62 protein-coding genes and 6 pseudogenes (1 of these 68 only partly in view) are annotated in these 53,922 nt (G+C 62.0%); 33 read left to right on the top strand and 35 right to left on the bottom strand.

All coding sequences use genetic code 11. The features are described from left to right. From JQ573_RS38890 to JQ573_RS38880, 3 genes are all read right to left on the bottom strand, one after another. Positions 1-766 carry the start of a type I restriction endonuclease subunit R gene (locus JQ573_RS38890; RefSeq protein ID WP_212320453.1) on the bottom strand. Its footprint begins 2,657 nt before the window's first position, so the window shows 766 of its 3,423 coding nt (coding positions 1-766); its start codon is at positions 764-766; the stop codon falls past the left edge of the window. A gap of 488 nt (positions 767-1,254) precedes the next feature. Continuing rightward, the gene (locus JQ573_RS38885; protein ID WP_212320451.1) at positions 1,255-1,947 is read right to left on the bottom strand and encodes a restriction endonuclease subunit S; all 693 of its coding nucleotides are present in this window, start codon (positions 1,945-1,947) and stop codon (positions 1,255-1,257) included. Beyond that, positions 1,944-3,305 carry a class I SAM-dependent DNA methyltransferase gene (locus JQ573_RS38880; RefSeq protein WP_249132754.1) on the bottom strand — a complete coding sequence of 454 codons (1,362 nt, stop codon included), beginning with the start codon at positions 3,303-3,305 and terminating at the stop codon, positions 1,944-1,946. The genes JQ573_RS38885 and JQ573_RS38880 overlap by 4 nt, the downstream gene beginning before the upstream one ends. Positions 3,306-3,414: 109 nt before the next feature. Between JQ573_RS38880 and istA the strand changes: the two are divergent. From istA to JQ573_RS38860, 4 genes and pseudogenes are all read left to right on the top strand, one after another. Beyond that, positions 3,415-4,904 (top strand): annotated as a pseudogene (istA, locus tag JQ573_RS38875) (IS21 family transposase); the annotation flags it as partial. An 8-nt stretch (positions 4,905-4,912) separates the two neighbouring features. After that, entirely contained in the window at positions 4,913-5,776 is an 864-nt protein-coding gene (gene istB / locus JQ573_RS38870) for an IS21-like element helper ATPase IstB (protein ID WP_212408801.1), read from the top strand. Positions 5,777-5,959: 183 nt separating this feature from the next. Beyond that, the gene (locus JQ573_RS38865) at positions 5,960-6,406 is read left to right on the top strand and encodes a DUF4440 domain-containing protein (RefSeq protein ID WP_212320315.1); all 447 of its coding nucleotides are present in this window, start codon (positions 5,960-5,962) and stop codon (positions 6,404-6,406) included. Positions 6,407-6,583: 177 nt separating this feature from the next. After that, positions 6,584-7,000 carry a hypothetical protein gene (locus JQ573_RS38860; protein ID WP_011087993.1) on the top strand — a complete coding sequence of 139 codons (417 nt, stop codon included), beginning with the start codon at positions 6,584-6,586 and terminating at the stop codon, positions 6,998-7,000. A gap of 224 nt (positions 7,001-7,224) precedes the next feature. On the opposite strand, the gene JQ573_RS38855 is transcribed toward JQ573_RS38860, so the two are convergent. From JQ573_RS38855 to groES, 9 genes are all read right to left on the bottom strand, one after another. Further along, on the bottom strand, positions 7,225-7,689 hold the full coding sequence (locus JQ573_RS38855) for a hypothetical protein (RefSeq protein ID WP_011087992.1): 465 nt from the start codon (positions 7,687-7,689) through the stop codon (positions 7,225-7,227). A 63-nt stretch (positions 7,690-7,752) separates the two neighbouring features. Beyond that, positions 7,753-8,868: a trypsin-like peptidase domain-containing protein gene (locus JQ573_RS38850; RefSeq protein WP_212320317.1), complete on the bottom strand. Its 1,116-nt coding sequence runs from the start codon at positions 8,866-8,868 to the stop codon at positions 7,753-7,755. Positions 8,869-8,940: 72 nt separating this feature from the next. Beyond that, complete coding sequence (locus JQ573_RS38845) at positions 8,941-9,441, bottom strand: Hsp20/alpha crystallin family protein (protein ID WP_212320319.1); 501 nt, start codon at positions 9,439-9,441, stop codon at positions 8,941-8,943. Between the two features lie 84 nt (positions 9,442-9,525). Beyond that, the gene (gene hspB / locus JQ573_RS38840; RefSeq protein ID WP_011087989.1) at positions 9,526-9,987 is read right to left on the bottom strand and encodes a small heat shock protein HspB; all 462 of its coding nucleotides are present in this window, start codon (positions 9,985-9,987) and stop codon (positions 9,526-9,528) included. A 525-nt stretch (positions 9,988-10,512) separates the two neighbouring features. Then, positions 10,513-11,439: an RNA polymerase sigma factor RpoH gene (rpoH, locus tag JQ573_RS38835; protein WP_212320321.1), complete on the bottom strand. Its 927-nt coding sequence runs from the start codon at positions 11,437-11,439 to the stop codon at positions 10,513-10,515. A 166-nt stretch (positions 11,440-11,605) separates the two neighbouring features. Next, on the bottom strand, positions 11,606-12,064 hold the full coding sequence (gene hspA / locus JQ573_RS38830) for a small heat shock protein HspA (RefSeq protein ID WP_212320323.1): 459 nt from the start codon (positions 12,062-12,064) through the stop codon (positions 11,606-11,608). A gap of 592 nt (positions 12,065-12,656) precedes the next feature. Beyond that, positions 12,657-13,004: a hypothetical protein gene (locus tag JQ573_RS38825; RefSeq protein ID WP_212320325.1), complete on the bottom strand. Its 348-nt coding sequence runs from the start codon at positions 13,002-13,004 to the stop codon at positions 12,657-12,659. 202 nt (positions 13,005-13,206) lie between these two features. Beyond that, positions 13,207-14,829 (bottom strand): chaperonin GroEL, encoded by a 1,623-nt coding sequence (gene groL, locus JQ573_RS38820; RefSeq protein WP_161533219.1) that lies wholly within the window; start codon positions 14,827-14,829, stop codon positions 13,207-13,209. A 48-nt stretch (positions 14,830-14,877) separates the two neighbouring features. Further along, entirely contained in the window at positions 14,878-15,192 is a 315-nt protein-coding gene (gene groES, locus JQ573_RS38815) for a co-chaperone GroES (protein WP_028171493.1), read from the bottom strand. 265 nt (positions 15,193-15,457) lie between these two features. On the opposite strand from groES, the gene JQ573_RS38810 reads away from it, so the two are divergent. Beyond that, positions 15,458-15,661, top strand: a complete 204-nt coding sequence (locus JQ573_RS38810; protein WP_212320327.1) for a hypothetical protein — start codon at positions 15,458-15,460, stop codon at positions 15,659-15,661. Between the two features lie 103 nt (positions 15,662-15,764). Here JQ573_RS38810 and JQ573_RS38805 read toward each other — a convergent pair whose 3' ends face one another. The 4 genes from JQ573_RS38805 to hspE all read right to left on the bottom strand — a co-directional run bounded on the left by JQ573_RS38805 (position 15,765) and on the right by hspE (position 17,836). Then, entirely contained in the window at positions 15,765-16,052 is a 288-nt protein-coding gene (locus JQ573_RS38805) for a hypothetical protein (protein ID WP_212320402.1), read from the bottom strand. Next, complete coding sequence (locus tag JQ573_RS38800) at positions 16,030-16,746, bottom strand: NADH dehydrogenase ubiquinone Fe-S protein 4 (RefSeq protein ID WP_212320329.1); 717 nt, start codon at positions 16,744-16,746, stop codon at positions 16,030-16,032. Before JQ573_RS38800 ends, JQ573_RS38805 begins: the two co-directional genes overlap by 23 nt. A 52-nt stretch (positions 16,747-16,798) precedes the next feature. Further along, complete coding sequence (locus JQ573_RS38795; RefSeq protein ID WP_212320331.1) at positions 16,799-17,290, bottom strand: Hsp20/alpha crystallin family protein; 492 nt, start codon at positions 17,288-17,290, stop codon at positions 16,799-16,801. A 93-nt stretch (positions 17,291-17,383) separates the two neighbouring features. Continuing rightward, complete coding sequence (gene hspE / locus JQ573_RS38790) at positions 17,384-17,836, bottom strand: small heat shock protein HspE (RefSeq protein ID WP_212320333.1); 453 nt, start codon at positions 17,834-17,836, stop codon at positions 17,384-17,386. A 478-nt stretch (positions 17,837-18,314) separates the two neighbouring features. Between hspE and hspD the strand changes: the two genes are divergently transcribed. From hspD to JQ573_RS38770, 4 genes are all read left to right on the top strand, one after another. Next, the gene (gene hspD, locus JQ573_RS38785) at positions 18,315-18,770 is read left to right on the top strand and encodes a small heat shock protein HspD (RefSeq protein ID WP_028160472.1); all 456 of its coding nucleotides are present in this window, start codon (positions 18,315-18,317) and stop codon (positions 18,768-18,770) included. A gap of 67 nt (positions 18,771-18,837) precedes the next feature. Beyond that, positions 18,838-19,167, top strand: coding sequence for a hypothetical protein (locus JQ573_RS38780; RefSeq protein WP_011087974.1), 330 nt, complete (start codon positions 18,838-18,840; stop codon positions 19,165-19,167). A 10-nt stretch (positions 19,168-19,177) separates the two neighbouring features. Continuing rightward, complete coding sequence (locus JQ573_RS38775) at positions 19,178-19,399, top strand: hypothetical protein (RefSeq protein WP_028160473.1); 222 nt, start codon at positions 19,178-19,180, stop codon at positions 19,397-19,399. Further along, positions 19,396-20,628 (top strand): glycosyltransferase family 4 protein, encoded by a 1,233-nt coding sequence (locus JQ573_RS38770; protein ID WP_212320335.1) that lies wholly within the window; start codon positions 19,396-19,398, stop codon positions 20,626-20,628. The genes JQ573_RS38775 and JQ573_RS38770 overlap by 4 nt, the downstream gene beginning before the upstream one ends. A 193-nt stretch (positions 20,629-20,821) precedes the next feature. On the opposite strand, the gene JQ573_RS38765 is transcribed toward JQ573_RS38770, so the two are convergent. After that, on the bottom strand, positions 20,822-21,013 hold the full coding sequence (locus JQ573_RS38765) for a hypothetical protein (protein ID WP_212320337.1): 192 nt from the start codon (positions 21,011-21,013) through the stop codon (positions 20,822-20,824). A gap of 103 nt (positions 21,014-21,116) precedes the next feature. Between JQ573_RS38765 and JQ573_RS38760 the strand changes: the two genes are divergently transcribed. The 6 genes from JQ573_RS38760 (at position 21,117) to JQ573_RS38735 (ending at position 24,130) form a co-directional block, all read left to right on the top strand. Next, positions 21,117-21,479, top strand: a complete 363-nt coding sequence (locus tag JQ573_RS38760) for a PRC-barrel domain-containing protein (RefSeq protein WP_212320338.1) — start codon at positions 21,117-21,119, stop codon at positions 21,477-21,479. Positions 21,480-21,547: 68 nt separating this feature from the next. Then, positions 21,548-22,099, top strand: coding sequence for a response regulator (locus tag JQ573_RS38755; protein WP_409334728.1), 552 nt, complete (start codon positions 21,548-21,550; stop codon positions 22,097-22,099). Positions 22,100-22,206: 107 nt separating this feature from the next. Further along, positions 22,207-22,479, top strand: a complete 273-nt coding sequence (locus JQ573_RS38750) for a hypothetical protein (protein WP_212320404.1) — start codon at positions 22,207-22,209, stop codon at positions 22,477-22,479. A 97-nt stretch (positions 22,480-22,576) separates the two neighbouring features. Next, entirely contained in the window at positions 22,577-22,945 is a 369-nt protein-coding gene (locus tag JQ573_RS38745; protein WP_249132753.1) for a hypothetical protein, read from the top strand. 10 nt (positions 22,946-22,955) lie between these two features. Further along, the gene (locus tag JQ573_RS38740; protein WP_212320343.1) at positions 22,956-23,405 is read left to right on the top strand and encodes a hypothetical protein; all 450 of its coding nucleotides are present in this window, start codon (positions 22,956-22,958) and stop codon (positions 23,403-23,405) included. Between the two features lie 2 nt (positions 23,406-23,407). Further along, on the top strand, positions 23,408-24,130 hold the full coding sequence (locus JQ573_RS38735) for an SOS response-associated peptidase (RefSeq protein ID WP_212320345.1): 723 nt from the start codon (positions 23,408-23,410) through the stop codon (positions 24,128-24,130). A gap of 72 nt (positions 24,131-24,202) precedes the next feature. Here JQ573_RS38735 and JQ573_RS38730 read toward each other — a convergent pair whose 3' ends face one another. The 4 genes from JQ573_RS38730 to JQ573_RS38715 all read right to left on the bottom strand — a co-directional run bounded on the left by JQ573_RS38730 (position 24,203) and on the right by JQ573_RS38715 (position 28,126). Further along, positions 24,203-24,712 carry a lipocalin-like domain-containing protein gene (locus JQ573_RS38730; RefSeq protein ID WP_212320347.1) on the bottom strand — a complete coding sequence of 170 codons (510 nt, stop codon included), beginning with the start codon at positions 24,710-24,712 and terminating at the stop codon, positions 24,203-24,205. Positions 24,713-24,793: 81 nt separating this feature from the next. After that, positions 24,794-25,900: an alpha/beta fold hydrolase gene (locus tag JQ573_RS38725; protein WP_212320349.1), complete on the bottom strand. Its 1,107-nt coding sequence runs from the start codon at positions 25,898-25,900 to the stop codon at positions 24,794-24,796. Between the two features lie 62 nt (positions 25,901-25,962). Further along, the gene (locus JQ573_RS38720) at positions 25,963-27,159 is read right to left on the bottom strand and encodes an FAD-dependent monooxygenase (RefSeq protein WP_212320351.1); all 1,197 of its coding nucleotides are present in this window, start codon (positions 27,157-27,159) and stop codon (positions 25,963-25,965) included. Positions 27,160-27,184: 25 nt separating this feature from the next. Then, on the bottom strand, positions 27,185-28,126 hold the full coding sequence (locus tag JQ573_RS38715) for a tripartite tricarboxylate transporter substrate binding protein (protein ID WP_212320353.1): 942 nt from the start codon (positions 28,124-28,126) through the stop codon (positions 27,185-27,187). A gap of 374 nt (positions 28,127-28,500) precedes the next feature. Here JQ573_RS38715 and JQ573_RS38710 point away from each other — a divergent pair. Beyond that, positions 28,501-29,871: pseudogene (locus JQ573_RS38710) on the top strand (transposase). 193 nt (positions 29,872-30,064) lie between these two features. Here JQ573_RS38710 and JQ573_RS38705 read toward each other — a convergent pair. After that, positions 30,065-31,036 (bottom strand): MBL fold metallo-hydrolase, encoded by a 972-nt coding sequence (locus tag JQ573_RS38705; protein WP_212320355.1) that lies wholly within the window; start codon positions 31,034-31,036, stop codon positions 30,065-30,067. Between the two features lie 179 nt (positions 31,037-31,215). On the opposite strand from JQ573_RS38705, the gene JQ573_RS40495 reads away from it, so the two are divergent. The 3 genes from JQ573_RS40495 to JQ573_RS38690 all read left to right on the top strand — a co-directional run bounded on the left by JQ573_RS40495 (position 31,216) and on the right by JQ573_RS38690 (position 32,610). After that, entirely contained in the window at positions 31,216-31,569 is a 354-nt protein-coding gene (locus JQ573_RS40495) for a lipocalin-like domain-containing protein (RefSeq protein ID WP_212320358.1), read from the top strand. A 313-nt stretch (positions 31,570-31,882) separates the two neighbouring features. Then, positions 31,883-32,149, top strand: a complete 267-nt coding sequence (locus JQ573_RS38695) for a hypothetical protein (protein ID WP_212320360.1) — start codon at positions 31,883-31,885, stop codon at positions 32,147-32,149. Between the two features lie 173 nt (positions 32,150-32,322). Then, entirely contained in the window at positions 32,323-32,610 is a 288-nt protein-coding gene (locus tag JQ573_RS38690; protein WP_049831911.1) for a DUF1330 domain-containing protein, read from the top strand. 30 nt (positions 32,611-32,640) lie between these two features. On the opposite strand, the gene JQ573_RS38685 is transcribed toward JQ573_RS38690, so the two are convergent. From JQ573_RS38685 to JQ573_RS38670, 4 genes are all read right to left on the bottom strand, one after another. Next, positions 32,641-33,978, bottom strand: coding sequence for an adenylate/guanylate cyclase domain-containing protein (locus JQ573_RS38685; RefSeq protein WP_212320362.1), 1,338 nt, complete (start codon positions 33,976-33,978; stop codon positions 32,641-32,643). A gap of 100 nt (positions 33,979-34,078) precedes the next feature. Continuing rightward, positions 34,079-34,285: a hypothetical protein gene (locus JQ573_RS38680; RefSeq protein WP_155258048.1), complete on the bottom strand. Its 207-nt coding sequence runs from the start codon at positions 34,283-34,285 to the stop codon at positions 34,079-34,081. 102 nt (positions 34,286-34,387) lie between these two features. After that, positions 34,388-35,044 carry a phosphoribosylanthranilate isomerase gene (locus JQ573_RS38675; protein WP_249132752.1) on the bottom strand — a complete coding sequence of 219 codons (657 nt, stop codon included), beginning with the start codon at positions 35,042-35,044 and terminating at the stop codon, positions 34,388-34,390. A gap of 40 nt (positions 35,045-35,084) precedes the next feature. Further along, a complete protein-coding gene (locus tag JQ573_RS38670) occupies positions 35,085-36,011 on the bottom strand; it encodes a Ku protein (protein ID WP_212320366.1) in 927 nt (308 codons plus the stop codon). A gap of 144 nt (positions 36,012-36,155) precedes the next feature. On the opposite strand from JQ573_RS38670, the gene JQ573_RS38665 reads away from it, so the two are divergent. Both JQ573_RS38665 and JQ573_RS38660 read left to right on the top strand, forming a co-directional pair. Next, complete coding sequence (locus JQ573_RS38665; RefSeq protein WP_128962337.1) at positions 36,156-36,386, top strand: hypothetical protein; 231 nt, start codon at positions 36,156-36,158, stop codon at positions 36,384-36,386. Continuing rightward, positions 36,379-36,627 (top strand): hypothetical protein, encoded by a 249-nt coding sequence (locus JQ573_RS38660; protein ID WP_028160438.1) that lies wholly within the window; start codon positions 36,379-36,381, stop codon positions 36,625-36,627. The genes JQ573_RS38665 and JQ573_RS38660 overlap by 8 nt, the downstream gene beginning before the upstream one ends. A gap of 501 nt (positions 36,628-37,128) precedes the next feature. Here JQ573_RS38660 and JQ573_RS38655 read toward each other — a convergent pair. Further along, the gene (locus JQ573_RS38655; RefSeq protein WP_028160437.1) at positions 37,129-37,311 is read right to left on the bottom strand and encodes a hypothetical protein; all 183 of its coding nucleotides are present in this window, start codon (positions 37,309-37,311) and stop codon (positions 37,129-37,131) included. Between the two features lie 150 nt (positions 37,312-37,461). On the opposite strand from JQ573_RS38655, the gene JQ573_RS40840 reads away from it, so the two are divergent. Next, positions 37,462-37,665, top strand: a complete 204-nt coding sequence (locus JQ573_RS40840; RefSeq protein WP_212320368.1) for a hypothetical protein — start codon at positions 37,462-37,464, stop codon at positions 37,663-37,665. 15 nt (positions 37,666-37,680) lie between these two features. Here JQ573_RS40840 and JQ573_RS38650 read toward each other — a convergent pair whose 3' ends face one another. After that, entirely contained in the window at positions 37,681-37,893 is a 213-nt protein-coding gene (locus tag JQ573_RS38650; protein WP_212320370.1) for a hypothetical protein, read from the bottom strand. 98 nt (positions 37,894-37,991) lie between these two features. Here JQ573_RS38650 and JQ573_RS38645 point away from each other — a divergent pair, with 98 nt between their 5' ends. Further along, a complete protein-coding gene (locus JQ573_RS38645; RefSeq protein WP_164935709.1) occupies positions 37,992-38,150 on the top strand; it encodes a hypothetical protein in 159 nt (52 codons plus the stop codon). A 19-nt stretch (positions 38,151-38,169) separates the two neighbouring features. Here the strand turns inward: JQ573_RS38645 and JQ573_RS38640 are convergent, their stop codons facing one another. Then, positions 38,170-38,778, bottom strand: coding sequence for a cell envelope biogenesis protein TolA (locus JQ573_RS38640; protein ID WP_212320372.1), 609 nt, complete (start codon positions 38,776-38,778; stop codon positions 38,170-38,172). A gap of 243 nt (positions 38,779-39,021) precedes the next feature. Between JQ573_RS38640 and JQ573_RS38635 the strand changes: the two genes are divergently transcribed. Further along, on the top strand, positions 39,022-39,918 hold the full coding sequence (locus JQ573_RS38635; protein ID WP_212320374.1) for a 3'-5' exonuclease: 897 nt from the start codon (positions 39,022-39,024) through the stop codon (positions 39,916-39,918). An 11-nt stretch (positions 39,919-39,929) separates the two neighbouring features. Here JQ573_RS38635 and JQ573_RS38630 read toward each other — a convergent pair whose 3' ends face one another. From JQ573_RS38630 to JQ573_RS38620, 3 genes are all read right to left on the bottom strand, one after another. After that, on the bottom strand, positions 39,930-40,718 hold the full coding sequence (locus tag JQ573_RS38630; protein WP_212320376.1) for a hypothetical protein: 789 nt from the start codon (positions 40,716-40,718) through the stop codon (positions 39,930-39,932). Positions 40,719-40,809: 91 nt separating this feature from the next. Further along, positions 40,810-41,709, bottom strand: a complete 900-nt coding sequence (locus JQ573_RS38625) for a methyltransferase domain-containing protein (protein WP_212320378.1) — start codon at positions 41,707-41,709, stop codon at positions 40,810-40,812. Positions 41,710-41,785: 76 nt separating this feature from the next. Next, positions 41,786-41,971: a DUF3606 domain-containing protein gene (locus tag JQ573_RS38620; protein ID WP_212320380.1), complete on the bottom strand. Its 186-nt coding sequence runs from the start codon at positions 41,969-41,971 to the stop codon at positions 41,786-41,788. Between the two features lie 110 nt (positions 41,972-42,081). Here JQ573_RS38620 and ligD point away from each other — a divergent pair, with 110 nt between their 5' ends. Next, positions 42,082-43,002, top strand: coding sequence for a non-homologous end-joining DNA ligase (gene ligD, locus JQ573_RS38615; protein ID WP_212320382.1), 921 nt, complete (start codon positions 42,082-42,084; stop codon positions 43,000-43,002). 98 nt (positions 43,003-43,100) lie between these two features. Here ligD and JQ573_RS38610 read toward each other — a convergent pair. Beyond that, positions 43,101-43,328, bottom strand: a pseudogene (locus tag JQ573_RS38610) (c-type cytochrome); the annotation flags it as partial. Positions 43,329-43,392: 64 nt separating this feature from the next. On the opposite strand from JQ573_RS38610, the gene JQ573_RS38605 reads away from it, so the two are divergent. Beyond that, entirely contained in the window at positions 43,393-43,713 is a 321-nt protein-coding gene (locus JQ573_RS38605; protein WP_312011752.1) for a glutathione S-transferase C-terminal domain-containing protein, read from the top strand. Here JQ573_RS38605 and JQ573_RS38600 read toward each other — a convergent pair. After that, positions 43,616-44,616: pseudogene (locus JQ573_RS38600) on the bottom strand (glutathione S-transferase family protein). The gene JQ573_RS38605 and the pseudogene JQ573_RS38600 overlap by 98 nt on opposite strands. 707 nt (positions 44,617-45,323) lie before the next feature. Beyond that, on the bottom strand, positions 45,324-46,109 hold the full coding sequence (locus JQ573_RS38595; protein WP_212320386.1) for an IclR family transcriptional regulator C-terminal domain-containing protein: 786 nt from the start codon (positions 46,107-46,109) through the stop codon (positions 45,324-45,326). 167 nt (positions 46,110-46,276) lie between these two features. On the opposite strand from JQ573_RS38595, the gene JQ573_RS38590 reads away from it, so the two are divergent. The 7 genes and pseudogenes from JQ573_RS38590 (at position 46,277) to JQ573_RS38560 (ending at position 53,637) form a co-directional block, all read left to right on the top strand. Continuing rightward, the gene (locus JQ573_RS38590) at positions 46,277-47,443 is read left to right on the top strand and encodes an ABC transporter substrate-binding protein (RefSeq protein ID WP_212320388.1); all 1,167 of its coding nucleotides are present in this window, start codon (positions 46,277-46,279) and stop codon (positions 47,441-47,443) included. A gap of 49 nt (positions 47,444-47,492) precedes the next feature. Next, positions 47,493-48,443, top strand: a complete 951-nt coding sequence (locus JQ573_RS38585; protein WP_212320390.1) for a 3-carboxyethylcatechol 2,3-dioxygenase — start codon at positions 47,493-47,495, stop codon at positions 48,441-48,443. Beyond that, positions 48,389-50,299: an FAD-dependent monooxygenase gene (locus JQ573_RS38580; RefSeq protein WP_249132750.1), complete on the top strand. Its 1,911-nt coding sequence runs from the start codon at positions 48,389-48,391 to the stop codon at positions 50,297-50,299. Before JQ573_RS38585 ends, JQ573_RS38580 begins: the two co-directional genes overlap by 55 nt. A 24-nt stretch (positions 50,300-50,323) precedes the next feature. Beyond that, complete coding sequence (locus tag JQ573_RS38575) at positions 50,324-51,205, top strand: alpha/beta fold hydrolase (RefSeq protein ID WP_212320392.1); 882 nt, start codon at positions 50,324-50,326, stop codon at positions 51,203-51,205. A gap of 11 nt (positions 51,206-51,216) precedes the next feature. Next, positions 51,217-51,999, top strand: a complete 783-nt coding sequence (mhpD, locus tag JQ573_RS38570) for a 2-keto-4-pentenoate hydratase (protein ID WP_212320394.1) — start codon at positions 51,217-51,219, stop codon at positions 51,997-51,999. Between the two features lie 21 nt (positions 52,000-52,020). Next, positions 52,021-52,889 (top strand): annotated as a pseudogene (locus tag JQ573_RS38565) (fumarylacetoacetate hydrolase family protein). Then, positions 52,886-53,637: pseudogene (locus JQ573_RS38560) on the top strand (SDR family NAD(P)-dependent oxidoreductase). Before JQ573_RS38565 ends, JQ573_RS38560 begins: the two co-directional pseudogenes overlap by 4 nt. The last annotated feature ends 285 nt before the right edge of the window (positions 53,638-53,922 follow it).

The raw sequence follows: 53,922 nt of genomic DNA, 5'->3' as shown, positions 1-53,922 counted from the left end.
CGAGCAGCCGGTCATGCGCCAGCATGCCATCGAGCAGCGCCTCGGCATCGACCTTGCCCTTGTCGGCCTCTTCGAGGCGTTTCCACTCGTAGAAGTGCTCCCATTCACTGGTAATCGAGCCGTAACGGGCGCGGTCGCCGTTGCTGACGATCAGGAACGCATTGTGATGGAAAGCATGCGCGATAACGTTCTCGTCCATGTAGTCGGAGAGATTGCCGTCGAATCCTGCGCGGATGTTCTTGTAGACGGCTTTCAGCTCGATGAAGACAAGCGGAAGGCCATTGACGAAGCAGACGAGATCGGCGCGACGATTGTAGTTCGGCGTCCGCAGCCCGGTGAGCTTCAACTCGCGGACGGCAAGGAAGCGGTTCGAGCCTGGCTTATTGTCGAAGTCGATCACGCGGGCGCGGGCGTTGCGGAGATGACCGGCTGCGTCGCGATACGAGACCGGAACTCCGTTGCGAATCAGGCGATGGAAGTCCTGATTGTGTTGCACCATCGAACGGCTGAAATCGTGAACGGTCAGCGCCCTCATGGCCTCGTCGATGGCCGATGCTGGAAGATCGAGGTTGAGGCATTCAAGCGCAGCGCGGAGGTCGCGGGTCAAGACCGCCTCAGTCGTATCCTTCCGCCGCAGCGTGCCGTCTGGCCCAAAAGTTTCGTCGTTGAAGGCATAGACACTATCCCAGTTGAGCTTGTCCTTGAGGTGCCCGGCGAATGTCGCCTGCACCAGCTGGTCCTCGCTGTTGATGGGAGTGAGCGCCATGGTCAGCGGGCCTTTGGCATCACGCCGTTATCTCCCCGTTCATGAGGCGGGGAAGGAGGAGGTCGCGCGCCTGGGTGAGTTTCTTGTTATTTCAAGGACCCCTACCTGACTTTGGTAATCTGTCACGATCTCCACAAACGAATGCTGGAGCTTGGCGGGAGGCCAACTGACTGTCATCGCGTGGAGCACATTCCGGTCTAGCCCAGGTACTGCAGCTTTTTCGGTGATGATGCCCTTCAGTAGGCCCTTCAGCAAGTGAAGGGCCATGAGTGGATGCGTGTCTTGAAAATTCACGACATAGAGCGCGGTATTGAGAGGCCAATAGCTCCCTTCAACATAGTAAACTTGACCAAGGGTGCCGTATCGCCCCGTTACGATACCCGGGCCAACCGCTTTGTATTGATTGTGAAAACCCGTCGTACCTGACGAAGAGACGATCGGAAACTCCCCAGGTACCCTCTCGGCTTCTGGAAGATCGTACCCCCTTTTTAACGTGAGATATTGCCCAGTGTTCTACGCTCCCACCCCTCTGGTAGGCCGTCGATAATCCGGGCGTGTTCGTGGCCGGGGTAGCGGAAATGGACGAACCATTCGCGGTAAAGCATGCGCGCCGCTTCTTCCAGCAGCGCAATCCGTCGCCGATTGTTCTCGATCAGGTCATCGTAGGCAGAGAGGATATCCGCAATTCGCTTTTGTGTTCGGCGAGCGGGAAGCCTAATTTTCACCTTCTTCAGATCAGATAGGTTGATGACCTGCTGCACAGCTCCCTGTGTTCTCTGAAATAATTCGGCCCGCCCGCGCGGTGACATGAGGAAATACTTCACGTAAGGCGCGTGAACGTCGGGCCGAATGGCAATGAGTCCAGCCTGCCTCGCCAAGTTTGCGCCAGCCAGCCTGTCAGGAACGACTGCAACTTGTCCTGGATTGCCCACTAGGGACATAATAACCTCGCCACCGCGCAGTATGGTGCGAGAGTAAGGGCGAGACACGTCTTGCGTGATGGTACGGAGATTGGTCTCATCGATTAAGCCGTTTGAGATGTCGCCTCCGCGGATGAAGATTACGCCAGCTTCGGGATCCTCAGGTCCAGGTTTAACGACACCGTATGTGATCGGACGCTCAGGTTCAGTGAGCTTCTGAAGCTCAAGAAACTCGGCATTTTCGACTTGCCGCCTTGTCACGCCCCCAACTCCTCGAAGTTCTCTGCGATCCGTGCGGCCAGCTCCGCCGCCTCCTCGTTTAGCCCCTTCAGATCGATATGGATCGCGCGTAGCGCTTCCTCGAAATCAAAATCTTCGTCCGCGGCTTCAGGCGCAACGCCGACGTAGCGGCCGGGCGTCAGGCTCCAGTCGTGCGCCTCGACCATTGCGCGATCGGCCAGCTTGACCAGCCCTTCGACATCGCGGAGCTTCGCCTCTGGAAACCGATCCTGAAGCCAGTCGGCCTGCCGTACGAAGTAACGCCCAAGACGCAACGCCTCGACAGCATCAGCGCGCGCTGCCTCCAGCGCCTTGCGTGCTCTGTTCACATCGCCATTGTCCCAAGTCTCCGAATCCCGTGCGTCCAAGCTTTTGGTCGCGATATCGACCAGCCGAGTCGAGAGCTTCGCGGCAAGATCGATCTGCTTAGTCAAATCGCGGCAGCGGTCCGCGAGCGGATGCAGGGCAAGGCGTGCCGCATTGAGGCCGGCGTTGTCGCGGCCGGCTTTCTTCCACCCGGCATTCAGCGTCGCCGTTCCCTTTTTAAAGTCCTCGATGTCCGCTCTCAGCATCGCCTGCGACGCGGTCAATTCCGCCCAGGGCTCGGCCAACGGATCGCTCTCGCGCTTGAGCTGGGCAAAGGGCTGCACTAAAATAAGGAGCTTGCCGAGTGCGTTCTCGAAAGTCGCGAGCGGTTCGGTTGCTGCTTGGCTGTCTTCGATCGCTTGCGCCAGATAGGATTCGACGAGCCTGAGGAAGCGGTCATTCTGACCGCGGTACAGCCAGACGATGGCGGCAATGTTTTTCTGCTGCTCCGGGCTGAAATCACAAACTGAACGCGAGACTTTGCGGAAGATGTTGCGCGCGTCGAGCATCAGCACATGGTTGGCTCTGGCCATGTCCTTCCCCTTGGCCCGGTCGAAGAACCAGAGCTGGCAGGGCACTGTGCGCGTGTAGAAGAAATTACCGCGAATATCGATCATCACGTCGACTGCACCTGTCTCGATCAGCTTCTGGCGCACTACGGCTTCACCACCGCCCGCACTTGACGCTTGCGAGGACATTACAATACCGGCGCGGCCGGTCTCGTTGAGATAGCTGTAGAAATAGCTGAGCCAGAGGTAATTTGCGTTCGAGACTTTCTTCGCCTTGTTGACGCCAGGAAGGCCGAACGGCAGCCGCTTGTCGCTCTTGATCTTATCTGCGTCCACTTCGTCTACGTTGAAAGGTGGATTGGCCATCACGAAATCGCATTTCCCCGTGAGTTCGTGCGGGTCTTTGTAGTAGGTAATGGCTTCATTGCCGGCCCGGATCGAGCCTTCCAAGCCGTGAACTGTCATTCGGCCTGCAATATTGACCCCCCTAAGCCGGGGGATCGGCGTCCAAAATTGACCCCCTACAGATTGGTCTGTTGCGCTGCCTGCTTTGGAACGAAGCAGGTGGTGGGGGATGCTGATCGTGGAGACAATTGCCCGGATCCGGCGCGAGCACTTCATCAAGGGCAAGACGATCAAGGAGATCGCCCGTGACCTGAAGGTGTCGCGGAACACGGTTCGGAAGGTGCTGAGGTCGGGAGAGACCTCCTTCGAGTACGAGCGGCAGGTGCAGCCGCGACCAAAGCTGGGACGATGGGCAGTAGAGCTTGACGGATTGCTGGCGGCGAACGCGGCTAAATCGGCTCGTGAACAGCTGACGTTGATCCGGATCTTCGAAGAGCTGCGCGGCCGCGGCTATGAGGGCGGTTACGATGCGGTGCGGCGTTACGCCAGGCGGTGGAGCAAGGAACGCGGGCAATCGACCGCGGCCGCTTATGTCCCGCTGAGCTTTGCCCCAGGCGAAGCCTACCAATTCGCCTGGAGCCACGAGGTGGTCTTGCTGAGCGGCACCACGGTGATGGTGAAGGCCGCCCATGTCCGGCTCTGTCACAGCCGCATGCTGTTCGTGCGGGCCTATCCGCGGGAGACGCAGGAGATGGTGTTCGACGCCCACGATCGGGCGTTCGCCCTGTTCAAAGGCACCTGCACCCGCGGCATCTACGACAATATGAAGACCGCCGTAGAGACGATCTTCGTCGGTAAAGGGCGTCTCTACAATCGCCGCTTCCTGCAGATGTGCAGCCACTATCTGGTCGATCCGGTCGCCTGCACGCCAGCGTCGGGCTGGGAGAAGGGGCAGGTCGAGAACCAGGTCGGGCTGGTCAGGGAACGCTTCTTCACGCCGCGGCTGCGGTTCAAAAACCTCGACGAGTTAAACGCCTGGCTGCTCGACAAATGCATCGCCTACGCCAAGGCTCATCGCCATCCGGAGCTGGTCGATCAGACGATCTGGGACGTGTTCGAAGCCGAACGCCCCAAGCTCGTTCCCTATGCCGGTCGCTTCGACGGCTTCCATGCGGTGACGGCGTCGGTCTCGAAGACCTGCCTGGTGCGCTTCGACAACAACAAGTACTCAGTCGCGGCCAGCGCCGTTGGACGACCGGTCGAGGTTCAAGCCTATGCCGACCGCATCGTGATCCGTCAGGATGGACGCATCGTTGCCGAGCACCCGCGATCTTTGGCCGCGGCGATACTGTCTACGACCCCTGGCATTATGTGCCGGTGCTTGCCCGCAAACCCGGCGCCTTGCGCAACGGTGCTCCCTTCAAGGACTGGGTGCTGCCGGCCGCGATCGAGCGGATCCGGCGAAAGCTCGCCAGCACCGACGATGGCAATCGACAGATGGTCGACATCCTCAACGCGGTGCTGACGGACGGTCTGCCCGCGGTGGAAGCAGCCTGTGCCGAAGCGCTCAGTCACAGCGTCCATTCCGCCGATGTCGTGCTCAATATCCTGGCCCGTCAACGTGAACCCGCCCCACCGGCCAACATCATGACGCCGGCCGCACTGACGCTCCGTCATGCGCCGATCGCCGATTGTGCCCGCTACGACAACCTCCGGAGGACCATCTGATGGAACGAACCCAAATCTTCGATCTCATGGGCGAACTCAAGCTCTACGGCATGAAGGCTGCCTTCGACGAGATCATGGCAACTGCCGTCAAGTGCCAGCACGAACCTCAGCGCATTGTCGGCGACCTGCTCAACGCCGAGATCAACGAGAAGCAAGCCAGGTCGATCAAATACCAGCTCACCATCGCCAAGCTGCCGCTTGCCAAGGACATCGCCGACTTCCAGTTCGATGGCACGCCGATCAATCAGACTCTCGTCAATGATCTCGCTGGCGGCGGCTTCATCGCCCAACAACGCAACGTCGTGCTGGTTGGCGGCACCGGCACAGGCAAAACCCACCTGGCCATTGCCATCGCCAGAAGCTGCATCCGATCCGGTGCCCGCGGCCGCTTCTTCAACGTAGTCGACCTCGTCAATCGCCTCGAGACTGAGACCCGCCACGGACGGCAAGGACGGCTCGCCGAGCATCTGACCCGGATGGACTTCATCGTGCTGGATGAGCTCGGCTATTTGCCCTTCGCCCAGTCCGGTGGCCAGCTTCTCTTCCACCTCGTCAGCCGGCTTTACGAGCGCGCCTCCGTCATCGTCACCACCAATCTTGCCTTCGGCGAATGGCCCAGCGTGTTTGGTGACGCCAAGATGACCACTGCGCTGCTCGACCGGTTGACGCATCACTGTGACATTGTCGAGACCGGGAACGACAGCTGGCGATTCAAAAGCCGTGACGACGATCAAGCAACCCGCGCTCGTCTCGCCTCCGCTATCCCGGCCAGCTCCGACGAGACGAGCGCTACCGTCAAACCCCGCCGCACCAAGGGGTCAAAATTGGACGCCGATGAGGGGTCAAATTTGCGCGCCGATTGACATGCATCCGAATTCCAGCGCCGCCTGGTGCCAACGCCAGTCCAGATCTAGACGCCAAGGATGGGCGTTGATGCTGCACCGCAGCGGTCTCGACGATTGCCGACCATCCGTATTTGATGTCAAATTGATCCTTGTTGTTCTGGGTCGAGCTTTTTTGATGTCCATTTTCAGGGAGGAATTGCGATGCTGCGGGCCTGCTTGTCATGCCTCTTCGTTGCGATCGTTTCGCTGTCAGCAATGGCCGCTGACGGTGATCCGAAGCAGAAGGTCGAAGCGATCGCTTCGGAATATGCTGCAAGCTTCAACAAGCAGGACGGTGCGGGAATTGCCGCCCTGTTCGCGGCGGGCGGGATCCACGTCAATCCGGCCGGTCCGCGTTCCGACATCGCGGAATTCTACCAAGGCGCGTTCAAGGCTGGGTTCGACCACGAGGAGATCACGGTCGACCAGGCATGGCCGCTGGGGTCGGACATGGCGCTTGCCATAGGGGCGTACCGCCTCGCAGGCAAAAATCAGAACGGCGCGCCCATCGAGACGGGAGGTATCTGGACGGCGACCTACGTGACCGAGGGCGGCAAGCTCAAGATTCGTTTGCTGTCGGCGATGCCCAAGCCGCCGCCTCCGAAGTAGGAGGTCGCCTAATGTTCGACGCGGCTACCACGGCACTCTTGCGTGCGGTGCGCGCGCACCTCGCTTCGAAGATTTTGGAAGCCGCAACGAAGGGCGAAATCTCCCACGAACGATTGAGGCGAGCCGGGCGCAAAGCCCTGGGCGCCAACCATATGGCGCTGAGCGCAGGGGGCGGGGATGAATTTTCAGGTCACGGTCCTGAAAATCCTGGTGAGCTATCCGGACGGCTTCGCCGTCATGGCCGACCTCAAGCGCGACATGGCGATTCTGGCGACCAGCGGACGTGACTGGGCCGAACGCACCAAGCGGCTGGCTGCGCGCGTGCCCGAGCTGGACATCTTCTCGCAAGGTCTCGTCGAGAGGCTCGACGGCGGCTGGCGTATCACCGAGAAAGGCCGCGCCGTTCTCGAGATCATGGAGGCGCGGCCGGTTGCCGTGCCGGCTACCGAGCAGCCTCCCATCCGGGCGACCGATGCCTCGACGCCTGCGGCGACACCGGCGGCATCCCCCGTCGCGACGGGCCGACGCAAGCGGGACCAGAAGCGGCGTCGACGCGATCTGGTCGCAGCGCGGGCAAGGGCCAAGGCTTCGTAACGGAGCCCATCTCAGGCCAGCGTAAGAAGGCGTCGTCCGTCACCGATTTGCCGTCAGCTTCCCGCAACGCCCTCCCGGGCGACGGCCTCCACCTCGCCCAGATTGGCATGGCCGTTCGCGGCCCGCAGGAGCGCTTGGACAACGTATTTTCGGGTTTCTTGATCGACGCCGCGGGGAGCTTCCGGCAAATGGTCTCCAGCGCCTCAAACCGTAGGAGCAACAGCTTATTCCAGCTCAATTTGCGTTTGAACGGACCTGACGACCCGTTCGAAGGCAGCTTTAGCCAGCCGATCATCAGTGAGCCATTCCATTGTCCAATTCGGTCGACCCTCCAGTTCCCTGAACGTGGCGACTTCGTAAGCACCTCCGGTGCGCGACAGTGACGCCCCGAGCGTTGGGTGGTCACGCACCAAGGACCAAACCCTTGCTTCGATGTCGCGTCGGCTCGCCCTAACCGGATGCAGTTCGTATTTAGCCTGCAGGTCACTGGCAATCTGGTCGAGGCGCGCATAACAGGCCACGGATACCTTGTTGTCCTTTCCGGCGATCCCAAAGCCCCAATTTGCATCGGGGCGCGGCGTAGGACCAAATATGAAAAGATCCTCCAACTCGCCGCACTCTTCGTGCTTGCGAGCGGCCGCCAGCATCATCTGGCGCAGTTCTTCTTCACTCTTGCGATCCTTGACCACCTACATCTCCCCCGAGTACTCATGCCGTACTGCTTTGAAAACCCGTTGCCGCGCCATTCGTTATCATTGATCGGCCGTGCGTCTCACGGGCACAGCTTTTGCTGGACCCACCTCGACGCTCGCGCTGCGAGCAGCGCCATTGCGTTCGAACCGAAGCTCGACGCGGCTACCGACTGGGGTAAGGCCAATCAAATTGCGAAGCTGGGACGCGCTCCGGATCGGCGTGCCATCGACAGCCTTCACGATGTCGCCCTTTTGCAGCCCCGCTTGCTCCGCCGGCGAACCACTGGCAATCTCCGCGATCAGCGCCCCTTGATAGCTCTCCTTGGCCGCAAGATCGACTCCAAGGTCGCGGATGGATATGCCGATCTGGCCGCGACGAACTTCGCCGTATTGAACAAGCTGCTCCATGACGCGGCGGGCCATGTTGATCGGCACAGCGAATCCGATTCCGACGTTACCGCCGCCCGGAGAAATGATCGCCGTATTGATCCCGACAAGTTGTCCCCTCAGGTTAATCAGGGCGCCGCCCGAATTTCCGGGATTAATGGATGCGTCGGTCTGGATGAAGTCCTCATACCCTTGCTTGCCAAGGCCGGTTCGGCCGAGGGCGCTGACAATTCCCGAAGTTACGGTCTGACCCAAGCCGAAGGGGTTCCCGATCGCGATCACGAAATCACCGACCTCGATCCGATCGCTGTCACCCAACGGGATGGCCTTGAGGTTACCTCTTAGTCCTTGCAGTTGAAGAACGGCAACGTCGGTTGCAGGGTCACGCCCAACCAATTTTGCGTCGAACTTTCGTCCGTCTTTGGTCGTGACTTGGGCCTTAGAGATCTGCGCAACGACGTGATTGGCGGTGAGTACATAGCCGCGTTCGGCGTCGACGATTACGCCCGAGCCGGTTGCCTGGACTTCCTTTTCAAGCTGCTTGGGAAGATCAAAAAACTCTCGAAAGACGGGATCGCGGTAGAGCGGATTGTCCTCCTTGACCCTGGCGTGCACCGAAATGTTGACGACCGAAGGGGTGGTTTCCCTTACCACAGGCGCAAGGGTCGGGATTTGGCCGCCCCTGATGTCCGGAACCTGTGCGAGCACGGGCGACCACGCGATAGAGGCGCAAAGGAGCAAGACTGCGGCGAACCGTCGATCCTTTATTAGTGATGAGTTCTTCGACATGGTGAGTAAACGAGTTTTGTAGAGGGGGAATTCCAACGTCCCGACGATCGCACGCCCGGACGTTGGAAAGTGTCAGCCATTGCGATTGATCGCGATGCGGCGGACATTTTTGGCTTCGGCGGATTTCGGCACGGTTATGGTCAGGACGCCGTTCTCGAACGCGGCCGAGACTTTGTCCTCGTCGATGCCCTCCAGCGGGATACGCCGTTCGAATCGGCCGTAGTATCGTTCGCTGAAACGACGTGCCTTGTCTTCCGATTCGGATTTTTTCTCGCCGGAGATCGAAAGAACTCCATTCGCGATTTCGAGACTGACGTCCTTCTCCTCCAGGCCGGGCAGCTCAGCGGTGATGCGCACCTCCTTGTCCGTTTCATCGATGTCGATCTGGGGCCAGCCGAGCCCGCTCAGTCCCCGGCTCGATCCGAACGGCGCAAGATCAAAGCCGCGGAATACCTCGTCGAACATCCGGTTCATCTCGCGATGCAATGTAAGAAACGGATTCACATCGGCTCCGCGGTGAATGCCGACCTCGCGTCCGCCGTTATTCCACGGAATGAGGTCCTTGATACCCATGGTGTGTTCTCCTCAATTCAGGCGACTTCCGCCGCGAATCGCCGCGGAAGTCTGTTCTTCGCTGATGTGCGCGTTGCGTGGCGGTCAGGCCGCCTTGCCGTCGATCTGCCGGACGTTCGAAGCGGACGAACCGCTGATCGAAATCCGGCGCGGCTTCATGGCCTCGGGGATCTCGCGCACCAGTTCGATCTGCAGCAAGCCGTTGTCGAACGAGGCTCCCTTGACCTGGACATAGTCCGCCAGATTGAACTGCCGCTTAAAGGGCCGAGACGAAATTCCCTGGTACAGGAACTCGCGCTGCTGTTTTTCCGACTTCCGGCCTTCGACCGTCAACACGCTTTGTTCTGCGGTGATCGCGATTTCATCGGCCGAGAAGCCCGCCACCGCCAGCGAAATCTGGTAGCGGTCTTCGCTCAGTCGCTCGACGTTGCATGGGGGATAGTTATCCTCCGTGCCGGCCTGTTGCGCGGCGTCCACAAGATCGAACAGACGGTCAAAGCCGATGGTCGACCGCCAAAGGGGAGCGAAATCGTAGGTGGTCCTCATAGCCAAATCCTCCACTGAGCAAGATGGGTACGAGCAGGCGTCGGACACCTCCGGCGCCCGTCTCCGCCGGGCCCTCGAGGGCGCCCGGACCGCTTGTCGCGGCACGCTAAAAATTAGAAAAAGCCGATTCGATTTCAAGTGGGCGATCAACGATTTTCAGCGACCGGGGAATCCGCCGATATGGTTTTGCTCGCGGTCGCCCGGATTCTCGCGAAGAGCGATCACCTTCCGGCCTCACCAAGTCATAACTACCGCGTGTCTGGCTTTCGACGTCCGCGAATTGGAGAGGATACGGGATCCGCCTCTCATGCTGCGCCCGCAATCCCAGCTGTTGTCAAGACAAGTCGGTGTTGGCGATGCCGGCTCCCTCCACCGTCAACGCCGGCGAGCCGCACAACCTGTCTCGAACATCGCGGCCTGCAAGGCGACAACGACTGCTCCAGTCGCTGCGGCTGTGTTTGCCATCACGAGAAGAATGACCAACGGAGTAAACATGGCGATCAGTCCAGTGATCTTTTTGCGGGCTTAGGCCCAAGCCACCCCCTGCTTCATTTCTTTCGCGCGGGAAGACGGCGGGCCATTGGCCTCATGTCGACTTGTCAGCATCGCAGCCTTTACCTTTTGAAACGCTCGCTCCTCGATCTGGCGAACCCGTTCGCGGGATACTCCATATTCCGCGGCAAGTTCTTCAAGGGTCGTCGACTCCTCGTTCAGCCAGCGCGCGGTGAAGATGTTGCGTTCGCGAGCGTTGAGGTTGGCGAGGGCGTTAGCGAGGGCCAGACGACGCTGCTTGGCCTCCTGCTCCTCGGCCAACGTGATTTCACAAGTCGGCGCGGGATCGACAAGCCAATCCAACGTTTGTCCGCCCTCATCCTCGTCGTGGATCGGTACATTCAAGGAAGCGTCTCCACGCAGGCGGCGGTCCATGGCGACAACGTCTCGTTCAGCCACCTTGAGGCGCTCAGCAATTAGCCTGACCTGCTCCGGACGCAAATCGCCGTCCTGTAGCGCAGAGATCGCGCTTTTGGCCCTCCGCAGTTTGAAGAAAAGCTTTTTCTGGCTGGCGCTCGCGGCGATCTTGACCAGCGACCAGGACCGCAGGATGTACTCCTGGATGGAGGCCCTGATCCACCACATCGCATAGGTGGCAAGGCGAACGCCCCGATCCGGATCAAACCGCCTCACAGCCTGCATCAAGCCAATGTTTCCTTCCGAGACAATTTCCGCGATCGGGAGGCCGTAACCGCGATAGCGCATCGCTATCTTGGCGACGAGCCTGAGATGACTGGTCACCAGGTGGTACGCTGCGTCGCGATCCCGGTGCTCGCGCCAGCGCCTTGCGTAGGCGAGCTCCTGCTCGGGCTTGAGCAAGGGAAACTTACGGATCTCGACGAGATATTTCGACAGCCCAGCGTCGACAGACGGGGCAGGTAGAGCGGCATTGTTAAACATCTTGCAAGCCCCCATTAGAGCTAAGGAATTGGACTCGTTTCATCGGGCCTCAATCGACCGGCTCGATCTCGCTTGATCGAGGGGCACGCGTACGGACACGCCGGCACAGGTGCGGCGGCCGGTAAGCGGCTCGGCCTTGTGGTGAGCCCGTCGAACAACCAAGCCGTCAGGCCGCTTCGCGCTCGATCTGCTGGACGTCGGATGCGGCCAAATTGTCAATCGGGATCCGGCGAGGCTTCATGGCGTCCGGAATCTCGCGAACCAACTCGATCTGCAGCAGGCCGTTGTCGAACCGTGCTCCCTCGACCCGGACGTGGGCAGCCAGACCGAACTGCCGCTTGAAAGGTCGCGACGAGATGCCTCGATAGACGAAGTCCCGCCGTCCTTTTTCGCCCTTGCCACCTTCGATGGTGAGCACGCTCTGTTCGGCCGTCACGGTGATTTCATCGGGGGAGAAACCGGCCAAAGCCAGCGAAATCCGATACCGGTCGTCAGACAGGCGTTCTACATTGCAGGGTGGGTAGTTGGCTTCGCCGGCGGTGTGCCGGGCCGCGTCGACCAGATCGAACACGCGGTCGAAGCCGATAGTTGATCGCCACAGGGGGCTGATGTTGTAAGTCCTCATAGCCAAATCCTCCAAGGAGCAAGATGGGTACGAGCAGGCGTCGGACACCTCCGGCGCCCGTCTCCGCCGGGCCCCTAGGGCGCCCGGACCGCTTGTCGCGGCGAGCAGAAAACTAGCAAATCGCCTTTTGGTTTCAAGTAGAAAGCGGAGAATTTTTGTCCGAAAACTAACCCAATGTTACCGAGCCACGGAGCACGTCTTCAAAATTAGGCAAAGCCATCGAGGGGTCTTCAGGGGCCTTACCAGACGCCCCTGCGTCGGTAAGCGATGCGGCAATATCGTACTGAGTTCGATCGTCAGGCGTGTAAACGCTGCAATTCCGCTTCGGCCAGTTCGACCAACCGGGTGAGCCTTTGGCGATGTTCTGCAGCGAGATCCTGTGCTTTGAGAAGTCGCCGCAATGCTCGATTGCTCTGCGTTGGCTCTCAACCACGAAGGATCGGACCCTGGCGGCCCGCTCAAATACGAGCGTCTCAGGCGGAAACCGGACGCTGGTCAGTACGTCCGACATGATCGAATAGCGAGGGGGGAGCCGGCCGGGGGATGCGATCAGCGCAATCGGTCGAGATCGCATCCCGGTGAGTGAATGAAACTAGCCGATCGCTGGTCTCTCCCTATTGCGGTCTTCCGGCATAAGCTTGATTCCCGATGGGTCCAGGATCGGTGAAAGGAGCATGTCGACCTTCAACGTGTTCACGCCGGCGCCCCACGTCAACCAGGGCATCGAATCCAGATACGGGATCGGCGGCAGCGCGATCGTCCCGAAAACCTGCCCCGACTCCGGCTTGCTGCGCGGGCCATCCACCCCCCAAGCCGCCAGCGACGGCAGGACCAGGACCGCTGTCATCGAGGCCGTGAGAATCCCGCGGACCACGCGCTGTCCGAAGGCTTGTTTGCGGTTCTCCGCATGAGCGGAGACAACGGTTTGATCTCTGATCATCTCATCCTCCAATCGGTCGAAAACTGATCCAGGCGATCGTGAGAAGGCTGAGGGCGAACATGAGCCAATGCATTACAGTCGCCCCGCTCTTGCGCGATCGAGATTGCATGCGTGTGCTCATCTGGGTCTCCTTGTGCTTTGCGTTCCTTTCTCTTTTGGTTAGTGGTCGAGCCCGGCCGGTGGCGGCCGGGCTCGATCTTGGCTAGAAGTCCATCGGCGGCGCTGCGGGCGCCGGCTCGGACTTCTTCGGCTTCTCGGCGATCAGCGCTTCCGTCGTGATCAGCAGCGCGGCGACGGAAGCCGCATCCTGCAACGCGGTGCGAACGACCTTGGCGGGATCGATCACGCCTGCCTTCGCCAGGTCCTGGTATTCGCCGCTGGCGGCATTGAAGCCCCAATTGTAGCTGGAGTTCTCCAGCAGCTTACCGACCACCAGCGAGCCGTCTTCGCCGGCGTTCTGCACAATCTGCCGCGCCGGCACCTGGATCGCGCGGCGCACGATGTCGACGCCGGCCTTCTGGTCGGCATTCACGGTCTTGATGGCATCGAGCGCCTTCAGGCCGCGCAGCAGCGCGACGCCGCCGCCGGGCAGGATGCCTTCCTCGACTGCCGCCCTGGTCGCGTGCATCGCGTCATCGACGCGATCCTTGCGTTCCTTGACCTCGACTTCGGTCGCGCCACCAACGCGGATCACCGCGACGCCGCCGGCGAGCTTCGCAAGCCGCTCCTGCAACTTCTCGCGATCGTAGTCGGAGGTAGTCTCCTCGATCTGCATCTTGATCTGGGTGACGCGGGCCTCGATGTCCTTCTTGGACCCCGCACCGTTGACGATGGTCGTGTTCTCCTTGTCGATGACGACCTTCTTGGCGCGGCCGAGCATCTTGAGCGTGACGTTCTCGAGCTTGATGCCGAGATCCTCCGAGATCGCCTGGCCACCCGTCAGGATCGCGATGTCCTCCAGCATGGCCTTGCGGCGATCGCCGAAGCCGGGCGCCTTCACGGCCGCGACCTTCAACCCGCCGCGCAGCCGGTTGACGACGAGGGTCGCGAGCGCTTCACCTTCGACATCCTCGGCAACGACGAGCAGCGGCTTGCCGGACTGCACGACGGCTTCGAGCAGCGGCAGCATGGACTGCAGGGTCGACAGCTTCTTCTCATGGATCAGGATGTAGGGGTCTTCGAACTCGACCCGCATCTTCTCGGCATTGGTGACGAAGTAGGGTGACACATAGCCGCGATCGAACTGCATGCCTTCGACCACCTCGAGCTCGGTATCGAGGCTCTTGGCTTCCTCTACGGTGATGACCCCGTCGTTACCGACCTTCTGCATGGCGTCGGCAAGAAAGCGACCGATCTCGATATCGCCATTGGCCGAGATGGTCGCGATCTGGGCGATCTCCTCGTTGGTGGTGACTTTCTTGGCGTGCGCCTTCAAATCATTGACGATGGCTTCGACGGCCAGATCGATGCCGCGCTTGAGGTCCATCGGGTTCATGCCGGCGGCGACGGACTTCGCGCCTTCCTTGACGATGGCCTGGGCCAGCACGGTCGCGGTGGTGGTCCCGTCGCCCGCGAGGTCACTCGTCTTGGAGGCGACCTCCCGCACCATCTGCGCGCCCATGTTCTCGAACTTGTCCTCCAATTCGATCTCCTTGGCGACGGTCACGCCATCCTTGGTGATGCGCGGCGCACCGAAGGATTTCTCGATCACGACATTCCGCCCCTTGGGGCCGAGCGTGACCTTGACCGCATTCGCCAGCGTATCCACTCCCCGCAGCACCCGGTCACGGGCGTCTGTGGAGAATTTCACCTCCTTGGCAGCCATGTTCGTTGCTCCTCTCTCCTCAATGACTGTCGGCTTCGTAAGTTGTGCTCAGGCGGCCTTCTTGACCGAGCCGGTCTTGTCGACCACGCCCAGAAGATCGCTCTCCTTCATGATCAAGTAGTCCTGGCCGTCGATCTTCACTTCGGTACCCGACCATTTGCCGAACAAAACGCGGTCTCCCGGCTTGACATCGATCGGGATCAACTGGCCTTGCTCGTTTCTGCCACCGGAGCCCGCGGCGATGATCTCGCCTTCCTGCGGCTTCTCCTTTGCGGTGTCGGGAATGATGATGCCGCCGGCGGTCTTTTCCTCGGCATCAATGCGGCGCACAAGCACGCGGTCGTGCAGTGGGCGGAAATGCATGCACATCCTCCATGTCAGTTCAGCGATGTCCAAAAACCGGGTCCGGGCAACCGGCCCCCGGGCGAAAACGACCTAGGATCCGAAAAACGGCCGTTCAAGAGGTCTTTGAAAAATTTTTGTCACTCCGGCCGTCCGACTGCCAACCGCGGTCTTGAACGGCGAATTTGGCGCGACCAGTTGATCTTCCATTCACCGCCCTCCCTCCGTAGCTGACCGCGGATTGAGGTCGTCTGCGCAATGTTGGACTCCGCCAAGAACGACGACCATGGACGACTATCGCGACCTGGTGATTGCTGGTCTGGCGGTGCTGTGTGCGGGTCTCATGTTGGTCGCCGGCCTCCTGTTCATTCTGGGTTCGTCCGACGGGTCAAAACCGGCGGAGATCGAGCCGCCAAGCCCGCAGGTCGCTGCATCGAGTCCTTTGGAGATGGCGCCGGCGAAGCACGATTCGATCGCCAATTTCAGATGAAGGCAAACTGAGGCGCGGTGCCCGAAGCCCCGGCGAGATGAAAGCGCGCCATTGTTGCCGATCCTGCGGCTTGAAGATCAAAGGCCAATTTCAGATGCCTGGGTCATCGTCGCTTCTTTACCTGCTTTCGCTTGGCCTTCAACACGTCCGCTTGAGTGCGATAGGCCTTTGCCAAGTTCAAAAGGTTTGCATCAGCGGTCACTCTCGCCTTTCGCTCGGCTTTGTCGGCCTGCTTGCGCAAGAATTTGGTTGCCTTTGCCATGGCATCAAACTCTGACTTATTCTTCAACATCCATGATCGCGCTACCTCTGTTTCGGAAAGATAGGCGAGGCGCCTCGCCGTGAGCGGGCCGACCACCTGCGCGAAGTCAGCTTGCCTTTCTGTCGACATGCTCGAAGGATGCTGCCGTAATCTGCGGCTCCTCGAGATCGAGTAGCGCGTCGATCACTTCCTGGAGATGGGAAGGCGTCGCCAGCAAGTTACCTTTCGAGTGCTCCGTCTCAATCTTAGAGGCATGAAGAGCCCAGCGCCGCAGGATGTCGCGCTTTCGCGCCGGCGACAGATTGCTGTCCAGCAGCACCTGTTGCGGATCTGCGTAGCTCTCGGCAGGTTCAGCCCCAGGCCCGGACCCGTGGCGGATCACCTCCGGCCCAAGGGTCCGCTCAATCCATTCCAGCCGTCGGCGCCGCTGCTGGCTGGCGGCTAGGCCCTCAACCTCGGGATTGTCCGAAACCAGGCGCGGCTTCGCCCCCTGCGCCGGCAAGCCCTGCACTGAGTATTGCAGACCTTGGCGGCGCGCATATGCGATGGCGGCTGCGGCGGACGGGAACGAAAGTTTGACCTGGGAGAGGGGATCGTCGTCGCCGGTCCAACCCATCAGCGGTTCGATGTACGGGGCCGAGCGGCGCTCGAAACGCAGCGTCCAGCGCTGTGCGCGAGCCCGTCCCGAAGTCATCGGCGAGGGGGCAGCCTTGTAGATCACGGCCTGCGCATCCGCCGGAAATACCGAGTTCGTCACCGGCGTCTCTGAAACGGGCCGACGCGTCGTAAAGTCCGAATGTGTCGATAAAGGCGCGATGTTCATGAACGCCTCCTTCGAACCAGGCGGGCGGGGGCGGCCCCCCGTCCGCTTCGTCTTACTTTCCGTTGATGGCGATCCTTTTCACCTTCCGCTGTTCCGTAGGTGACTTCGGCAGCGTGACGGTGAGGACCCCGTTCTTGAACGACGCGGCGACGTTATCCTGGTCGACGTCGTCGACGGGAATACGCCGCTCGAAACGTCCATAGTGGCGCTCGCTGAAGCGACGCTCCTTGTCTTCCGTTTCGCTCTTCTTCTCGCCGCTGATCGTCAGCACGCCGTCGGCAAGTTCGACCTCGACGTCTTTCTGCTCGATGCCGGGAAGCTCGGCGATAACCTTCACTTCCTTGTCGGTCTCGTTGAGCTCGACGCTGGGCCACCCCATCGTCGCCGGCGGGGCGAACCGGTCGATATCGACGCCGCGGAATACGTCGTCGAAGAGCCGATTCATCTCGCGATGCAGCGAAAGAAACGGGTTGTCGCCCTCGGTGCGTCGCGCAGGTACATTGCGGGAGCCGTTGTTCCATGGAATGAGTTCGCGTAGTGCCATTGTGGTCCTCCTTTCTCGGGTTTGGTCGTCAATCGACCAGCAGTCCGCAGCGCGAACCGAGCCGCGCAGCGGCTCGCTGGGCAGCAGCCGGTGTCAGGCCGCCTGTGTCCGATCGCTCTTCTGGTGGTCGTTGCCGGCAACGTCGATCGTGATTTGACGCGGCTTCAGCGCCTCCGGCACTTCCCGCGCCAGGGCAATCCTGAGCAGGCCGTCTTCGAACGTCGCGTCCTTGACCTGGACGTAGTCGGCCAGGTTGAATACGCGCCGGAAGGGCCGGACGGGGATTCCCCGATACAGGTAGTCGCGTTCATCCTCGTTGGCCTTGCGGCCTTCGACCGTGAGCGTCGAGCGCTCTGCGGTGATCGCCACGTCGGCCGGGGTGAAGCCGACCAGCGCCAGCGAAATCCGGTACTGGTCCTCGCTGATGCGTTCGATATCATACGGCGGGAAAGTGTCGCCGTCGTCTACCGTATCGTTCACCAGGTCTAAGAGGCGGTCGAACCCGATGGTCGAGCGCCAGAAGGGTGATAGATCGTAGGTTCTCATAACCACATCCTCCGCTGAGCAATATGGATAGGAGCAACATCGGAGTATCTCCCCGATGGCCTCTGCCGGACCCGAAGAGGCATCCGGCGCCACGCTCCCGCGTGGCTGCACAAAAACTAGGATGGGGCGATTTCGTTTCAAGGGGAGTGTAGGACGCGAAAAGCGACCGGCCGACGGACCGGTCGTGCCACATGAAGAAACCTGGAAAGTCGAATGTCGCCGCTTCGGCCGACGACGGGCAAAGTCTCGGGCCTCATGTCGCCGACGCCCTGGTGGCGCAGCGGAAGCCCGTTAACCAGACGGCCCAGGCATGAAAATTTTCCGGGCCTCCCTTGAAACCAAATTCGGTTTCTCTAATTTTCGAGTCGCCGCCGCAGGGCGGCTCTCCGGGCGCCTGACGGGCTCGGCGAATCCAGAGACGGGCACCGGTCGTGTCCGGTGCCGCTCGTAACCATTTTGCTCCGTGGAGGATCTGGCTATGCGCAGTTACGACTTCTCACCGCTCTGGCGTTCGACCATCGGTTTCGACCGCCTTTTCGACCTCGCTGAATCCGCCCAGCGCGCGACCGAGGACAATTACCCGCCCTACAACATCGAACGGCTCGGCGACGATCGCTACCAGATTTCGCTCGCGGTGGCAGGCTTCTCTCCCGACGAAATCTCGGTGACGGCCGAGCAGAACGTCGTGACGATCGAGGGCAACAAGACGGACAAGACTGAACGCGAATTTATGTACCGCGGCATCTCGACCCGCGCGTTCAAGCGCCAGTTCAACCTGGCCGACTACGTTCAGGTCAAGAACGCGTCCTTCGACAACGGTCTGCTCAAGATCGAACTCGTCCGGGAGATTCCCGAGGCCATGAAGCCGCGACGGATCGCCATCAATGGAGCGACGCCGGACAACCTGCACAAGCTCGAATCCAGGGCGGCTTGAACCAGTACGTATTGCGGCGGCCCGGTCTACGGGCCGTCCATCCACTCGTCTTCGAAGGGAGGAAAACATGCGGCCGACGACCGCCACCGACAACGTCTTCGACTTCCAAGCGCTCCTGCACCCCGGCACCGTCTTCGAGCATCCCAAGGACGTGGTTAGGCATCCGTCGCTTTCGCTGGCCGAGAAGCGGGCGATCCTCGCCTCCTGGGCTTCCGACGCTTCGGCGATTGCGTCATGTCCGGGGCTTCGTGCGCCCCATGGACTGAAGGCGCCTGTCAGCATCGATGCCATCCTGGATGCATTATGCGATCTGGATGGCGGCCCACGCAATCCGCGCAATCCGCCCGGCGGAAAGCCAAAGCGACGGTTTTCCACGTCGCGGGTGCTGGCGGCGTGAGGAGGATCCCATGGAAGATATCCGTCTACCCCGTTACGTAATCGACCGTCTGGAGCAGCGTTGGACGAGCCGGTTGCAACAGGATGCGAAGACCTGGAGCATCGACAGAAAGAAGCCCGTGCAGGCGCGCCACGTCCAGACCGACGGCTCGCGGGTCATCCCCGCGCTCGGGGCCACTGAACTGGCGTCGGCCTTTAACGGGTGTGACTGGCTGTACGGGAGGAATGAATGAGGATCGCGCAGATTGCGCCGCTCTTCGAGAGCGTCCCGCCACGGCTGTATGGCGGAACGGAGCGGGTCGTTTCATATTTGACCGAGGAGCTGATCAGGCAAGGTCATCAGGTCACGCTTTTCGCCAGCGGCGATTCCATCACCTCCGCCGAACTCGTTCCGTGCGTGCCCCGGGCTTTGCGCCTCGATCCGGACGCCCGCGACCCGATCCCGCATCACGCGCTGATGCTCGACAAGGTGCGGGAGCGCGCTGACGATTTCGACATCCTGCACTTTCACGTCGATTACTTGCACTTTCCTCTGTTCCGATCGGAGTCCGGACGGACAGTGACGACGCTGCATGGCCGGCAGGACCTTGCCGATCACATGCCGTTCTATCGCTGGTTTTCGGAGATGCCGCTGATCTCCATCTCCAATGCGCAACGGGCGCCATTGCCCAGCGCGAAATTCGTCGGAACCGTATATCACGGCATCCCGCTCGATCTTCACAAGTCGACTTGGACGTCGGCGGGCGGCTACCTTGCGTTTCTTGGTCGCATCTCGCCCGAGAAACGGCCCGACCGCGCCATTGCCATTGCGCGGGCTGCGGGCGTGCCGCTTAAGATTGCGGCGAAGGTTGATAAGGTCGACGAGGCCTACTTCCAGGAGGTCATTGCGCCACTCTTGAACGGGACGGACGTCGAGTTCGTTGGCGAGATCAACGAGAGCGCCAAGACCGAGTTTCTCGGCCGGGCGGCCGGATTGCTTTTCCCCATCGATTGGCCCGAGCCGTTCGGGCTGGTCATGATCGAGGCCATGGCCTGCGGAACGCCGGTGCTTGCCTTCCGCTGCGGATCGGTCCCCGAGATCGTCGAGGACGGGCTGACCGGGCGCATCGTCTCAAGCCTCGATGAGGCGGTGCAGGCCATTCCAGAGCTGTTGGCGTTGGACCGGAAAGCGATCCGGATGCGCTTCGAGGAGCGGTTCTCCTCCCGTCGCATGGCATCGGACTACGTGAAAATCTACCACTCCATTCTCCGTAGCCACGCTGCGCGGCAGACCAAGATTTCGGCCGTTGCCGCCTTATCCGCGAAGGCCGCGGGTAGTTTGGAAGGGTCGCCCGCGATAGGTCGGCTGGATGCGCTTGAACAGGTCATCATGCGACCCGAAGAAGGTCGTCGGAAGGGCGCAGCGGGGGCGAAGCAAAAACGAACTTCAGGATGTGGCGCGAGCCTGGGGCTGGAGGCCTGAATTCCGTCGGCGTCCTTGTCCGGCGATCGCATCACCAGGGCGCTAAGATCCGCACTCCCCGTGGCTGGTCCTGAGGCGTGTGCGGCCTAGTGCCGTGCAAGCTCCGACGATGCCGCCCCAGCCTTGCCTCCGTTCCACCCTTTTGATCACCGGCCGATGCCCTTCAGGACCTTCTGCATCTGCCGATCTACGTTTACGCGGTAGCCGCCGCTCGGCCCGCGTCAGTGATCCGGTATTCGATATCGCCAGATGGAAGCGGCTCGGTTTCCACGAGACCCAGCTCCACCAGCCGTGCCACGATCTCATGGTCGAACATCGGCGGGCTGACCCAGGATTCGCCGAGCAGCTTCCTCAAAAATTCGCGCTCCAGCTCGGTCAGCTCCATCCTCGAACTCCGCTCATCCAGAACGAGGCCACCATGGCTTCAGCCAGGAACGGAGCCATCGTCCTCCCCGTTGACTCCGGAAGACAACATCCGGGAGGTCAACATGGCCATGGAAGATCGCGAGACGTTCAGCCTTATCGGAAGCGACAAGGTCGAGGGCACGAACGTCTACGGGGCCGACGGCGAAAAGGTCGGCTATATCGAGCGCGTCATGATCGACAAGGTCAGCGGCAAGGTTTCGTACGCGGTGCTGAGCTTCGGCGGCCTGCTCGGCATCGGTGACGATCACTATCCGCTGCCCTGGCAGGCGCTGAAATACGACACCAACCTCGCGGGCTACGTCAGCGGCATCACCCAGGACCAGCTCCGCGGCGCCCCCAAATATGCCGACGAGAGCAGTTGGAATTGGAGCGACCCCGCCACCACGCGCTCCGTGAACGCCTACTACGGCGTGCCGGTGGCTTGAGGCGGGCGGGCCAACGCGCCCGCCGTCACGCCAGACGACCCGCATGGGCTGTCGAGGAGACTTGAAGAGTGAGTAACGCCGTTCGTGTCCTGGTCGTGGAGGATGAAGTGCTGATCTGCAGCTTCATCGAGGACGCCTTGTCGGACGGCGGCTTCGAGGCCTGCTCGGTCCATTCGGGAGAGGCGGCCCTGTCGACCTTTCGCGACGGCCACGAAGGGTGTCAGGCGCTGCTGACGGACGTCAACCTGGGTGGTGGCATCAGCGGATGGGATCTGGCGCGGCAGGTTAGGGAGATCGCGCCTGGCTTTCCCGTGGTCTACATGACGAGCGCCAAGCGCGCCGGTCTGGAAATCGCAGGGCGTCGATGGCAGCCTTCTGATCGAGAAGCCCTTTGCGCCGGCGCAATTGGCTGCCGCCGTCTCGCAGCTACTCGATACCGGGACCGGGTCGGGTTGAACCGGATCGCTGGGAGGCTGCGATCCTTCGGCGCGGATCAGCGGATCGTCAGCGTGGCGGCGATGGCTTGGCCCTGCACTCGGCAGCGGCGCGAGCCGCCGCGACCGCCATCCAGTCCCGCAGCAGGCCTCTGTCCTCTCTCGAAAAGGACGCGCGCCGCTTGAGATCGTCCAGGGTCTCGCCGGGATGGCATCGCTGAGCGCCTCCGCGTGGTGGAATCTGCCGTCGTGACGGCCACACTCACCGCCGCAGCGGCACGCATGAACGGCTCATGGCGCAACTGGAGAGCGATCCTGGACCGAACGAGCGCGAGGAAATCGAAAGACTGCTCGCGCAGATCGAGACCGCACTGAGCTTGCTAGAACCGGGAGATGCCGTCGGTCACCCCCATGCCAAGGAGCGTGCCTTGGAGATCGCGCGTCGCGATCCACTCGTCGGGCTTTCCAATCGAGCCGTCGTGGCACTGATAAGAAATGTCCTCGACGAGCTTGGCGACACGTGTCCCGAATGCGCACGGGAGCAAAGTGGTCAGCTGGCATCCTGATCAGGGCCTCTCTCGAGTTCCATCGCCCGATCGGACTCGACATTTGTTCTCTTAATGTTCTAATTCAACGATGTCCGACCGACCCGCGAGCTGGCCCATGCCGAGACCGAAGCAGATGGATAAAATGGCCGCTCTCGTCGGCAGAAACGTGTCCCAGAAGCCCGGATTGGCTCCCGACGCGGATCTGCCCGCGGAATACTGGCAGGCGCTCCTGGACGATCCTCGCGCCGAGGCGCGGTCAAGCCCATCCGAAGCGGCGCTGCGGTTGGACCAAATTCCTAGGCATCTGCTCAGGGTGGGCTGCCGGCGCTGCGCCAGAGTGGTCGAGGTCCAGAAGGTGGACGCCGTTCGCCTCTATGGTCGAGAGGCGCTTTGGAAGGATGTCGTGCGGCGGCTCTTGGACAACACGTGCTCGCAGCGCACCGGTCGCCATGAGGAAGACGGCTGCTGGCCGTCGTTCGAGTGATCGCGCCCGGATGGCGCCGAGGCACCACCCGACCCCGCTTAGCGGCGGCGACCGCAAGGCGCTGCAGAAGGAGCTCGGCCGGGCCCGCGCCATGACCAGCATCCTCGCCGCCCAAGCCGCCGAGGCCCGCTCCAAAGGCGAGCCCCTGATCCGTCAGGCCGACAAGCTACTCTGCGAGTCCTGGAATGAGCGGATGTGGGCGGACGGCGGTCCAATCGATCCGTCTCCCACGATCGACCAGGCCGTGAACGGGACCTACCCATGGCTCGAGATCGAGTGCTCGCGCTGCAAGAACAAGCGCGACGTCGATTTGGCTGCGCTGCGCCATCCGCCGACCACGTTCGTCCATGACTTGGCGAGTCGACTTCGCTGCAGCAAATGCGCCAAGGCTAATCGCCGGCCCGCTGCCACGCTGCTACAGTTGGCCCAGCGCCCTCGCCAGGCCGCTCCGGAGACCTGACGATGTGCAACCTCTACAGCATCACGACCAACCAGGCCGCGATCAGCGCGCTCTTCCGCGTCGTCAACCGCTACGTCGGCAACCTCGCGCCGATGCCCGGCGTCTTTCCCGACTACAGGGCGCCGATTGTCCGCAACGGCGCGGACGGCCGGGAGCTCGCGCTTGCCCGCTGGGGCATGCCGTCGTCGTCGAAGGCGCTCATGGACGCGACGAAGAAGCGGGCCGAAAAGCTGCAAGCGAAGGGTAAGACCGTCGATTTTAAGGAATTGCTCCGGATGGAGCCGGACAGCGGCACGACCAACATCCGCAACGTGAAGAGCAAACACTGGACACGGTGGCTGGGTCCAGAGCACCGCTGCGTGGTGCCGTTCAATTCGTTCAGCGAGTTCAACAAGGCCGAAGGCGGCGACATCTGGTTCGCCCTCGACGAAAGCCGTCCTCTCGCGTGCTTCGCCGGCATCTGGACCAACTGGACCTCGGTCCGGAAGGTCAAGGAAGGCGAGACCACCAACGACCTCTACGCGTTTCTGACGACGGAGCCGAACGCGGAGGTCGGCGCCATCCATCCGAAGGCGATGCCGGTGATCTTGACGACGCCCCAGGAGGTCGAGACCTGGATGACCGCGTCGCCAGACGAAGCACTGCGGCTGCAGCGGCCGCTCCCGGATGGCGCGCTGCGGATCGTAGCTCGCGGCGTGAAGGAAGATCCGGCGCCAGCGGCCTAAGTTCTGTACTAGCCGCGGGACGGGTGGACCGGGAGCATCGCCGCATGTCTACGGGCCGATCTACTTGTCGGATCACTTCGCTCTCTTCCAAATTACGTCAACTATGTCTCCCGCAGGAGGACGAACAGTCAGCGTCAGTTGATCTCCTGAAACCGTGACGAAGCGTTTCTGTTGCGCGCCATTCCAGTTGGGAAACGAACTGCCTTCGACCTGGATCGCGATGCTGCCATCTGCCTCGTTCGTCGAATACGTTCCGAAGTAGGTTATCGTGCCGTCCGCGGTCTCTTTGTTCTCCTCGGATGTGCCCTGCCACAGGGCATTGCTCGCGTATTTGGCTCGATCCGATCGCATCACCGTGATGATGTCGTGCCCATCCACGTCGAAGAAAGCGATGCCCTTCGGAGCGGCCCCATAACGCTCGATCTTGGTGCCGTCGGTTTTCTTCTGCTCCCACGACAGCAGCGTCCACGTACCGACCAGTTGATCTTTCAACGATTGCTTCTGCCCGATCGCGTCGACTGTCATCATGATAAATCCAGAAGCCGCAATCGCGCACGCGGCGAAAATTGCACGCAAAGTCATCGGTCCATCCCTAGGCAATAGTCTCGACCAGGCGCCTGCACGGTACCATGCACAGCCACGCCGGTTCAAACCGTCATCCAGCTATTCAATGCGCTGGCTGCTTCTCGCCTGCGGCGTAACCCGCCGGCCGAAGCCAGCGTCGCGCGCGACGGCCACGGCACGAGCCCGGTTGTTCGCGCCGAGCTTACCCAACACGGTCGAGACATGATTTCTGACCGTCTTCGCCGAGATCTTCAGCCGGGCCGAGATGTCGGCATTGGTCATGCCGTGCGCAAGAAGTTCGACGACGTCGCGCTCCCGCGCCGTCAACTCCTCGAACGACTCGGTATTGCCGTCGTGCGGAGTGTGCGCAAGGAAATCGTCGAGCTCACGAACGAACTGCTTCCAGGCGGGCTCGCTGCCCAACAGAATGTGGTTGCGGCTCTCCAGCGGCACGAAGCGCGCACCGGGTATCAACGCCGCGACCTTGCGGCCTTCATCGAAAGGCAACACCGCGCTCCGGCGGGAATGAAAGACGAGCGTCGGACAGCGCACGTGCTGCAGCAGGTCCTGCATGTCGCTCTCCACAAGCGTGCGCAGCAACGCGACGCCGTTCTCGGCGGAAGTCGTCACGCGCAGCAGATCGTTGAAGGAACGGGCCTGCTCCGCGGTCGCGTCCGGAATGTGCAGAGACGTCAGGAAGGTGCCGAACCCGGGGACGTCCTGCGGCCAGCCCATCTCGAACGCCTTGAGTTGGACCTGCATGTTCTCGACCTGCTCAAGCGGAGCCTTGGCCGTCAAGGGTCCCGCCGCCGACGTCCCGTAAAGGACAAGTTGGTCGACGCGATCAGGATTTTGCACCACGAAGGGAAGAACGACCCGCGCGCCGCCGGACATGGCCAGAAGCGAGAAACTGGAAACTCCGGACGCGCTGACGACGGCTTCGAAGTCCTCGACGAGCTTCTCGAACGTAAACTCGACGTTCGTACGGTCGGAAAGGCCTGTCCCGCGAAAATCGAAGCGGACCAGAGTATGGCGCTTTGCAAGCGCAGCGATCCAAGGCCGCCAGACCGGGCTGTCCCAATCGAAGTCCAGATGGTGGACGAAATGCGCGACCCACACCAGCGGCGGTCCGCTACCGCATATTCCGTAGGCGATGCGGGTGCCATCGCGGCTGGTGCAAAAACGTATCTGCTGCGTTTGAGGCAACACGATCTACCCAGGAGTCTTCGTTCGGCAAGATATCCGGCCGAAAACTACCATAGCCGCGACTAGACCGTCGAGGGCCACTCCCCGATCCCGCCAGGCCCGTATTCCCCAAGAAGCGCGTCGATCGGAGGTCGAAGCCCGGCGCCTCCGGGCTCGAGATGTTCGCCCAAGCGACGTCCGCGGGCGACGAGCTCGCTGCCCGCAGGCTTTCGACGACGTTCGTAGAGCGCCAGTGCGGCGCCGACATCTCCTTCCTTGACAAGCTCATCGGCAAGCGCCCAAGCGTCCTGCGCTGCTTTGGTGACGCTGGTGCCGACATGCGGTCTGGCCACAAAAGCCGCGTCGCCGACCAGCGCGGCGCGACCGAACGCCATGCGCGTCGTTTCGAGATCAAAGATCGCAGACAAGATCGGCTGCCGAGCGCCGGCGACCAATTCGGCCAACTGGGGAGCCAGTAACCTGCGAGCGGCCAGGTGGAGATCCGCGACGACCTCCTTTCGGATCAAAGGAGGAGGTATCGAGTCTCCGTGACAAACTCCCATCGCATCGGTACACCAATCTCGCAGCGTGGTCTCGAAGTTTGCGGGACGAAACCAGACGAACATGCATCTGCGGTGGCCGGCCCCGTCGCTGTCGGCGATCGGGATGGAAAACGCGAGTTCGCCGTTCGGAAGGCAGAACACCATGTCCTGAAGTGTAGTGGCGCGCCACTGTGGCGGGATCTGACTTTCCTCGACGATGCCTCGCCACGCGACATAGCCGGCATAGCGGGGGACGACTTGAGGCGCGTACTGTCGACGCACCGTCGAACGGATGCCGTCTGCGCCAATCAGCAGATCGCCGTCGATGCGCGTCCCGTTTTCGAACAAAGCAATGACCCTGCGCTCCGACTGTTCGCAGCGGAGCAGCGTCATTCCTCCATGGTATTGTCCGGTCCTGAAGGATTCCCTGAGAGATTGGTAGACCCGGTCCCAAGCCGTCGTCACTTCTCGCACCGGCACCCGGCAGACTGGCTCACCCGTTCGATCGACGCAGACGTGCGAGCGCACCTCCGTCCACATCGACCTGTCGATACGGATTCCGATCTGTCGCATGACCATGAACAGGTCGGACTGCGCGCCGAGCCCGGCCCCCCGCCCGGCGAGATCGCCGCACGCGCGTTCGAAGATCTCGACCTGCCACCCGATGCTCCGAAGTAGGTTCGCCGTGAGCAGTCCGCTTAGGGAGCCGCCGATGACCAGGGCGCGGGGTGTGCTCATCTCGACGGCTCCGCCGGACTCGGCATCAGTCGATCCTGAGACCAGTCGCGTCGATCAGACGCTTCCATCGTATGCTTTCGGCCCTGATGAAGGCGGCGGCTTCGTCCTGAGTTCCGCCCACCGGCGTCGCCGAAAGATCGGTAAGGCGTCCGGCCACGTCGGGGCGCGCTAGGACTTCCGCGATCGCAGCGGAAAGCTTTGCGACTATAGCGTCGGGTGTCTTCGGAGGAGCAACCATCGCAAACCATTCCTCATGGGCGAATCCCGGCACGGACTCGGAAATTGTCGGAACGGTCGGCTCCTGTCGCAGGCGAGCCGGCGTCGTGACGGCAAGCAGCTTGAGCTTGCCCTCCTTGATGCTGCCTGCGACGTTGCCGTACAGGTCGATCATCATGTCGATATGACCGCCGATCAGATCGTTCATGGCCGGCGCCATTCCTTGATACGGCACGTGGACCAGGCGAATGCCGGCAGCCTGCATCAACTGCTCGGTGGCGAGATGCGGCGTGCTCCCCGTTCCCGGCGATCCGAAGGTCAGTTTGCCGGGATTGGCCTTGGCATAGGCGAGCAATTCTCCGAGGTTCGATGCCGGCACCTTGGGATTGACGACGAGGACAGTCGGAAGTTTGACCATCAGGCTCACGGGCACGAACGCGTCCGGATCGAAGCTCAACTTGCTCCGCAGGTGACCGCTGACGACGAGCGGTCCAGGTGGCGAAGCCAGCAGCGTGTACCCGTCGGGATCCGACCTGGCCACGGCCTCGGCACCGAGGTTCTGAGCCGCGCCAGGCCGGTTCTCGACGATGACGGCGATGCTCCATTTCGCCGAAAGCTTCTCGGCGATGATCCGGGGCACCACGTCCAGCAATGGACCCGGCGGAACGGGTACGACGATCTTGATCGTGCGGTGAGGAAAATCCTCGGCCGCGGCACGGACCATGGCACCGTTCATCCAAATGGCAGCCATGAGGCAAGCCGTAATTGAACTCCGGACAACATAATTCACTGATTGTCTCCTCGAGGCAGCGATGGAGCCGAGCGTACGGAAGCAATAGAACGTGAATTAGTCGGCCGTCATGGGGCCGATGTCCTAGGAATCATCCCAAGTGTGAACTTAAGCGTCCCGAAAATCGGGACGTGATCGGTCAATGCAAAAAACGACTTCAGTCTGCTAGGGGGCAGACTCGGACTGGCCAAGGCTTCCGTTCAACCATCAAGTCTGGACGTCGCCGGTCGACGTGGCCATGCCGGCTTAGGGCCGATATTGTTGCAAAAGTCGGTTGAGGCGGGTCGGCAAGCGTGATTCCGTTGTGTTGACGCGAATCGCGACGAGGTCGATCCATGATGGGCCGTCTGAAGAGTGACCAAGGTCAACTGTTCTACGAGTTTCATCTCAGCGACGCGGTTCCCGAAGATCATCTGGTGCGGTAGATCGACAGTGCTCTCGATCTGTCCTGGCTTCGCAGCGAACTTGCTCCTCATTATTCGTCCATGGGTCGCCCGTCGATCGATCCGGAGCTGATGATCCGGATGCTGATCGTAGGATATGTCTTCGCGGTCCGCTCGGAGCGACTGCTCTGCCGTGAAGTGCAGGTGAACCTGGCTTATCGGTGGTTTTGCAAGCTCGGCATTGAGGATGCCGTGCCGGATCATTCGGCGTTCTCGCGTGCCCGCAATGAGCGCTTTCGCGAAGGGGATGTTTTTCGTCGTGTGTTTGAACGTGTCGTCGAGGCCTGCATTGCGGTCGGTCTGGTTGGTGGCGAAGGCTTTGCAGTCGATGCGAGCCTGATTGCGGCTGACGCCAACAAGCAGCGCTCGATCGCGGGTCAGGATTGGCGCAGGGACCGTGATCCGGCGAGGTCAAGCCGCGCGGTGAAGGAGTATCTGGCGACCCTCGACGATACCGCGTGGGGCGCCGCCAGCGACGTTATCCCGAAGTTCGTTTCGCCCTCTGACCCTGCGGCCCAGTGGACCGGCGCTCACAAGGGCGCGGCATTCTTCGCTTACGCCGACAACTATCTCATCGACGTGAAGTTCGGCGTCATCCTCGATGTCGAAGCTACCCGTGCCATTCGCCAGGCCGAGGTCGGCGCGGCAAAGACCATGATCGAGCGGACGGAGGAGCGCTTTGGTCTCAAGCCGGAGCGGCTTGTCGGGGATACCGCCTACGGAGCAGCTCCGATGCTGAACTGGCTGGTCGAGGAGAAGGGCATCGCGCCACATATCCCCGTCTTCGACAAGTCGAAACGGGATGACGGCACCTTCTCGCGCAGCGATTTTCGATATGATCCAACCAGCGACGTCTACCACTGCCCTGGCGGAAAGCGGCTCGGGACGAGCGGCACCGTACACGAGGGCAAAACGCTTCTGTATCGTGCGAGCAAGCTCGACTGCGACGCATGCCCGCTTAAACCGCAGTGCTGTCCAAAAGAACCATCGCGCAAGATCCCGCGCGACATACATGAGCACGCGCGGGACGTCGCCCGGTCGTTCGCTGGCACCGAGGGCTTCGAGACGTCGCGACGTCAGCGCAAGAAGGTCGAGATGCAGTTTGCACACTTGAAGCGCATCTTGAGGCTTGGGCGGCTCCGGCTTCGTGGCCCACGGGGCGCCCAGGACGAGTTTGTTCTCGCTGCCATCGCTCAAAATCTGAGGCGCCTCGCGTCGTTCGTTGCGCGACCACCACCCGCTCATGCCACGTGCATTGCGTAGCGTAGGAGTTGCGTTGAGAGCGTCGGGGTCGGCGGATCAAAGCCGGTCGGCCTTGCCGAATGGCTGAAAGACATCCGTCGGTACAGCCGACTTTTGCAACAAAATCGGCCAGAGGCAGACTGACGTGCCGAGGGGTTCGCCCGCTACCGGCTGCAGGCGTCGTCGCATAGCCATGACTTAGTGCCACGGGATGTCACCCCTTGGCTGCGAATACGTAGCCGTTGCCATCCTTGGCAAGCGTGCCGACGTTCGGCATCAACCAGTGAGTACCAGAAATGGTGAGCTTGTCGGCGACCGCGCGATCGAAGATCTTCCTTCGCGTTTCCACCGCCATTTGTGGATCCTGATCGATTGAGAGCTGCCACTCGGGATGTGTTGCAATGTGGGGCGCAAGATTGACCACGTCGGCGCTGATCAGGAACTGCTCGCCGCCGGAAACGACCAGATGCGCGACCATTCCCGGGCTATGGCCGGGCACCTCGATTGCGTGCACGCCAGGCAGGAGTTCAGGTTCTCCCTCAAAGGTCCTGACGTTTTTCCAAGTCGCCACAGTAGACTGAATGCGCTGCGCGAGGCCCTTGCGCGTCGGTCCAAGATCGAGCGACTCGACCCCCGGGCGCGTCCACCATTCCAGTTCCGCGGCGGGCACCACGATGTCGGCGTCCGGGAAGACCTGCGCATCGCTCTCATTGTTCATGAGGCCATAAATGTGGTCGCCGTGGAGATGGGAGATGAGGATCGTCTTGACGGCCTTTGGGTCAAGGCCCGCCGCCGCCATGCTCTCGAATAACCGGCCGTTCCCCTCGCCATAAATCGGATGACCGCCCGTACCCGAGTCGATCAGGACCACTTGATCGCGCAGCTTGAGCGCCATGACGATAAACCGCACGGGCGCCTGATTTTCTGGAAAACCGGCACGCCGCAACACGGTCTTCACCTGTTCGGCGCTGACATTCCTGACCATACCGTCGCGCAGCGGCGCGTCCCGCAGGCCATCAATCAGAGAGAAGATTTCAATGTCGCCGACCTTGTATTTGCGGAAAGATTGAGTGACGGACTGTTGAGCGTGAGCCGAGTCGATAAACGTGATCGGCTTGTCGAGTCCAAACGCGGCGCAAGCGCCTGCTGCGCCAAGTGTGAGGTCGCGGCGCGAAATATCGAACATCGTTCGCTACTCCTCGTTGGATGATCAGCATATCAACGAGAACGTGCGCTGCACAAGGCGGTTGTGGGCATCAGACATCAGGCGTGCCGCGGCTACACTCGCCCGAAGGGTATCGCGGGTTTTGTGGGTTTCGGCTAATCTGCCAAAGTTGAGCACGATCTACTTTTAAGGAGGACAACGTGGTGCGTCTCCTTGCCGTGGCCTTGGCCGCCTATTGCTATCTGCAGCCTGCGTTGCTTCTCGCGGACGATGCAGCAGGGCAACTCGCAGGTAGCTGGAAACTCACAGCCTGGACCATTCAGATTATCGGTGGCGAGCTCACCGAACCGATGGGCCAGGATCCGAAAGGGCGGGCAGTTTTTACGCCGGACGGGCACGTCGCGTTCATCATTACCGCGGCAAATCGCAAGCCGGCGACCAACGATGCGGAGTCGGCAGCCCTGCTCAAGAGTCTTCTTGCCTACACCGGAAAGTTCACAATAGAGGGCGACAGGTTTACGACCAAGGTCACATTTCGTGGAACGAGCTTCTAACGGGTCAAGATCAAGTCAGATTCTTCAAGCTCGAAGGGGACAAGCTGAGCCTCAGAACGGCCGAACAAATCAGCGCCGTCTATCCGGGCAAGAAAGTCGTGGGAACACTAGAATGGGAACGCGAGCGCTAAGGCGGACAAGCTCGAAGTTGCGCACCCCTTAGCAGCGTGATTCAACGAAAAGTAAGTCCGCTTTGCCCCTACAGGAACAGGTGGACAAGCCGGAGCCCTGCCGATCGCGAATCCCTGCCCCGTGCTAACCGCCAGGAACGAGCCGGCGGTCCGAAGGATTCGTCTTGGCAGGAGTGATCTCGATGCTGATGACGAAGGAAAGACGGCCGGCAATCCGGACGCTTCGCGGGTGGGCGATCGGCGTGCTGCAGGAGGCAGGCGCCATCCACGAATGCGAGGAGCATGGCTGGGCGCGGGACCGCGCGGATCCGCATGCGCGGGAGCGCGCGTTGGATATCGCAAGGCAGGAGCCACCGGACGGCATTTCTCCGGATGCGGCGCTCGCGGAGATCAGGGACGTGCTGGACTCGATCGGGGACACTTGCCCCGAGTGCGCTGCCGACGATTGACGACGATCGCTGCTGCACCTTCAGAGGTTCAGCCGTCACGCGCTTCCAGGATGAGTTCGCCGCTGGCAGTTCCCAGTTATCTGCGACAAGGGACTACAAGTGGGACGAGCCCCAAGAAGCATGCTAGGCTGCACGTCTTCTGCTCCCAGCATCATTGCCGCGAGAGGTTGATTATGCCCGCCTATTTTATTGTCCAAAACACCATCAAGGACGAAGCGCAGTACCAGAAATACGTGCAGGCCGTCGTGCCGTTCATAGCCAGCTTTGGTGGAAAGCTTGTAGCCAGACGAGCGAAGGTGGAGGTGCTGGAAGGCGAACACGATCAGCGCCCGGTCGTCATGTTCGAGTTTCCGGACATGGAGGCGATCCACGCATTCTGGAACTCGCCGGACTACGTTCCGATCAAGAAACTGCGCGAGGGTATAGCCACCATGAACATCTGGGCTTTTCCCGGCGCCTGATCGGTGCACAACTGGTGGCGGGCGCAGAGGCTAACCGGTGGCCGCGAACAGATCCCATTTGCCCGGCAGCCCCTTCAATTCGTACGAACCGCGCTCGCTGAACCTCAGTCCCGCGCCCGCGACGAGATCGGTCACAACTCGCGAAACCAGCACCTCGTCTGGCGCGGATTGCGACATGACGCGGGCCGCCGCGTGGACGGCGATGCCCCCAATGTCGCTGCCCCGCATCTCGATCTCGCCAGTATGCAGACCAGCGCGTACCGGCAAGCCGATCTGACGGGCGGCACTGCTGAACGACAGCGCACACCGGATCGCACGACCGGGCCCGTCGAAGGTGGCGAGCACGCCGTCCCCGGTGGTCTTCACCAGATTGCCTCGATGCCGGTCGATGAACTGACGCGCAAGCGCGTCGTGCTCGTCGAGGCGGCCCCGCCACCGCTGGTCGCCTATTTCGGCCGCCTGCCGCGTGGAGTCGACGATGTCGGTGAACATGACGGTCGCGAGAATGCGCTCGAGATCGGTGTCGCCCGCCTGGCGATGGCCGGTCACGAATTCCTCGATGTCGCCGACCAGGGTCTCGGTGTCCCCGGTCCAGAATGCATGATCTCCGGACGGATACTCGATGTACTTCGCCCCGGGTATTCGCGCCGCCATCTTACGGCCCAGCGCTACCGGCACTTGGGCGTCGGTCGCCCGATGCAGAATCAAGGTCGGGGCGCGGACACACGGAAGGATGGCATTCACGTCTATCCGGCGGTTGGAAATTATGTAGGACCTGATGGCGCCCGGACTGCACGCCAGCTTTTCGAACTTCGCAATGCGCGCGGCCGCGTCCGGATTGGAGGCCTCGCTCGCGAATACGTTCGCGAGAAAGCGTCCGCTGCCCCAGCGCTTGACGAGGTTCGCCAGCCTTTCATCGGCCTCTGCAGGGGAAAAGCTCGGCGGAAACAGGTCGGCGATGCGGGCAAGGCCGCCGAAAAGAACCAGGTGGGAGACGCGATCTGGATAGGTCGTCGCGAACAGAACGCTCATGGAAGCGCCCTCGGAGAAACCGACCAACACGGCCCGCCGCGATCCGATTGCGTCCATCACCGCCCGGACGTCGTCGATGCGGTCCTCGAGCGAAGGCACATCGGCAAGCCTGTCGGATAGGCCTTGTCCTCTCTTGTCGAACGTAACGACCCTCGAGAACCTGGCCATCCGGCGGAGGATTTGCGTGTAGCCGGGCAGCTCATGCTGGTAATCGATATGCGAGATGATGCCAGGGACCAGGATGATGTCGACAGGGCCGCTGCCCATGACCTGGTAGGCGATGCTGAAATCGCCGCTCTGCGCATATTGCGTCTCGGGCAATGCAAGTTCAGCCACGGCCAGCCCCGCTATGACGTTGCGGGGACTGAGTATTGGTCAGATCGTGGATGAGATCAACTGGGGCGCGAGCATCCGAGGCGGGATCGTTGGCAAGTGACTAGACCGTCTCTTCCGCCCCGCTGCGCTCGCGGCCGGACACCCGCAGGCGAGTGAGTTCAATCCACGCCAGCGCAGCGTTGATCCATCTCTGCCGTTCGGCTCCATCGGCTTCAGCGGCGAGCTTCATCGCCGCAACTGCCTCATGCTCGGGGTCGTACTCGGTCTCCATCGGGCGGAAATATAATCGCAGATCGTAAACGATCACGCGTCGATGGCACCGTAGGAATCCGGGGCGGCCGCAGAAACCGGGGCCGTGATCATCGGGAAGTATTACGCCCGTCAGCTCGCCCAGTTTGGATAAGAGCGATCAGCCGTTCTTCGCGGCGCGATTGAAAGCTTGGACCTTCACCAGGTCTTTCGAGTGGGTGCCCTCGCTGTCGGTCTTCGTTTTTGAGTCCACGCCGACAGGTTGCACCGACCGGATAGCCTCTTTGACATTGTCCGGCCCTAGCCCGCCGGCGAGTATTACCGGAGTCCGAACGGTCTCGACGATCGTTCGGCTGATGCTCCAATCATGCGTGACGCCCTGCGCACCGATTTGAGGATCGCCAACGCGATGACTATCAAGCAGGATCCATTCGACAATTCCATCGTAGGCGCGCGCCACCTGCAGCGCCTCGGGTCCTGTCACAGGTACGCTACGCATGAACCTGACACCTGGCAAAGACCTTCGGAGCGCCGAAACATGGTCGGGGGCAAGCAACTCATTCGAAGCACCGAGGTGCACGATAGGCGGGCGGAGCTCCCTGACCATCCGTTCGATCATCGCGACATCCGGCGAGAGGAACAGCGCCGAGAGTACGGACGGCCCCCTGATAGCTTCCATAACCGCGGCCGCTTCGGAAACCGGAAGCTCCCGGGGGAAAGCGCCATCCCCGACAAGTACGCCGACATGATCGACGCCGATTGCGGATATTGCTTCGGCTTCGGCGGGCGTCGCAACTTCGTAGATCTGCGTCAGCATTGTTCGATACCGACTCTGATTAGGCAGATGAGATGGAAGATCAGGCCGACTTGCGCCTCGCCCCAGCCGCCGGCTTTTTCGCCGCCGCATCCTTCGCCGGCTTCTTGCCGGCAATCGACATCAGCATCTCCTTCTGGCCCGCAGCAGCCTTCCGCGGCTTCTTGGCGGGCTTCCCAGCCTTCGCCTGCGCGGCCTCCTGACCAACGCTCCGACGCAGCGCCTCCATCAGGTTGACCACGTTGGTCGCGGCAGGCTTTTCCTTCGGCGTGATCGGCTTGCCGGCGCGCTTCTGATTGATGAGCTCGATCAGCGCGGTCTCATAGTGGTCCTCGAATTTTTCGGGGTCGAACCGGCCGGCCTTCTGGTTCACGATGTGCCTGGCGAGATCGAGCATGTCCTTGGTCACTTTGACGTCCTGGATCTCGTCGAAATACTCCTGCTCGGAGCGCACTTCGTAAGGGTAGCGCAGCAGCGTCCCGACGAGCCCCCTGTCCATCGGCTCGAGCGCGATGATGTGCTCGCGGTTGGTCAGCACGACCCGCCCGATCGCGACCTTGTCCATCTCGCGGATGGTCTCGCGGATCACGGCGAAGGCGTCGTGCCCGACCTTGCCGTCGGGGCGGATGTAGTAGGGGCGGATCAGGTACCGAGGATCGATGTCGGTCCTGTCGACGAACTCGTCGATCTCGATGGTCCGGGTCGACTCCAGCGCGATCTCCTCGAGCTCCTCCTTGGTAACCTCGATGAACTGGTCCTTCTCGAGCTGGTAACCCTTGACGATGTCCTCGTTCGGCACCTCGTCTCCGGTGTCGGCGTCGACCTTCAGGTATTTGATGCGGTGGCCGGTCTGCCGGTTGAGCTGGTTGAACGAGATCTTCTCGCTCTCCGACGTCGCCGGGTAGAGCGCGACGGGACAGGTGACGAGCGAGAGACGGAGAAACCCTTTCCAATTGGCTCGGGGGGCCATGTACGCAGAACTCCGGTTCGAGGCGGCCTGGATTCAAGACGAACGGGCGAAGCCGGTTCCGACACGCCGGCTGCCATCCACGAGATTCATCCCTCCGCGGCTGAGTCTCTTGACTCTTTAGGAACGGAACAGGAACATAATCACGTGAAAGCCGCTTCCCACCAGACCGAGCCCGCACTCCAAGACCTGGACGCGGCCGCCGATCAGGCGATCTCAGCCTGCGGGGGCGATGCCCGGCAGGCGGTGAAGGCGCTCATCGTGGCCAACGACTTTCTCGAGACCCAGCTCGAAGGGCTCCGGAAGCAGGTCTCGACGGGCTACGCCCGGGGACGGCTTCCAGGGACGCGCGAACAGAGGGGTGATCCAGATGACTGACGTGACGTACTACGTCGCTCTACCGTTCGTTTTCTCCGACGACGGCGTGGCTGCCGGCGAGGCGGCCGAGTGTCTCAGCGCCAACGCCGCCGTCATGCGGGCCGAGGCCCTCTCCCGCAAGCCGGGTCATGCCGGCGCCATCGCGTTCTCGCGGACAGGAGACCCTTCGAGCGGTGACTTCAGCGACGCAAAGCTGATCCGGAAGTTCGGCGAGGTGCCCGAGGACCTGAGCGCGCTGTGAGACCCGAGAAGCTCGACTGGTTGCGCAGCGAGATCACCCCCATGCGTGCCCAACTCCGCGCCCAGGAGCGGGAGATCAGGATGCTGCAGCGGGCCGGCGTCGCGACAGCCTCGGCCGAGCTCCTGCTGGCCCGGATGCGGGCGAAGGTGGACGACCTCTGCCGCGAACGGGACGCCCTGAGGAAGGGGGCCGCTGCAGCCACGCGAAGTTGAGCTGGCTCAAAGCGAACCGCGCCGACCGGCGTAGAGTTGATTCCGTACCTAGCGGCATGAGAGCGCGCTCCGGTGCTGTTACGGTTGCGGAGACCCGGACTCCTAGGCACTCCGGGCTCCGCTCTATCTTTGCGACCGCAGTTACGGCGTCGGCTCCGAGAGCGACCCGTGGGCACGTTCGAGGGAACGAAGCTCGGGACTGCGGGTTGAACCGCGAAAGCATTTGGACAGTTTGAGAGCAAGATCGGCCTCGGCAGCAATATGGTTGCCGGGGCCGATCTCTGTTTGGCTACTTGGCCGGCGGCCGCAGCGGACTTTCCGCCCATTGCCGCGCGGCGGGGTTACGCAACGGATCGTCCTCGCAAGACAGGCAGACATAGCGCGGCCGGGCGGGCGCGGCATCTTCGGGGACGGCCGTCATCGGCTTGCCGCACGTCGGACACGCCTTCCGGATCGGGTAGAGTACCGCCATTGGATTTGTCCCTGCCTCAGGCAGCTTAGTTCCCGACGTGCGGAGAGCGCAAGTAGATCGCAGGAAGCTATCCGACTGCGTCAGATCACTTGACGCGACGGCAAGCGCGCGTTGAAATTCGGCTTTCAGTGATGTTGCGGGGGTGGCGTCGTGGAAGAGTTCTACAGGAGCTTCGCGCAGCGGGCGCGCGATCTGGCCGAGAACGCGGATCCGTTCACCAGGCGACGGCTGCTCGACCTGGCTCAGCGATACGATCTCAGGAGCAAGCCCGGAAGCCCGGGCGGAAGGTCGATCCCGCCGCCGCGGGCGACGCCTCCGACGGTGCTGTTCTCCGGCTCTGGCGAAGCCAGATAGATCCTCGAGCGAACCTCACCGATCGCCCTCTTCGCCTTTGGAGGTGATCTCGGCGGCGCGCCTCTCGCATTCCTCGGCAAGACCGGTGAGACGCTCGACCGTGTCCGGATCCGTGATGGAGGCAACAAGCCTCCGGCACCGTTCGGCCTGGGCCAGCAATTTGGCTCTTTCATTCTCCATGGAAGATAACGACCGCTGCTCACTGGCGTTGCTGGCCGTCTGCGCCAAATCCGCGACCTCAAATCGCGCAGCATGTGAGACCCAGTTCACACGGCGCCGCGCCTCGGCCAGCTACGGTGTCCTCTCCCGTTCTTCGGAGAAGACCGATGTTTGTCGCCTTGGCCAGAGCGCTCTCGCAAGCGACCCGCGCGGAAGTCGGCACCGAGGAGCTGAAGATCGTCGCGATCTTCTGCGGCGCCGGCCTGCTGCTGTCATTGCTGGCGGCCATGGCCTTCGGCCTCAGCCTGGGAGCCGAGCCGTTCTGAGCCCCGGCTCCAGCGCGTCCTAGTCTCGCGCCCGACGGAGAGCCGCCTGCAGCTTCTCGCGCTCCCGCTCCCAGCGCGTGTCCTCGGCCTGAGCGCGCTCGTCGAGCTTGGCCCGCTCGGCTTCGATATCAGCTACTCTCGCGTCGTGCGCCCGCTTGGCCTTCTCGAGATCGGCTTGCGCCTGGGCGACAGCCTTGTCGCGGCGGGCGCGGTCCCTCTCGCGAGCGGCTTCCTCCTTGCGTCGCTCGGCGTCCCGTCGGCGCTGCTCCTTCTCGAAATCCTGCGCGGCTTTGCGCGCGGCCTTGTCGTCGATCTTGGCCGGGCGCTTCGCAGGCTTGGCCTGACGCCGCTTGGGGCGTTTGGCGCCTTCCTCTTCCGCCAGGTCGGTCGGCAGCTCGGCGTGCTCGGTGAAACCGCCGGTCGAGCCGACCGGACGCCGCAGCACCACGCCCGGCTTCGCCATCGTGACGGCGACGATGTCAGGGTCGTCCGTTTCACGCGCGGCGCCTTGATGGAAGAGGTTGCTGTTGGCGCCCCAGGCCTCCAGCGCCGCCTTCATCGACGGCGCCGCGACGGCCTGGTCGTAGAAGCCCAGCGACGTGACGTAGGTTTTCAGTTTTCTCGCCATCGAGCTGCTCGCTCAGCCTGTCGTGAACAACGACGCTACGCAGGAGGGCCGGCCCGTGTTCCCAACCCTGGGAGCCGAACTCCGCCCCGCCGCCGAGCCGCTCAGCCGATGCTGCTGCGCCCGCAATCCGGCCGAACAACATCTACGCTCCTGAAAACGCCGTGAATCGCTTGAATCTCGGATACCTCGCGGGCCCGTATTGTGCCACACCGGTAAGCGAACAGCGCTATCCCTCGAGAATCGATGCTTCAACACACGACCGATCTCGCGGCCTTGGCCGAGGCACTCAGCCGATCGTCGGACTATCGGGTGCTGCGCCGCCTGGTCCCGCGCATACCGTTGTCCCGGCCAGCGGGGCAGGAAACCAGGACCGGCATCCTGCTCGACACAGAGACGACCGGCCTCGATCATCGTAAGGACGAGATCATCGAGCTTGGGATGGTCAAGTTCGACTACACGCCGGACGGTCGGATCGTCGGCGTCAGGGATACGTTCGCCGCCTTCAACGAACCTTCCGCCCCCATCCCGCCCGAGATAACCGCGATTACTGGCATCACCGACGAGATGGTCGCCGGCCAGCGGATCGACGATGCTGCCGTCTCCGCGTTCGTCGACGACGCGGTCATCACGATCGCGCATAACAGTGGTTTCGACCGGAAGTTCGCGGAGCGCTATTGGCCGGTCTTCGAGCACAAGGCCTGGGGCTGCAGCGCGACCGAAATCGACTGGCGTGAGCACGGCTTCGCAGGCGCGCAACTCGGCTATCTGCTGAACGGGACCGGCTTCTTCCACCAGGCGCACCGCGCCGTCGATGACTGCCACGCACTGCTGGAGGTCCTGGACTTCGTACTGCCGACGACCGGTGCGCCGGCGCTCGCGCTTCTGCTCGAGACCGCCCGCAGGCCGACGCTGCGGGTCTGGGCGGAGCAGACCGCGTTCGAGCTCAAGGACTCGCTGAAGCGGCGCGGCTATCGCTGGAACGACGGCAGCGACGGCAGACCCAAGTCCTGGTTCATAGATGTCAACGAGAGCGGTCTGGACGACGAGATCGCCTTCCTGCGAGCCGAGATCTACGTGCGCGAGGTCGAGCCAAGCGTACAGCGGCTGACCGCATTCACCCGGTTTTCCTGCCGGGCATAGCGATAAATCCTTCAGGGCGTCCATCCTCGCGTGCCCATAAGAACGCCGTGATTTCTGCCGGCAGCATTGAAATCGTAGATCTTCAGGTCGGACCAATCGAGCTTTCCGTGAACCTCGGCCAGAGACTCCTTATCCAACTTCTCGTACACCTGAACGGCGAAAAGGATCCGCCTAGCGGCAAAGGCGTCGCCGAACTCCGCGATGATCTTGGTTATGGGAGGTTCTGTCCGGCGCAGATCGAGGCCTTCCATCTCATTCAGCGCAGTGCCCCAAGGCGGCGCCACGAAGACGATCATGGCCTCATCGGGCGCGGTATGGAGTTGACCGAGCATGACGCCGTAATCGCCGCACTTCAGATCGATGGCCCGATCGAGGGCCGCGAGGTTTTGCTTGGTCAGCTGAAAGACCTGAGGGTCGAACTCGAAGGCGATTCCGCGCGATCGCGGCACGTGCCGCAATATCCAGTACAAGGTATTGCATGAGCCTGCGAAAGGATCGACGACGACCCACCGGCCTGGCGCCGGAAGCGACGCCGCGACGGCCGCGACGTCCTGCCCGATGCGGTCGGCAACGGCATCTCGGGTGCACTCGACGGCGGTCCGGCCGAGCAAACGCACCCCGCGCGCGTACCACTCCGCCGGCTTCATGCCGTACAGCCGGACGAAGTCAGGATCGGAGAAGCTGTCGCTACCGTATCGACGGACCTCTTCGAAGGTCAGCAGCTGGTTGCGCTTCGCGCCGTGCAACAGCAACGCTCGGTCATGAAGCGGTGTCTCGGATTCCTTCGAACGCTCATTCATGTACGGAAGCTCCTGCGATCGACGTTTCCAATTTCAGCACGCTGTCAGGGCTCGGCTGCCACGAGCAGACCCGGACGAACGCAATGGACGGTCAGCGCAGCGATGCGACAACCACGAAGGACTCCTGTGGAAACGTCAGCCTGCCGTTCGCGAGCATCGAGGGATCCAGACGGGCCGCCACGTCGTCGGCGATAGTCGTGATCGTGCGCTCACGTCCGGCGTCGTCCTCTCTCGTCAACAGTGCGGCCATCGGGGTCGCCGTGAGCTGGAAGCGAACGTAGTCGAGTGCCGATGGAAAGCCGATCTCCTTGGTCACGGTCTCGACACCCACACGGTCGAAGCCCGCCTGGCGCACCCAATTGCCCACCTCGTCGGCGTTGCACGTAAGATGCTCGGCACGTTTGGTCCGCGAGGACTCTGGCCCGAGAAACCCATCCAGCGCCTGAACGAAAGCGTTCGCCGCCGGAGTGTGCTCGATTGCGCTGTAGACGCTGAGCCCGAGGCGTCCGGACGGCCTGAGGACGCGAGCCATCTCTCGGAGCGCCTGCGGTCGGTCAGGAAAGAATTGCAGTCCGAGTTGGCAGAGCACGACATCGAAGCTGCGCGTTGCGAAGGGCAAATCCAGCGCGCTGCCCTCGGTCCACTCCACGTCGCTGGATTTCGCCCGGGCCACGGCCAGCATGGCCCCGTTGAGGTCTATGCCGACCAGCCTTCCGACGTGGCCGCGCTCGGCCAGCCGTCGCGCCACGACACCGGTCCCGCACGCCACGTCCAGTACGCTTTCGCCCTTCGCAGGCTCGATGCGATCGAGTAGATCATCGGCCCAGACCGACGTGATGGCGGGGACGAGATACCGCTCATACAATTCGGGAGCGCTGGCATCCATCTGCCAATGATCGTGAACTGTCATGACACCCTCTTGAAATTGGCCGGGTGAAACCGAGAAGATCAACAAATATTCCCCATGCTGACCGATAAGGACGGCCAACACAAGGTCTCTAAAAGTATGCTCGTCTTCCGGCGGAGTGTCGACGTTTGGCAGAAACTGGCGAAGACTGGCCGCTGGTTCAGCGTCCCAAGCGCTTCTCGACCCGCTTGCGGCTATTGCCGACCTTCTTGACGGCCTTCTTCACGGCCGATGCCGAGCGGCCGGTCTTCTTCGTTTCGTAGCGGACTTCGTAGTCCTGTCCCTTGGCGACGCGGGCCCGGTCCTGATTGCGTCCTCGCGTGGTCTTCTTCGCTGCCTTTGCCATGGTCGGCTCCTTCGTTGAACGATGCCGAAGCAACGTCACAAGGATTCACTGGTTCCGGAACGATTCCACGTGTGCCATCTTGAATCACGTTTGTTGCGTGGAGTTAGTTCGTGGCGTTTGCGCGTAGGAAGCCTGCCGATCTCGGCGTCAAGGCACCGTTTCCGGATTTCGTCGAGCCGGCCCTGGCATCCCCGATCGAGAGGGTGCCGTCTGGAGAGCGATGGATTCACGAAGTCAAGTTCGACGGCTACCGCGTTCAGACCCACATCCACAACGATGCCGTTAATATCTTCACTCGCCGCGGTCACGACTGGACGCACCGTTTCAAGAAGGCCGCCCACGACGCCTGGCGCGTCAAGGCCAAGTCCGCGGTCGTCGATGGCGAGATCGTCGTACCCGCAGCCGACGGCACCACCGACTTCTCGGTCCTTCAGAACGAGCTCAAGGGTTCGTCAAACAAGATCGTGCTGGTCGCCTTCGACCTGCTCTACCTGGATGGCCGCGACCTCAGGAAGCTGCCGCTCTGGCAGCGCAAGGCCGCGCTCAAGAAGATCGTCGAGGGCACCGACGTCCAGTTCAGCGAAAGCTTCGAAATCGAAGGTCCGGATATGTTCGCGCACGCCTGCAAACTGGGGCTGGAAGGCGTGGTCTCCAAGGTCCGCGACGGCACGTATGTGAGCGGCCGCGGCAACAATTGGGTGAAGAAGACTTGCGCGCAGCGCGAGACGCTGACCATCGCGGGCTTCGCCCTCGACGGCACCAAGTGGGACGGGCTCTACGTCGGACGACGCAAGGGCGGAGATCTCGTCTATGCCGGCAAGGTCGACCATGGCTTCGACAAGACCTCGACGGCGGAGCTCCGGAGACGACTGGAGCCGCTCGTCCGGAAAACCCAACCCTACGCCAAGCGCATCGCCCACAAGGGCGTCTGGGTTGAGCCCAAGTTGCTCGCCGAGATCGAGTACCGGGCAAAGTCGGCGGAGGGGAAGGTGCGACATCCGTTCTTCAAGGGGCTGCGCGAGGACCTTTGAGCCGCCGCGTGGAGCCTCGCCCGCAAGGCGGACGACGGCAACCGAACAATAGCCGCCGGAGCGAACGCGCGGGTGGTGCTCAGATTTCAACGTCTAGCTCACCTGTTTCTCGGCGAGCTGAACTCTGGCTCCGGAATGAAACCATCGCGATTAGGCATCCTGATTTTCGGCAAGGAGTCCTTGTCGACCTTGCTGTCCGCGGGAACGATGCCGTTCAGGCTCAGAATGTAGGCGGTGACGGCGCAGGTCTCGTCGGTGCTGAGCGAGCCCGGCGTCGGGTAAGGCATCGCCCGATGGATGTAGTCGAACAGGGTCGTCGCATAGGGATCGGCGGGACGGCTGCGCGTTACCGCCGCGGCTACGTCGTTCCCGGCGCCGTGGAGCAGAGTCGTGAAGTTTCGGGAGAACGACCTGCGGCCGTTGCGCGCTACGCTCGCGGGACAACCTTATCTGGGTGGAGACAGCCCGACCTACGCGGACTATTACGTGTTCGGCGCCTTTCAGTGGGCGACGGCGATCAGTAAATTTCGCCTGCTTGAGGACGGCGATCCGATTGCTGGCTGGCGGCATCGAATGCTGGAACTTCACGGCGGCTTGCCGGAAACGTGCCGGGCTACGCGGTCTGATCGGTGCCGCCGCAAAGCCGTTGGCTGTCGTGTGGGGCGTCGAAGTCGAGCGCCGGTCCGACCGGGACGATGCCCGTTGGATTGATCGAGCGGTGGCTCGCGTAGTAGTGCCGTTTGATGTGGTCGAAATCAACGGTCTGCGACACGCCTGGTGTCTGGAAGATTCGCGCGTGTAGGACGACAGATTTGGGTAATCCGTTATCCGCCTGATGTTGCACTTGAAGTGGCCGTAATAGACCGCGTCGAATCGGATGAGCGTCGTGAACAGCCGGATGTCCGCCTCCGTAAGGCTACCGCCCAAGAGAAAGCGCCTATCCGATAGGCGCAGATCCAGCCAGTCCAACGTGTCAAAGAGGGGGGCGACCGCCTCTTCGTAGGCCTCCTGATTGGTGGCGAAGCCGGCCTTGTAGACGCCGTTGTTCAGAGTGTCGTAGACGCGCGCGTTCACGCCATCGATCTCCTCGCGCAACTTCTTGGGATAGTAGTCGCCTTGTGCTGCGCCGATATCGTCGAAAGCGGAGTTCAGCATGCGGATGATTTCCGACGATTCGTTGCTTACGATCGTTTGCCGATGCTTGTCCCAGAGAACCGGAACGGTCGCCCGGCCGGTGTACTGACCATCGGCCTTGGCATAGATTTCGTATAGGAATTTCGCGTGGTTTACGTCATCGGGAACGACGCCGGCACCGTTCGCGAATGTCCAGCCATTCTCGGCCATCAGCCAATGCACCACAGAAACTGATATCTTGTCTTCAAGCCTCTTGAGTGCGCGCATTATGAGGGTCCGGTGCGCCCAGGGGCAGGCGAGGCTCACATAGAGGTGGTAGCGTCCCGTTTCAGCCTTGAATCCACCGGTGCCGCTCGAGCCTGGGCTGCCGTCGGACGTGATCCAGTTGCGAAAGGATGCGTCCTTGCGCACGAAGCGGCCACCGGTAGGCTTCGTGTCGTACCAGGCATCGCGCCATTCACCTTCAACAAGCAATCCCATCGGAATCCTCTTTCCGCCGTTTGAGCCGAGCCGAGCTTACGACGACGCATCCTTGTCCGAGTTGCTCGGCGTTTGTCGGGAGGTTGTCGTCGACGAGAATACGCGATCGGAAGCAATTTCCGCCGCGACCTCGTTTCCGGTGTTGGCGAGGGGTGCCTCCGCGTCGGGATAGGCCTCATTCGCTTCACCAGCGCAAGGCGGCCGGACGTGATGGTGGGCGGCTTCTCGACAAGGGGCTGCTTTGGTTCGTGCCCGAAGGCGCTTGAAGCGAGCACGAGCAGAGTTGTAACGATCAGCATCGTTCGTCGCCCCGCATGAGCATTTTCTTTCGCCGAAGCTCAGGGCTCACACATAGCGAGTTCGTCTGGATGCCGAAATTGAAACAAATGAAACTTATTGTTTCCAAAATTGACCATCAACGTACAGCTAACTGGAAGGGCGGCCGGATGGAGGCGCTGCGGCGGCTATCGGAAGAAGCGCCAGGTCGACACGCTCCTTCTTCCACCATTGATATCATTGAAGCTACTAGACCCAAATCCGCTTGCACGTCGTCTGTTGTGGTTCGCGACACTCTGGCTTCTCGGCGTCGCAAGCGTAACCGTCTTCTCGCTTGCTCTGAAACTGTGACTTTCACCGCCCTAGTATTGCCGAGTGGCACACCTGCCGCCAGCCCGGGTTGCGCGCGTTAATCCGCCGACCACCGTCGGTTAGGCAACTTTTCCTCGCGCCTTGTTTGCCGCGGACCACCGCCGCTCGATTTCCTTCACCGCCGCCCGCATGCTGGGCAGATACTTTTTGGCGGCCGCCTCTGGGGTCATCGAGGACGAGAAGAAGATCAGATTGAGACTGCCGAGAACGGGACCCCCGCCCGGAATGGCCAGCGCGATTGCACTAATGCCCGCCTCCGATCCACCAACGGACGATGCGTAGCCGTCCTTCCTTGTTTGAGAGAGAATTTCTTCGATGAAGTGGCGGTCCTTCGCCAACGCCGCGTCTTCCTCGACCAGCGATGCGGTGAGGTCCAGCATTTCACGCCTCAGCGCCGGCGCGGAGGCGGCTAGGATGGCTTTCCCGAGCGCGCTGCGCACCAAGGATCTTCTTCGTCCGACCATGGAGCGATGAACGGAGAAAGGACTGAAGGGATGTGTGCTCTCGCGGATAAGCACCGAGCCGAGCTCGAAGACACCGAAGTCGCTGGGCCAGCAGACGTTATCCAGGAGGCCGAACATCGCGGGCAGGGCCGCCTGGCTCGACAAGTCGCGAGAAGACACGCCCTCGCTCAAGGTGCGCACCTGGGGCGTCAGGCCGAACAACGCGTTCGTTTCATCAAAGGTCACGTAGCCGTCTTCGCACAGCGTATCGAGCAGGCGATAGCACGTCGTCCGGTTGAGACCGGTCCTCTTCGCGAGCCGAACGACGTTCGATGGCCCGCTTGCGTTTAGCTCGTTGATCAGAGCCAAACCTCTCGAAAGTGCCCTGACGTTGCGATGCATGGTCCCTCCGGACGTGTTCGCGGTGCGAACATTTCACAGAGTCTGATGGAATCATAGTGCGAATGGCGGCAATCCATCGCCCAACCCGCTGAGACAGGCGGTGGCGGGAGGAAACGATGGTTCATTCAAGGTTTTATCTGTCCGCGGCCGTATGTTTGGCCCTCGCAATGCCCGCTGCGGCGCAGACCGCTGGCGGCAGCCCAAATCTGAGCGGTGGTAAGGTCAAGGTCGGTGTCCTGACTGACATCGCCGGCCCCACGGCCATGGCGAACGGCAAGGGCTCGGTGATCGCCGCTGAAATGGCCGCCGAGGACTTCGGCGCCGGACTTATCGTCGAGGTGATCTCGGCCGACCATCAGGGCAAGCCCGACGTCGGATCGCAGATCGCCGCACGCTGGTTCGACGTCGAAGGCGTGGACGCGATCGCCGACATGCAGGGATCCCCGATCGGCTTCGCCGTGCAGAACATGGCGGCGCAGAAGAGCAAGATCATGCTGTTGTCCGGTTCGACCTCCTCGGACTTCAACGGCAAGGCCTGCTCGCCGCTCACGGTCCAGTGGACGGTCGACACCTACAATCTCGCGAAAGGCGCCGCCAAGTCCGTGGTCGAGGCCGGCGGAACGAAGTGGTACTTCCTCACGGTGGATCAGGCGTACGGCAACGCCTTGACGCGCGATACGTCTGAGCAAGTCAAGCTAAACCGCGGCCAGGTGGTCGGTAACTCGGTGTTCCCGCCGAACACGTCCGACTTCGCGTCGTTCCTACTCACCGCGTCCAATGCCGGCGCCAACGTGATCGCGATCGCGGCGTCGAGCGGCGATACGGTCACCGCGATGAAACAGGCGGACGAATTCGGTCTGAGCTCAACGGCCAAGATCGTTCCGCTTCAGTCCGTGCTGACGGACGTCTACGCGGTAGGTCAAAAGATCGCGCACGACGCCTACGAAGTGTCGCCGTTCTACTGGGACCGGACGCCCGAAACGCGCGCTTGGGCCGAACGCTTCTTCGCCAAGGCCAAGATCATGCCGACCGGATTTCATGCGGGCGTCTACTCCTCGGTCGCGCACTACCTGAAGGCGGTGAAGGCGACGGGTACCGACGATGCTCCGACCGTGATGAAGCAAATGGAGAAGGAGCGGGTGCACGACTTCTTCGCCGCTGACGGCTACATCCGTGCCGATCGCAAGATGATCCACGACATGTACCTGCTCCAGGTCAAGAAGCCCGGCGAGAACAAGGGTGCCTGGGATCTCTACAACGTCATCCAGACATTGCCCGGCGAGTCCTTGAACCGGCCTCTTTCGGAGAGCCCGTGTCCCCTAGTCAAGAAGTAACCGGCGGTAATCGATCGAAACTCAACTCGGCGTTCGAAGGAATCCGATCATGTCAGTGGCCATCGTCTGCGCTTCCCATACTCCCTTGATGTACAAGGGGCCCGCCAGCAATGAGACCGAGCAACGTGTTCGAACTGCGTTCGGACATCTCGGGACCTTCGTGAAAGAGTTCGCGCCGGACTACATCATCCAGTTCGCGCCCGATCATTTCAACGGCTTCTTCTACGACTTGATGCCATCGTTCTGCGTCGGAGCGGGGGCCGTCTCCTTAGGGGATTGGGGAGGTGGGACTGGGCCGCTGGATGTTCCGGAAAAGACGGCACTCGAGCTCATCGACCACGTGAGGGCCGAGGACTTCGACGTGGCGGTGTCGTATCGCATGCCGGTCGATCACGGCTTCGTCCAGTTGTGGGAGGCAATGCTCGGGGACTTCAAGTCGATTCCGATCCTGCCGATCTTCGTCAACGCCGCTGCGCCGCCCGTTCCGACCTACCGCCGAGCCCGGCAACTCGGTGAATCGGTAGGCCGGTTCGCGGCGCGTTCCGGCAAGCGGGTGCTGTTTGCCGCGTCGGGCGGCCTCTCGCACGATCCGCCGCTGCCGTCCATCAAGGACGCGTCGCCCGAGATTCGCGAGCGCCTGATCAACGGGCGGAATCCGAGCGCGGAAGCCAAGGAAGCTCGCGAGAAGCGCGTGCTCGAGGCGGGCGTTCTCGCCGAGGCGGGCAAGGGACCGTGTCAACCGCTCAATCCGGAATGGGACAAGGACTTCATGGAGCTCCTGCGCAGCGGTCAGATCTGGCGTGCCGACGCGCTCGACACCAGCAAGGTCCGCGAAGTTGCGGGGCGCGGCGCGAATGAAGTTCTCGCATGGGTCGCCGCCTTCGGTGCCTTCTCGACCGGCGGGCACTTCAAGATGGAGCAGGAATTCTACGAAGCCATTCCGGGATGGATCGCCGGCATGGCGATGATGGCGGCCAAACAGGCCGACGGCACTCACTGATCACGAAACCCCGCGCGAATGCGGAAGCATCGCGGAGCAGGCAAATGGCATACGAAACAGACGTGCTCATCATCGGCGCGGGGCCAACGGGCTCGACGACCGCTCTGGCGCTCGCCAATTGTGGCGTTCGCAGTCACATCGTGTCGCGCGGCAACTGGATGGCAGACAGCCCGCGGGCCCACATCACGAACCAGCGCGCCAACGAGGTCTTCCGCGATCTCGGGATCGCGGACGACGTCGCTCGGTACGCAAGCCCTTGGGAGCTCATGGGCGACACGACCTTCACGACCAGCCTGGCCGGCTCCGAGTTGATCCGGATGCGGACGTGGGGAACCGGCGACGATCGCCGCGGCGATTACCTGCGTGCCAGTCCTTGCGGAATGGTCGATATCATCCAACCGCTGCTCGAGCCCATCCTGTTTCAGAAGGCTGCGGAGAAGGGCGCGACCTTCGCGTTCAACACCGAGTATGTCCGCCACGAGCAGGATGCCGATGGCGTGACGGCGACGCTGCGGGATCGCCTGGATGGGCGCGAATACACCGTCCGCGCGCGCTACATGGTCGGCGCGGACGGCGCCCGATCTATGGTGGTCGATCATCTCGGGCTGCCGATCGAAGGCCAGATGGCGCGCGCAGGCACCGTCTACACCGTCTTCAACGCAGATCTCACCAGATACAGCAAACATCGGCCGAGCATTCTGAACTGGATCGTCACGCCGGACGCGAGCTTCGGGGAGATCGGCATGGGGCTGCTGCGGGCCGTGCATCCGTGGACGCAATGGATCGCCGGCTGGGGCTTCGACATCAGCAAGGGTGAACCGGACCTGTCGCCGGAGGCGATCATTCCGAAGATCAAGGTGCTGATTGGCGATTCTTCGGTCGACATCGACATCTTGAGAACGTCGATCTGGTATGTGAACCAGGCCTACGTGACCCAATATTCGAAGGGCCGGGTGCTCTGCGGCGGCGATGCGGTCCACCGGCATCCACCGTCGAGCGGACTTGGCAACAACACCTGCGTGCAGGACGGCCATAATCTCGGTTGGAAGCTCGCCTACGCCGTGAAGGGTTGGGCCGGCCCGAAGCTTCTGGAAAGCTATTCGCAGGAGCGCGCGCCCGTCGGAAAGCAGATCGTGCTGCGCGCCAACCAGTCCCGGCTCGACTATGCCCCGCTGAACGCATGCTTCCGCGTGCCGGGCGCCGAGAATCCGGTCGCCGCCGGCATCGCACGTTTCCGCGATCCCGGTCCGGATGGCGTCGCGGCCCGGAAGGCGGCGCAGGCCGCGCTTGATCTCAAGCAGACGGAATTCAATGCCCAGGGTACCGAGATGAACCAGCGGTACGAATCCTCGGCCGTGATTCCAGACGTCGGTGGCGAGCCCGAGCAGTGGCGGCGAGATCGCGGCCTCTACAATCAGCCGACGTCGCGCCCGGGTGCCAAGATTCCGCATGCGTGGCTCGTCGATCGCGACGGCATGCGGGTGTCAACGCTCGACGTGACAGGCAAGGGCCTCTTCACGGTCGTGACGGGCCTCGCCGGCGCGGCGTGGAAGGAGGCGGCGCTGCGCCTCGACCTGCCGTTTCTTCAGGTCGTCGTGACGGGTTCTCCCGAAGCGCAGGACCTCTATTGCGAGTGGCAGCGCATTCGCGAAATCGAGGAAGCCGGCGTTCTTCTCGTCCGTCCCGATGGTGTGGTCGCCTGGCGCGACATGGAGGGGACCTCCGACGTGGGCAAGGCCTTCGACCGGCTGAGCGCAGCCCTACGTGCGGTTCTCGATCTCCCTGACCTCTCGGCGATACCGCGCGTGAAGCCACAGCAACCGTCGAAGCCGAGCGGCGCGCCGCTCTTCGCCTGACACTCAAGCCAACGAGATCGAATCATGAGCGATATAAGACCCGAGAACTTTTCCAGCGTCTGGGCCGACCTGCGGGGCGTTTCCTTCAAGCAGCACTACATCGACGCCGGCGGAATCCGGACCCGCTGCATCGAGTCGGGCGACCCGTCCAAGCCGCTCGTCTTGGCGCTGCACGGCGTCGGCGGCCATGCCGAGGCTTACTCTAGAAACTTCGGTCCGCACGCCGATCAATTCTGGTTCGTGGCCATCGACATGCTGGGCCACGGATGGACCGACAAGCCGGCCATCGACTACCAGGTCAAGGACTACGCAAACCATGTCCTCGCCGTCCTGAAGACGCTCGGCAGAGACAAGGCGATGATCAGCGGGGAATCGCTGGGCGGCTGGGTCGCGACCTATCTCGCCGTACATCGTCCCGCCGTCGTGGAGAAACTGGTCCTCAATACCGCCGGCGGTTGGACCGCGCACCCACAGGTGATGGAACGACTGAAGAAGCTGTCGAACCAGGCCGCTTCCGATCCCTCATGGGAGCGGATCAAGACGCGCCTCGAATTCCTGATGTGCGACAAGAGCATGGTCTCCGACGACCTGATCGAGACCCGCCGGGCGATCTACGCGCAGCCGGGATTCGCCGACACGATGAAGCGGATCATGTGCTTGCAGGAGATGGAGATCCGTCGGCCCAACATGATCACCGCCGACCAATACCAGTCGATCAAGGCGCCGACCATGGTCGTGTGGACATCGCATGATCCGACCGCCACGCCCGAGGAAGGGAAGCAGATCGCGGACATGATTCCGGGGTCGAAGTTCGTCGTCATGAACCGCTGCGGCCACTGGCCTCAGTTCGAGGACGCGGAGCAGTTCAACCGCCTCCACATCGAATTCCTCCGGACCGGCAAATAAGGATCGTTCAGATGAACCAGCAAACCAAGCACGGCGAGCTCGCCGCCCAGATCCGCGCAGCTTACGCCGGTACCCCGATCGCGCCCATCCGGACGCAACTCGCTGAGCTCGACGTCGATGCGGCCTACGCCATTCAGCAGGAGAACACCGCGCACTGGGAGAAAGAAGGCCGGCGCGTAGTCGGAAGCAAGATCGGGCTGACCTCGCGCGCGGTCCAGAAGCAACTCGGCGTCGATCGTCCGGACTTCGGCGTCCTTTTCGCCGACATGATCGTGGGCGAGGACGAGCCTGTCGCTGCGGAGCGTGTCTTGCAGCCGAAGATCGAGGCGGAAGTAGCCTTCCTTCTCGACCGCGACGTCGAGGTCGAAACGCCGACCGTGGCCGACGTGCTCCGGGCTGTGGCCTACGCGATGCCTGCGCTCGAGATCGTCGGCAGCCGCATCACCAAATGGGACATCGGTATCGTCGATACGGTGGCCGACAACGCTTCGTCTGGCCTCTTCGTTCTGGGCGGGCCGGTTCGACGGCTGGATGGCTTGGACCTCCGCGCCCTCCAGATGCAGATGACGAGGAAGGACGAAGTCGTCTCGAAGGGGACCGGCGCGGCCTGTCTCGGCAATCCGCTCAACGCGATGGCCTGGCTCGCCGGCGAACTCGCCCGCCGCAAGCGGCCGCTGCGCGCCGGCGATGTCGTTCTATCCGGAGCGCTGGGGCCGATGGTGCCGGTTAACCCGGGCGACGCGTTCGAGGCTAACATCGCGGGTCTTGGCACCGTCTCGGCGCGGTTCGCCTGAGCGCATCTGAAGGAACACCAAATGAAGCTCGTCAGATTCGGCAATCCCGGCGCCGAAAAGCCGGGACTCGTTGACGATCAGGGGCGACTGCGCGACCTGTCGAATGTCATCACTGACCTCATCCCCGCCAACCTGTCGCGTTCAGCGCTCCAAAAGATCGCTGCGATCTCTCATCCACGCTGCCGCTCGTCGCCGGCGAGCCGCGCCTGGGCGTGCCAATCGCCGGCGTCGGAAAGTTCATCGCGATAGGTCTGAACTATGCCGATCATGCGGCGGAGGCGAACCTTCCGCTGCCCTCCGAGCCCATTGTCTTTCAGAAGGCGATCACCTCGCTCAGCGGACCGAACGATGATGTCGTTCTGCCGAAAGGTTCGAAGAAGTCCGACTGGGAGGTGGAGCTCGGAATCGTGATCGGCACGCAAGCTTCCTACGTCGAGCGCGCCGACGCGCTCGCCCACGTCGCCGGCTACTGCATCGTGAACGACGTGAGCGAGCGCGAGTACCAGATGGAACGCGGCGGCACGTGGGACAAGGGCAAGGGCTGCGACAGCTTCGGACCTGTCGGCCCGTGGCTGGTGACGACGGACGAGGTCACCGCCCCCCAAGCGCTCGACGTCTGGCTCGACGTCAACGGACAACGCATGCAGGCGGGCAACACCCGTACCATGATCTTCGACTGCGCCGAGATCGTCAGCTACGTCAGCCGCTTTATGACGCTGATGCCCGGCGATAACATTGCGACCGGCACGCCGCCTGGCGTGGGCATGGGCAAGAAGCCCGCTGCGATCTATCTGAAGCCGGGCGACGTCATGACGCTCGGAATCGAGGGACTCGGAACGCAACGGCAGCAAACCCGCGAATGGTCGCCTGCTGCGGGACAGCGGACATGACCGTCTACAGCGGAAGGTTCGAAGGACGGACGGCCGTCGTGACCGGCGCAGCCTCCGGCATCGGCCGCGATGTCGCCCGTCGCCTGGCTGCCGAGGGCGCGCGCGTCTCCATGTGGGACTTGAACACCTACGCGCTCGCCACCGCCGCGGGTGAGGCCGGGGCCGCGAATACGCAGTCAGTCGACATCGCGGCAGAAGATGCCGTCGATGCGGCCATGGGGCGGAGCCTCGAGGCGCTGGGCGGACGGCTCGACATTCTGGTCGCAAGCGCCGGCATCACGGGGCCGAACGGAGCCGTGAAGGATTATTCGGGCAACGATTGGCGGAAGGTCTTCGACGTCAACGTCAACGGCGCCTTCTACTGTAACCGCGCCGCAGTCCGCGCGATGGAGAAGGGCGGCTACGGTCGCATCGTCAACGTTGCCTCGGTCGCGGGAAAGGAAGGCAACCCGAACGCTTCGGCCTACAGTGCGTCCAAGGCGGCCGTGATCGCGCTCACCAAATCTCTAGGCAAGGAAACGGCCACGACCGGCATTCGTGTCAATTGCATCACGCCGGCGGCGATCAAGACACCCCTGTTCGATCAAATGACGGCACGGCACATCGACTTCATGCTCTCGAAAATTCCGCTCGGAAGATTCGGCACGATCGAAGAGGCGACCTCGCTGGTTTGCTGGCTCGCCAGTGAGGAATGCTCGTTCAGCACCGGGCCATATTCGACCTCTCGGGTGGACGGGCGACCTACTAAGGCGAGGCTTCGGCATGTTCGCGGTGCGAACAGTTTGTGGGAATGCGTTGTGGCCTTGGTCGCGTGGTTCGATAGTCACAGAAACAACAAAAGACGCCAAAGCGCGTATGGAGGAAACGATGATCATCAGTAGAACTGAAACAGGTTGACGAGCGCGCTATCGGCACAGCCGACAGCACGCCCGAACTTCGCAAAACGAACCGACGACGGCTCGGTGAGGAGAAAATGTGCGGTTGCGCCGAAAAGAATAATCCGTTGATTTCGAGAGTGTATCTTTCACGGGAT

Source organism: Bradyrhizobium sp. AUGA SZCCT0105 (genome assembly GCF_018129565.1).
In the GTDB taxonomy this organism is placed as follows: Bacteria; Pseudomonadota; Alphaproteobacteria; order Rhizobiales; family Xanthobacteraceae; genus Bradyrhizobium.
Note: the sequence above shows the minus strand (reverse complement) of the source record. Positions and strands in the feature narration are given on the sequence as shown.

Bases quoted from the DNA above. Each gene is read 5' to 3' on its own strand.
- JQ573_RS38845 (WP_212320319.1), bottom strand. From the start codon at position 9,441: ATGGGTATCAAGGACCTCATTCCGTGGAATAACGGCGGACGCGAGGTC.
- JQ573_RS38670 (WP_212320366.1), bottom strand. From the start codon at position 36,011: ATGGCCCCCCGAGCCAATTGGAAAGGGTTTCTCCGTCTCTCGCTCGTC.
- JQ573_RS38735 (WP_212320345.1), top strand. From the start codon at position 23,408: ATGTGCAACCTCTACAGCATCACGACCAACCAGGCCGCGATCAGCGCG.
- JQ573_RS38810 (WP_212320327.1), top strand. From the start codon at position 15,458: ATGGACGACTATCGCGACCTGGTGATTGCTGGTCTGGCGGTGCTGTGT.
- groL (WP_161533219.1), bottom strand. From the start codon at position 14,829: ATGGCTGCCAAGGAGGTGAAATTCTCCACAGACGCCCGTGACCGGGTG.
- JQ573_RS38695 (WP_212320360.1), top strand. From the start codon at position 31,883: ATGCTGATGACGAAGGAAAGACGGCCGGCAATCCGGACGCTTCGCGGG.
- JQ573_RS38645 (WP_164935709.1), top strand. From the start codon at position 37,992: ATGTTTGTCGCCTTGGCCAGAGCGCTCTCGCAAGCGACCCGCGCGGAA.
- hspB (WP_011087989.1), bottom strand. From the start codon at position 9,987: ATGAGGACCACCTACGATTTCGCTCCCCTTTGGCGGTCGACCATCGGC.
- JQ573_RS38690 (WP_049831911.1), top strand. From the start codon at position 32,323: ATGCCCGCCTATTTTATTGTCCAAAACACCATCAAGGACGAAGCGCAG.
- JQ573_RS38705 (WP_212320355.1), bottom strand. From the start codon at position 31,036: ATGTTCGATATTTCGCGCCGCGACCTCACACTTGGCGCAGCAGGCGCT.
- JQ573_RS38795 (WP_212320331.1), bottom strand. From the start codon at position 17,290: ATGGCACTACGCGAACTCATTCCATGGAACAACGGCTCCCGCAATGTA.
- istB (WP_212408801.1), top strand. From the start codon at position 4,913: ATGGAACGAACCCAAATCTTCGATCTCATGGGCGAACTCAAGCTCTAC.
- JQ573_RS38675 (WP_249132752.1), bottom strand. From the start codon at position 35,044: ATGCTGACGCAGATCTACGAAGTTGCGACGCCCGCCGAAGCCGAAGCA.
- JQ573_RS38805 (WP_212320402.1), bottom strand. From the start codon at position 16,052: ATGTCGACAGAAAGGCAAGCTGACTTCGCGCAGGTGGTCGGCCCGCTC.
- JQ573_RS38640 (WP_212320372.1), bottom strand. From the start codon at position 38,778: ATGGCGAGAAAACTGAAAACCTACGTCACGTCGCTGGGCTTCTACGAC.
- JQ573_RS38760 (WP_212320338.1), top strand. From the start codon at position 21,117: ATGGCCATGGAAGATCGCGAGACGTTCAGCCTTATCGGAAGCGACAAG.
- JQ573_RS38635 (WP_212320374.1), top strand. From the start codon at position 39,022: ATGCTTCAACACACGACCGATCTCGCGGCCTTGGCCGAGGCACTCAGC.
- JQ573_RS38585 (WP_212320390.1), top strand. From the start codon at position 47,493: ATGTCAGTGGCCATCGTCTGCGCTTCCCATACTCCCTTGATGTACAAG.
- mhpD (WP_212320394.1), top strand. From the start codon at position 51,217: ATGAACCAGCAAACCAAGCACGGCGAGCTCGCCGCCCAGATCCGCGCA.
- JQ573_RS38775 (WP_028160473.1), top strand. From the start codon at position 19,178: ATGGAAGATATCCGTCTACCCCGTTACGTAATCGACCGTCTGGAGCAG.
- hspE (WP_212320333.1), bottom strand. From the start codon at position 17,836: ATGAGAACCTACGATCTATCACCCTTCTGGCGCTCGACCATCGGGTTC.
- JQ573_RS38590 (WP_212320388.1), top strand. From the start codon at position 46,277: ATGCCCGCTGCGGCGCAGACCGCTGGCGGCAGCCCAAATCTGAGCGGT.
- JQ573_RS38880 (WP_249132754.1), bottom strand. From the start codon at position 3,305: ATGACAGTTCACGGCTTGGAAGGCTCGATCCGGGCCGGCAATGAAGCC.
- JQ573_RS38865 (WP_212320315.1), top strand. From the start codon at position 5,960: ATGCTGCGGGCCTGCTTGTCATGCCTCTTCGTTGCGATCGTTTCGCTG.
- hspD (WP_028160472.1), top strand. From the start codon at position 18,315: ATGCGCAGTTACGACTTCTCACCGCTCTGGCGTTCGACCATCGGTTTC.
- JQ573_RS38630 (WP_212320376.1), bottom strand. From the start codon at position 40,718: ATGAATGAGCGTTCGAAGGAATCCGAGACACCGCTTCATGACCGAGCG.
- JQ573_RS38850 (WP_212320317.1), bottom strand. From the start codon at position 8,868: ATGTCGAAGAACTCATCACTAATAAAGGATCGACGGTTCGCCGCAGTC.
- JQ573_RS38750 (WP_212320404.1), top strand. From the start codon at position 22,207: ATGGCGCAACTGGAGAGCGATCCTGGACCGAACGAGCGCGAGGAAATC.
- JQ573_RS38860 (WP_011087993.1), top strand. From the start codon at position 6,584: ATGAATTTTCAGGTCACGGTCCTGAAAATCCTGGTGAGCTATCCGGAC.
- JQ573_RS38575 (WP_212320392.1), top strand. From the start codon at position 50,324: ATGAGCGATATAAGACCCGAGAACTTTTCCAGCGTCTGGGCCGACCTG.
- groES (WP_028171493.1), bottom strand. From the start codon at position 15,192: ATGCATTTCCGCCCACTGCACGACCGCGTGCTTGTGCGCCGCATTGAT.
- JQ573_RS38580 (WP_249132750.1), top strand. From the start codon at position 48,389: ATGGATCGCCGGCATGGCGATGATGGCGGCCAAACAGGCCGACGGCAC.
- JQ573_RS38660 (WP_028160438.1), top strand. From the start codon at position 36,379: ATGACTGACGTGACGTACTACGTCGCTCTACCGTTCGTTTTCTCCGAC.
- JQ573_RS38595 (WP_212320386.1), bottom strand. From the start codon at position 46,109: ATGCATCGCAACGTCAGGGCACTTTCGAGAGGTTTGGCTCTGATCAAC.
- JQ573_RS38800 (WP_212320329.1), bottom strand. From the start codon at position 16,746: ATGAACATCGCGCCTTTATCGACACATTCGGACTTTACGACGCGTCGG.
- JQ573_RS38720 (WP_212320351.1), bottom strand. From the start codon at position 27,159: ATGAGCACACCCCGCGCCCTGGTCATCGGCGGCTCCCTAAGCGGACTG.
- JQ573_RS38780 (WP_011087974.1), top strand. From the start codon at position 18,838: ATGCGGCCGACGACCGCCACCGACAACGTCTTCGACTTCCAAGCGCTC.
- hspA (WP_212320323.1), bottom strand. From the start codon at position 12,064: ATGAGGACTTACAACATCAGCCCCCTGTGGCGATCAACTATCGGCTTC.
- JQ573_RS38620 (WP_212320380.1), bottom strand. From the start codon at position 41,971: ATGGCAAAGGCAGCGAAGAAGACCACGCGAGGACGCAATCAGGACCGG.
- JQ573_RS38730 (WP_212320347.1), bottom strand. From the start codon at position 24,712: ATGACTTTGCGTGCAATTTTCGCCGCGTGCGCGATTGCGGCTTCTGGA.
- JQ573_RS38825 (WP_212320325.1), bottom strand. From the start codon at position 13,004: ATGATCAGAGATCAAACCGTTGTCTCCGCTCATGCGGAGAACCGCAAA.
- rpoH (WP_212320321.1), bottom strand. From the start codon at position 11,439: ATGTTTAACAATGCCGCTCTACCTGCCCCGTCTGTCGACGCTGGGCTG.
- JQ573_RS38655 (WP_028160437.1), bottom strand. From the start codon at position 37,311: ATGGCGGTACTCTACCCGATCCGGAAGGCGTGTCCGACGTGCGGCAAG.
- JQ573_RS38740 (WP_212320343.1), top strand. From the start codon at position 22,956: ATGGCGCCGAGGCACCACCCGACCCCGCTTAGCGGCGGCGACCGCAAG.
- JQ573_RS38765 (WP_212320337.1), bottom strand. From the start codon at position 21,013: ATGGAGCTGACCGAGCTGGAGCGCGAATTTTTGAGGAAGCTGCTCGGC.
- JQ573_RS38770 (WP_212320335.1), top strand. From the start codon at position 19,396: ATGAGGATCGCGCAGATTGCGCCGCTCTTCGAGAGCGTCCCGCCACGG.
- JQ573_RS38715 (WP_212320353.1), bottom strand. From the start codon at position 28,126: ATGGCTGCCATTTGGATGAACGGTGCCATGGTCCGTGCCGCGGCCGAG.
- JQ573_RS38745 (WP_249132753.1), top strand. From the start codon at position 22,577: ATGCCGAGACCGAAGCAGATGGATAAAATGGCCGCTCTCGTCGGCAGA.